Origin of the sequence: Leptospira borgpetersenii serovar Javanica (assembly GCF_003046425.1) — a bacterium.
GTDB classification, from domain to species: domain Bacteria; phylum Spirochaetota; class Leptospiria; order Leptospirales; family Leptospiraceae; genus Leptospira; species Leptospira borgpetersenii.
Map to the genome: position 1 here is coordinate 57,501 of NZ_QAJG01000005.1, position 57,671 is coordinate 115,171.

Genomic DNA, 57,671 nt, shown 5'->3' on the forward strand with positions numbered 1-57,671 from the left:
GACTCTTAAAACGCCTTCCGATCCAAAAAGAAAAGCGTAAAGGAATATCCGGATCGATTTCGTGTTCCCTCTCGGAATTCTTTAGAAAAGAATTTAAGGAAGAAGGAAAAATCAGATTCTACCACCCGTCTCAGTATAAATATCGGAAGATAAAGGATCAAAATTAGCAAACGAAAAAGTTTTTTAGGAAATTGAGAATTTTTTTATGCTGAGCGACTCGACTCGTAGAACGAACCGTAGAGAGTCATAACCTTACCCACAAATTAAGAAGGCTTTTGGGATCATAAGGATCAAAAACTGATATTTTTCAAGTGTTCCGACAAGAATGAGGCTTATTACTTGCAAGAAGTATGATTTTGTGGTAAAGAAAACCTCCCGAGTCTTCCCACCGCCTCTCCCCTCCACCCAAAATCAGAGGGTGGGGCGTAAGTTTCACAGAGGATTTGTCGGAATTCCGACAGATTTATATTGAGATCCAAATACTTGTGGGTAAGGTTATGGTAGAGAGTGAGGCGCTGAGTTCAGGAAGCGAGGTTGAGTTTTGCGAGTGGTTCTTTCTCGGCGAAACCGAGATAAGCGATCGGACCAAAATACGCTGTAATCGAAATCGAGGAGTTCCAACATTTCGAAAAAGCCTTGTTTGCCGGTTCCCCTACTTCCCCTTGCCGAAAAATTTTCCTAAAAAGATACAAACGAACCAAGAATAGTTGAGAAAGAACAAACTCGAAAGCCCGTACATTCCGGCTCGGACAAGTTTTTTTTCCGGGTCGGAAATCGGCCGAAAAATCATAGGATATTCCGGAATGGAAAATTTATAAGCCCTTCCCGCATCCTGAACGGAAAGTTTATAATAGGGATACAAGGAATGCGTTTTCAAACTTTCTCCCCAAAAAAAGACGGAATTTCCCCAGACACAATTCGGAAGTTCCACCCTTCCGCATGCAATCCAAACGTAAATCGGGTCCCCTTCTTTCCAATTCGCCGAAACGAGAGGAGCCACGTGAAAATAAATCGTCTTTGTATGCTTTGGCTCCGTTTTTATTTTGCGGACCGCAGACCTCGATGAGACATAGTTAGTAAGAACTTTAACTCCTCGAAAAATAAGAATTCGATCATTTCCGAATTCTCCGCCTTGTGCAAGATTAGCGTTTTTCCCAACCGGAATTCCAAGAAAGAATCCAATGCTATGGCTGATATAAAATGCAGAAACTCCCGCCGAGAGCAAACTCAAGAACAAAGCGATATAAAGCAAGTTGCCGAATTTCGTGCTGAGTCGGATGACCAGAAAAAGAAGAGGAAGAAACAGAAACAATAATAAGATCGTCGTGAGTAAGACGGAACCGTAAATTCCCAAAGGAATAAAAAGAAGCGCCATCCCATCCACGAGACAAAATCCGATCAACAGCAGTTGCCAGAGAGAATTTTGCGAGGGCGGTTCCGGTGGGAAAGGACGATCTCCTGTTTTTACGAGCGCAAAAATCATAACTCATTCGACAATCAATTTCTGGTTCAATTGTGACCAAATTTGTCGAATGCGATCAATCTGTTTTTCCGGTCCGGCTATGGAAAATAAAAGTCCACGATTTTCACGCAAATAATATTTTTCCAAAAAAATCATGGGGACCTTTCTTCCATCTTTATGAAAGTAATCAAAACGACTAACGTAGAAATCCTCCTCCTTTCTCCTCCGAAAGTTTATTTCCCAGATGGTTCGAGGATTGATTCCCCGTTTGAGATCCCAGAGTTGAAAATAATTTTTGGAATTATACACTGCGGCAACCGGATGATACGTGAGTCCTATCGTGAACAGAATCCTATCCGGTCTGTAGTAAAGGAATTTTTCGGACTGAGATCGATATATATTTTTCCATTCCTCTCTCTGCGAAAATTCGTTTTTATCTCCGGGTTCAATTTTTGTTGTTTCGGCGGTAGTATGTTCCTTCTCTTGTTCTTTAAATGGAATCGATTGATAATACCTCCGAATCTTCCAAACGTGATCCTCCTCCCTTCCGCTTTCAGGAGTTTCCGGTTCCGGAAAATAATGTTTCCAATCGTCCGTCGTCTCCAATGAGAACCGGAAAGGCTCGCTTTCAATTTTTAGAATATTCTTTTTTGTGCACCCGTATGGATCGGTGAGATCATCCACCTCTCCTCTTTTGTGAGCCATATGTTTCATCAAACGACTCAGTTCCTCAGTAGCACTTCGATAACCTTCGGGGACTAGTTTTCCAAATTGAAATCGATAACAAAGTCCGATACCCTTCAACAAACGAATCGCAGAATACGGCTCTCCATACTCCGCCAAAGCCTTCGCCTCACTTTCGTGCACATCGAGTTGGGAAACGTCCGGGAAAACCTCCCTAAAATCGCGGTCTATCAAGAATTTCACCCTTCCATCTTTGTAAAAACGATAATTTCTTCCGTGCAGATCCGTCTTCCAAACGAAATGAGGATTCGGTCGAAAATATTTCATTACTCGGTTGTAGAGTACAGCTTCTTTTTGTTCCTCGTCCTCATACCAAGTACCTCGTAGTAACGGATCCATGGGAACAGTCGCCTGAGTTTGCGGCTGAGTTCGTATGCTCATCGGTAGGATAAAAAAGAAAAAGGATAATATCCCCAAAAAACTGAATATTCTAATTTTTAGATACACTTGTATCACTCTCTTCCACTTAGAGCCCGTCTTAAATCCTTAGAAATGTAGGAGCTATTACAATCTTAAACGACAGGAAAAAACCGTCAATGCGACTGTTTCCATGGGAACTCCTACGTTCAAAGGACTGATGACAGTGTCGCTCCTACAGAAGACAGTTTTAAGACGGGCTTTTAGTATTGAATCATATATCTAAAAAATAAACACGAAAATTCAAACGAATTTGTTTACCCTTGTAAATTCAAGCACTCAAAATCAAATCTAGAACAATCTTTCCATCGACTTCACCGATCACCGGATTCATCGCCCTTTCCGGGTGAGGCATCATTCCGGCGACCTTAAAATTTTTGGACGTGATTCCTGCGATCGCTTGGAGAGAACCGTTCGGATTTTCTCCGAAATAACGGAATAAAATTCTCTCTTCGTCTTCGAGTTGTTTGATAACGTCCGATGTCGCATAATAACAGCCGTCCGCGTGAGCGATCGGAATTTTCAATTCTTTTCGAGAATCGAGAGACGCAGTCACCGGATTTCCGGAAGAACCTTTTTTCAAGGTCACGGTTTTGCAGATGTATTTGAGGGTTTTATTTCTTGTGAGAGCCCCGGGTAGGAATTCCGCTTCCGTAAGAATTTGAAAGCCGTTGCAGATCCCGAAAAGTTTTCCGCCTTTATTCACGTGTTCCTTAACCGACTTCATCACCGGAGAAAAACCCGCCATCGCGCCGGAACGAAGATAATCTCCGTAAGAAAAACCTCCCGGAAGAATCACTAACTCGTATTTTTTGCCGAACTGATCCCTGTGCCAGACTCGATCCACTTCCGCTTCGTATTGATCCCTCAAAACGCGGTAGATGTCCGAATCACAATTGGAGCCCGGAAAAGTAACGATCGCAACTTTCATATTTTTTGAATATTCGCAGAATATGTTTCTATAACGTGATTGACGAGAATCTTATCGCAAAGTCTTTCCACATCCTTTCTAGCCGTTTCTTCGTTCGGAGCGTCTATTTTGAGTTCGATATACTTGCCAACTCTCACGTCTTGAACGGATTTTTCTCCGACTTCGGAGAGAACTTTTTTTACCGTACTTCCTTGCGGATCCAAAACGGACTCCTTGAGGACTACTTGGATTTTTGCGATATACATGAAAGAATGAGATCCTCTATCTTCTGATATTTTTCTCTCAGCTCTTGGATAAGTTCCGCCGGGAGATCAGGCGCAGGAGGCATCTTGTTCCAACTCGTAGTTTCCAGATAATTCCTGAGAATCTGTTTATCCAAACTCGGAGGAGAAATTCCGACAGAATACGAATCCGCAGACCAATACCGGGAAGAATCCGGAGTCAAAAGTTCGTCAATCAGAATGATTTGTCCGTCCAAAATTCCAAATTCGAATTTAGTATCACAAAGAATGATTCCCGCACTATCTACCACTTCAGAGGCGCGCAGAAAAATGGAAATCGATTTTTCTTTCAGAATCCCGAACAGTTCCTTTCCGATCCGATTCTCCATTTCCTTTTCGGAAATATTCTCATCATGGCCTTGATCGTTTTTGACTGCGGGAGTAAAAACCGGCTCGGAAAGTTTTTCGGATTCTTTCAAACCTGAGGGAAGTTTTACGCCCGCAAGAGTCCCCTCATTCTTATATTCCTTCCAACCGGAACCCGCGATATAACCACGAACCACACATTCATAATCGATCCGTTTGCACTTTTTTACAAGAACCGACCTACCCTCCAGTTCCTCACGACTTCGAAAAGGGGGAGGAAAATTCTTCACATCTGTTTCCAAAATATGATTGGGGATATTCTTAAAAAATTCAAACCAAGAAATGGAAATCCGATTCAGAACCTTTCCTTTGTTTGGCACGGCCTGCGGAAATACGACGTCGAAAGCGGAAATACGATCCGAAGAAGAAAGAATCAGTCTATCACCGAGATCATAGATATCCCTAACTTTTCCTTTGTAGGTCGGTAAATTCATAGTTTCAATACCATCATAGCGATATCGTCATCATTCGTGCCTCTGTCCGAATGTGCAAGAATGGCTTCCATCATAGAAACGAGAATATCTCCTCCCTTGGAAACACTTTCTTGAAAGATCTTTTTCAATTTTTCTTCTCCGAGAATGTTCATACTCTTATCTGTGATTTCGGTTGCACCGTCCGTATAAAGAAGAAGATAAGAACCTTTCTCAAACCGAACGGATTTGAATTCTTCTTTTACGTTGATTTCGATCGGAATGATGAGAGGTCCCATTCCGGAAAGAATCGTAACCTCTCCATTTTGATAGAGGATCGGAGGAGGATGTCCTCCGTTCGAATACTCGAAGTTCAAATCTTTGCGAAGGATTCCGTAAAAGAACGTAATCGAAAATTCGTCGGGAAGAATTTTCTCAAGATTATGGCGAAGCGTCTGCACCTTCTCTTGCAAACTTTGGTCCGGGGAAAGACTGGAAACCTGCATCTTAAGCATCGCAGCGAGTAAGGCCGCGGAAGGACCGTGGCCGGAACAATCCGCGATAAAAATATGGAGAGAATCGTTTTCAATCCAAGCGTCCGTGTAATCCCCGCCGATTTGCATCAAAGGCTGAAAGATCGTACTTACACTGACTCCGTTCCATTCCAATTCTTTTTCGGGGAGAAGTTCCTGCTGGACCTTTCTCGCCATGATGAGTTCCCTCTCGTAATTTCTTTTTTGTTCTAAAACCTCGTCCTGAAGAATTTTAATCCGAATGAAAGCGCGGATCTTGGCGATCAACTCCTTCGGCTGAAACGGTTTTTGGATGAAGTCGTCTCCACCGTGAGAAATCGCCTCGTCAAAACCGACTTCACGATTGATCCCGGTGATAAAAAGAATGGGAAGAAGTTTGAACCTTTCGATTTCTCTCAGTTCTCTACAAAAGGAAAAACCGTCTTGATCGGGCATACTTACATCCAACAAAAGTACGTCCACTCGATTCGTAAGAAGAACACTACGCGCATCGGCGGCGGACTCCGCCGTAAAAATCTGAAAGCCCAAAGGTTTGAGGGTATGTACGATCAACTTTAGATTTATTTCGGAATCGTCGACCGCAAGAACCGTATAAAGACTATAATTCTGAGAGGACAAAGTTTTTTACTCTTCTCTTTCCGGTAAATTCTCACGAAGATCTTCGATCTTAGACAAACGATAAGCGAAACGGAACAACATCAAAAATAGAATATGATACGCAAAAACTCCTATCCAGAAAGTCAGACGAATATCGGAGTCCATTCCTCCTTTTCCAAGAATCGACTCGGGATGATTCCCGGGATTATCCATCCAACGAATCGCCCCCCAGGTAATAACGGCATTTACGGCGCAAAGAATACTCAAGAAAGCGGAAAATATTTTTTTCTTCGAAGCATCGACGATCAACATTCGAAAAATGAAATATGCTATCAAACTAATAAACAAGATCGTAAACGATTGAAGCCTCGCATCGGTTTTATCCCAGGGGACTCCCCAAGCGCTGAGCGCCCAAATTCTTCCCGAAAATATCACACCCACTGCAAACAAAAGAGCGATCTGATTTGCGGAAAACGAAAGTAAATCCCATCTGGATTCCTTTCTAATCAGATAAAGAACCGCGAAAACGAGAGAAAAAATCGGACCGTAAAGAGCGACCCAAGCGACCGGAACATGAAAGTAAAAAATTCGGTGAGCCGTTCCTTGTTGTAAAATCACATTCGGATAATTGAGCGACAATAAAACAACGACCGGGAAACCCATTAAAAAAACCGCGGACAAGACACAATCCCAAATGGGTTGAGCGATACGAATTTTCATACGAAATAGAGTATTCGCAAGATGTCGGGTGGAATCAAGAAAGATTCTTTAATTCTTTAGGGTTCGTCTCCGGAAAGTTCCAAAAGTAGAATTCCGATTCCAGCGTAAAAAATACAAAACGAAAGTAAAATGGCAATTCCGGGAATCGGATCAAACACTGGCATTCTTTCGAGTTTTCTTTCCGCTTCCATTCCGAAAAGAAGGATCGGAATCGTAAACGGGATCATCAAAAGCGGAAGCAGAATTTCCTTTAACCTCGACGAATCGCTGATATGACTCAAAGCAACTCCCAAAAAAGAAATACAAAGAACTCCGGGCAAAAGGAAAATCAGATTCACCGTAAGATCTTTCCAACCCAAAGGGAACGTTTGAAAAAAAACAGATAATAAAATCATTAAGTAAACGGCGGCAATCGTAAGCCCTGAAAAAACGGCGAGGGACTTGGAAAGAAAACGCATCCAAACCGGAAGGAAAAGAGAACTGATTCTCCCTCCTCCGCTTTCCCGTTCTTCCCAAGAGGATTGGCCAATAAAAACATAGGACGTAAGGAATAAAACGGACCATTTGATCCCGATCAGGGTCTGACGATCGAGTTTTCCGGTCTGTTCTAACGCATAATTGAAAATGAATACGATCGAAGTGATGAGAACTAGAATAGACAATATTCCGTTGACCGCCCTTCCCAATAACAGAAATTCCTTATGGAGCAGAAAGAACAGAAGTTTCAAGATTCCCCTCCTTTAGAGTCAACGACTTCGTTTCACGAGAAAATGGAATATGGGGGTCGTGAGTCACAAGCAACACCGCAGAATTTAGAGAATATTCCTCCAAAACACGAACCGCGGTTTCGAGTCCGGATTGATCGAAAGCCGTAAACGGTTCATCCAAAAGTATCAAGTCTCCTCCGGTCAAAAGTGCCCTCACTAAAGCGGCCTTTTGCCTCATTCCTCTGGAGAAAGTAAAGATCGGATCTTGTTTTCTCACCCAGAGTTGGAACGACTTCAAAAGGGTGCCGACTTTATCTTTTGAATATTCCATTTTTGCGATGGAAAGGAAATAACGAAGATTTTCCTCAAGACTGAGAGAGGTATAAAGTCCGAGTTCGTGACCTAAGTAAGAAATCCGGGGCTTTGTCGATTCAGAGTTCATAAAAGAAAAAGAATCCTTATGACGTTCGTAATTGAGAATCGCTCTGAGAAGAGTTGTTTTTCCGGCTCCGTTGTCTCCCCGAAGTAGTACAAGTTCTCCTCGAAAAAGAGAAAATGAAATCTGTTTGAGAATCCGTTTTTTTCCGATAGAATAAGATAGGTTTTTACAAACGAAAAGCGCTTGTTCATTGAATGTCAAAACGGTTCCTCTTATGAAACCAGAGTCTTTTCAGAAACGGAATTTACAATGCGTTTTTTGCGCTCGGCTTCCGAAGGGTTTCAACGGTTAGGAACGAACGGATCTGCGATCCGAAACTTTGGAGTTTTCCCGATTAAATTATGCCAATTTCCAAGAAGGAAAATCACAAAACTTAAGAAATAGGTTATGAATCGCCCTGGAAAATCTTATACCTCTTATTTCCGGAGTAGAAAAACGTTTCACCGTTTCCTCTTTTTATACCCGCTTCTTTATAGTATTTTAATCATTTTGATATTTGCAACACACGTCGAAGCACAAATCCAAATCGGCGGCCAATACTATTCCGGTTTGCTTTGGGGAGAAAACGAGATTCTTTCCCCCGAATACTACGACGAAGGTTCTTTTTTACGAACGGATCAGGACTTTATTCTCACGGCGGGAAGAAACTGGAAAGGCGATCCCCCTCCTTCCCAAGGAAGTTTTTTATTCGAAAGAAAGGAGATCTACAACAGCGGGCTTTTTAACAACGAAGCGGTTTCGCTTTTGGAAAAAGGAAAAATCGAAGACAGACTCAGAGCAATTTCCATGTTGGAGGAAGGTGTGCGTTTCGATCCTAAATTTTTTCCCTTCCGATATAACTTAGGCCGCGCATACCATCTAGAAAAAAAATATCAAAAGTCCATCATACAATTCGAATACGCAAGCGCAGAAATACCGGAATATTACAGAACCTTCATTCACTTGGGAACGTTGTATGAAATTATACGAGAACCGATCAACGCCACAATTCTCTGGAAAAAAGCGGTTTCGCTTAACAAATTCCACACGGAAGCCCTTCTACTTTTGGCGGACCACTACATCCGAACCGATCTCAAAAACCGCGCCCTCATTTACATCAAAGAAGCCGCAAGAATCGACGAACAAAGCCCGGATGCGAGAATGGGAAGAGCGAGAATCGAGCTTCTTTCCTCCAAGGATCTCTATGCTTATAGAATTTTTAAGAATACGGAACTTGTGGACGATTTGGGGCAGAAGAAACAGTACAATAAGAAGTTTCATTTTTTTTACGCCGAAACGGCAAGTAAAGTAGGAGATTATGTCACTACGGCGGATCAATACGAACAACTTCTAAAATATCCGAACGATCCGTTCTTTTCCGAATTCTCGTATAAGGTGATCGAAAGAAGAAGAGATCTCGCAAAACGATTCGCCGAAATCAAGTCCATGGAAGAAGAAAACAAAACCGAATGAAAAAGGTTTGCTTTTTTCAATTTTCCTCCGTTATTTTGAGCTTGGAGGAATTTATGAAAAAAACCACCTGGCTCACAATCCTGTTTATCCTCCTTAACATTCCTGCATTCGCGCAGAATAAAGAGAAAGGACAGGCGGACCTGAGTCGTTCCGATGTATTCTCTGAACAGGGAAGCTCCTACACGAAATCCCTTCAGAAAATCGTCAGAGATCTGGAAACCACGATCAATGAGAGACTCACGGATTTAGAGAAGAAACATTCTCTTCTCGTAATTCTGAGACCGGAACTGGAAAAGGTGCAGACAATCGTCACGGAAGACATTCCTTTTACTTTTGACGAGGGGTATGAGAGCAACCTGCTCAAATACGTTCGTTTTAAGTTTGAAGGCGGCAAAATCAAGGAAGTTGAACTTGCCTCTGAGAAAAAAAGAATTCAGTATGAATTCGCTTTTGAAAATAAAAGACTGATTTTCTCTCCTCCGGACGTGTTGGCATCTCAGGTCAGACTTGAAAGATTTGACAAAATAGAGAATACGAAAGTGGGAGATATCTCCTTGGAAAATCAGATCAAAGCGCTGAGGCTTTTAGAATCCAGTCTGAGATCTTCGATTTACCGGATCGATATTATGATCGCTTTGTATAAAGATAAAAAAGACAGAAAAAATCTCTATCAGATCGATATCTGATCAAACGCGGAGGGAACTCAAATCGGTCGCACGTATGAGTTCCCCCGTAAAAGAACTTTTATAATTCCCGAACACCTCTTCCGTTTTCCCGAAATCCAACAGTTTACCTTTTTCTAATATACCGATCTGATCGCAGAACTTCTTCGCGGTTCTCAAACTATGAGTGATGAGAAGAATCGTAATTTTCCTTTCATTCGAAACTCTTTTCAAAAAAAACAGGACCTCGCCGAGAAGAATCGGATCCAAAGCACCTAACGCCTCGTCCAATAAAAGAATCTTAGGTTCGGTGAGTAATGCACGAAGGATCGCCGCTCTTTGAAGTTCCCCACCGGAAAAAGAAAGGACATTTCGATTCAGATTTTTGTCAGATAACTGAAACGATTGCAGCAGATCTTGAAAAGATTCTTCTCCCCTCTTTGCGATTTCTCCTCCTAAAATTCGAAGCGGTTCCCGCAGCGCCCTTTCCAAAGACCAAGTCGGATTAAAACTACCAACCGGATCTTGAAAGACAGGTTGCAACTCATGAATCGGAATTTCTTTTCGGTCCTTTCCGAAAATGAAAATCGATCCGCTTTGTTTTGAATTTTTAACTGCGGGAACTCCTAATATCGCGCGGAAAAGAGACGTTTTCCCGGAACCCGAACGTCCTAAAATTCCTAGAATCATTCCAGAATCGACTTCAAATGAAATAGAATCCAAAATCGTTCTTTGATTCAATTGGAGGTTTAATTTTCGAATTTCTATAGCTTTATCGGGCATTTTTTTCAAATTTGAAACGATGCGAAAATCGGTAAACGCCTAATTCATAAAATACTAAGATGCACAAATCCAAACGTATTAAAACGAAATTCAGATTTTAAACTTCGAATGATTCTTTCGGCAACTGAAACCCTGTCGAGCGCAAATAGAAGCGAGACGACCTGAGTTTAACATAAACGTAGGAACTGCTACAATTTTAAATGACAGGAAAACAGCCGATGCAACGGTTTCTGTGGGCACCTTCGCATTCCGAGGACTGATTACAGTGTCGCGGCAATACCACTTCTACAGAAAACAATTTTGAGAGCGGCTGTTAGCAGTTTCTTAATTTGATAAGAGAATCCGTAAAAACTTTCGTTTCTATATTTGGATAAGCGCAAAGCCTCTAAAACATTTATAATAGAGTTGTTGAAAATTCCATAGTGAAAATTAATAAAACTGCTTCTATTTCAATAAAACAGACGAAGAATCAATTTTTCAAAAACTCTATTATAGATTTTTAAAACTTGCTATATCGGTTTGTGCTCGGGAGATATCCGGGTTTCTTCTAAGGAGTTTTTGTCCCGTGGGAGTTCAAGAGTTTTATGGGAGTTTCCACTTTTAAAAACCTGACTCTACCCTTCCTACAGAAAAATAAGAGTTCATACAAGATCTTTTATCCTTACACCAAACCCACTGATTTAAACTAAAACTCAACGCAATTAATAGTTTGTTACAAATTGTGAACTTGTTGAAAAAATAAAGGATTTTAGTGGACTTTTTGACTTTTTAGAGACAATTTGTTAAATTATTCACTCAGTCTAACATACTCTTATAGTTCTTTTGAGAGAAAAAATTTGACACAAATTTTAAATGATATAATTTAACCTATAAGTTAATTAACCATATGGTTCAAAAAGAAGAAAAAACAGATCAACTCAGTCTTACTTTTGCGGCTTTAGCGGATCCCACTCGCCGCAAAATTCTGGCGTTTCTTCGGCATGGAGAGACCACCGTGAAACAACTTGCAAAACCCTTTTCCATGAGTCTTCCAGCAATCACAAAACATCTCAAAGTGTTGGAAAAAGCAGGACTCATTTCTAGAGGCCGGGAAGCTCAATGGAGACCGGCTCGTCTGGAACCCGGGGCTTTGAAAGGAGTAGCGGACTGGATCGACGAATACCGGCAGATTTGGGAAGCCAGATTGGACCGTCTGGACAAGTATTTACAAGAATTTCAAAAAATGCAAACAAACCAAGGAAGGAAAACAGACTATGAATCAGGAAAAAATTAAAACTATCATCTATTGGTTAGCGACCGGCCTTACCGCCGCTAACTACGCATTTGGAGGCTATGCATATCTCAATCGCGGACCAGAAGTTATCGCCGGTATGACTCAACTCGGATACCCACTTTATTTTGCAAGTCTTCTCGGGGTTTGGAAACTCCTCGGCGCAATTGCAATCACAGCTCCCCGTTTTCCTCTTCTCAAAGAATGGGCATACGCCGGAATGTTTTTCAACCTTACAGCGGCGTCAGTTTCGAACGCGGTCGCCGGAACTGAAATGATCCACGCGATATTTCCTCTAATCGCTCTCGTTTTAGTGGCATTATCTTGGGCTTTGCGACCCGCAGATAGAAGGTTGGAAGGAATTTGGCATATATAAGAGAAATCAGATTTACTAATATTCCTACCCGCTTTTTTGAAACGAATCAATCATTCCACTTTCTGAATCGAAAGTGGGATGACGCAGAGCTTACGACTTTTTGGGGCTCTCCATCGTAAAAAATCCGGGTCTCGAGGCAAACCGTAAAGCGAACATTCCATTATGAAATTGAAAAAAGAAAGGAGAATCAAAATGGCAAAAACAAATCAAACAAACGAAGACTTAGTCATCACTCGGGTTTTTAACGCACCTCGAGAAACGGTTTTCGACGCTTGGACAGTTCCAAAAGAAGTAATGAAATGGTGGGGACCGAAAAATTTTACATCGCCGGTTTGTAATATCGATTTTCGCGTGGGCGGCAAATACCTCTTCTGCATGCGTGCGTTAGACGGCCAAGAATTCTGGTCCGCCGGTGTTTACAAAGAAATCGTAAGACCGGAAAAAATCGTTCAAACGGATAGTTTCTCAGACAAAGACGGCAATTTCGTTCCCGCCTCCGAATACGGTATTCAAGGTTATTGGCCGGAATCTCTTTTAGTAACTCTTATCTTCGAAAACCATCAAGGAAAAACGAAATTAACCTTGCGTCATACCGGTATTCCCCTCGGTGAGACGAGCGATATGACAAACGCGAGTTGGAACGAATCCCTCGATAAACTCGAAGCAATCCTTAAATAAATAAAAGAATCCCGGCACAAAAAATTGCAAATACAAGATTCAATATCAGGCGTAAAATGAGAAAACACTTTGCACATTGATGACGCTCTTGCAAATAGTAGAACAACAAAACCGTTTAGAAATATAGATCGATCGAAGGCCTCGATCAAACTATGGATCGCCTGATAAAAATATCCGGCAAAACAAAAAGTTAAAAATTCATTAGGAGAATTTTATGTCGAAATTAAAAACAATCGTTTTAGCGGTGCTCGGAACACTCGTAATTTTCGTCCTGGGCACCCTCGCGGTCGCTTCCACCAAACCGGCTAACTTTCGTTACGAAAGAACATTGAGTATAAACGCACAACCCGAAAAGATCTTTACTCTGATCAACGACTATCATAGTTGGGCCTCCTGGTCCCCTTGGGAAAAATTAGACCCTTCAATGAAAAAAACTTTTAACGGCGCCGCTTCCGGAGTAGGTTCCATCTATGAATGGGAAGGAAACAGCGAAGTAGGGAAAGGTCGTATGGAAATCACAGAAGCGAATTCTCCTTCCAATATCAAAATGCGATTGGATTTTCTCTCCCCCTTTGAAGCGCATAACACCACCGAATTCTCTTTTGCCGTAAAAGACGGCATGACTCATGTAACCTGGGCAATGTACGGTCCGAACGCTCTCGTCTCCAAAGTGATGGGACTTTTCTGCGATATGGATCAGATGATCGGAAAGGACTTCGAAACCGGTTTGAACAACATCAAAAAGATTGTGGAAACAAAATAAAACGACGGAATTCAACAACCATTTCAGGATTTAGTATATCCGTATTTTTAAATATACTAATGTAAATTCTTCCGAAATGTTCCGGTCAAAATCCGAACCGAAAAACAAATGAATACGACGGATCGAGAAAATTACACCGTTTTTTTTCAAAGAACCACCTAAGAGTCTGTCCCAAAACGTAGGAACAATTGCAGCGATCCGCGAGGATTCTGATAAGATCGAATTTTTGGGACACGCTCTAAGAAAACGCCTCTTTGAAATCGATTCGGAATCCGACAAGTCAAGAAATTTCGGTCGTAGGTGACACACGGACCTTCGATCGAAAAGTCACTTTTGATGCGGCTTTCAATCAAATACGAATATAAACCGGTCTATTTTCATACTCTCGTTGTCCGATATTTACAGACGTCGCAGTTCCCGCACCCACTCCACTTAGCATCGAAGTATTCGTACACGAACTCCCTTCTGCATCTTTCCGATTTCAGATAAAGAAACATTTGATACAATCGTTTCAAACTCGTTTTCTTTTTTCGTTCCAAATATTCGGAAGAGCAAAGCACATCCGGCAACGGGGATCTCAATTTCAGCGACTTTTTTTCCAACTCTCCCGATGTAACTCCGTGCCTTTCAAACAAATTGAGAACGGTTTGAAGTCGATGATCTCTTCGATTTTTATGAACGATCATAGACTGCAATTCGTCGTATTCGATCGAAGACAATTTTTCTCCGAGTCGTTCCATAGTTTGGTAGGTACGAGCAATAAAAGATGCATCCGGATTTTGCCACTCGATAAAATCCATCAAGACGGTCAAATCGTCTTGGTCGTAAAATACGTGACAATCGGAGGGATCCCCGTCCCTCCCCGCTCTTCCGATTTCCTGGTAATACCCTTCCAAAGACGAAGGAAGTTCCGCGTGTATGATCATTCGTATATTCGGTTTATCGACTCCCATCCCGAATGCATTTGTCGCTAGTAAAATCGTATCTTCCGACTCTAAAAATTGTCTTTGAACTTTTTTTCTTTGCTCGGGGGACAAACGTCCGTGATAGATTTTATACGGAACTTTTTGTAGATCCAATTTCTCTCCGAACTTTTCCAAACTCCGAATCAAATTAAAATAAACGATTGTACTCTTTTTTTGTTTTTTCAAAAGTTCAAGAATCGCATCCGACTTGGAAGGTTCATCTACAAAAGTTCGAACGTCCAGAAACAGATTGGGTCTGCAGATTCCTTCGTTATAAACTTGAATTTCCGATTCCCGTAAATTCATTTGAAGCACAATGTCTTTTTGAATTTCAAGAGTTGCAGTTGCGGTTAACGCTATTATAGTCGGTTTTCCTAGAATTTCCCGAAATTCCCCAATCTTCGTATAGTCCGGTCTAAAATCGTGCCCCCACTGACTGATACAATGAGCTTCGTCGATCGCAAGTAGAGATACCTTTCTAAGTTGAAGCGAATCTATAAATTCCTTCTTACGAAATCGTTCCGGTGAAACATACACGATTTTGTACTTTCCTTCTTTCAAATCCCGATAACACCGAAGCCTTTCCTGTTTGGAAAGAGAGGAATTGATATAACCCGCGTCGATCCCAAGTCGCTTCAATTTTAAAACCTGATCCTGCATCAACGCGATTAAAGGAGATATGACAACGGTCAACCCATCCAAAGCAAGAGAAGGAAGTTGATAACAAATCGACTTTCCCATTCCAGTCGGCATGACAACCAGACAATTCTTTCCGGAAAGAACGTCCAAAATGATTCTCTCTTGAGAACTTCTGAATGTGGAAATTCCGAAAATGTTTCCGAGCTGACGAAGAGAAGGCATTACGATTAAAATTTATCTTGGGTCTTTGAAAGCAAGAGAAAACGTAATTACTTGCCACTATGCCTAATTCTTAGAATGTTCGTATTCAAGGTCGGAGTAGTCGTTTGTCAATCACTCACATCACAAGTTTATCGCTCGAAGACATGGCCGTAGAACTCTCTAGGAATATTCTCGAAGAAAGAAAAAATTTTCCTTTGCATTCCCCCGTAATCGTAGTCCCGAGCACGAACATGAAACTTTGGTTGAACCTGAATCTTTCTCGATTCTCCGGACTTTCCGCAAATCTTCGATTCCTTTATCTCGAAAAAGCTCTTGAAGAATACTTTCACCTCAGAGCGAACCTGGACTATGATCCGTTCCAACGCGTCTTCCCAAGCCGGGAGGCAACTCAAAGAAAAATTCTTACCTTTCTGATAGAAAACGCAAATTCAAAAGAAACGATATTCTTACGCTCGTTTCTGGAGAACATCACGCGAGCTTTTTCTTTGAGCACAAAGCTGACTTCGCTTTATAAAGATTACGAATTAAACCGATCCTCTTGGATTCAAAGTTGGGCAAAGGAAAAAGGAATCGATATTCCTATGATCTCTCGCCGACCGTCCCCGTTTCCCCAAGAGGACGAGTACTACCGTTTTCAAAAGGTATTGTACCAAAAAGTTTTTTTGAATTCTAAAGAACCGAATACACTCGTCCAATTTTTCCTCAAAGAAATACAAAAAGACAAAACGCATTCCCCTCGTAATTTCCCTTCCCTGCATCTTTTTTGTTTGTCGAATCTAGCAGACACGTATCTCGGAATTTTAGAATCCCTTTCTCAAAAAGATAAACTTCCGATCTATCTGTATCAATTTCATACAGGTTACGTTTCAAACGCGAATAACTCTCTCGGACCGGAAAGATGGTCCGATCCCCAAACTCATATCGCTTTGAGAACTGCTTCCGTTCCCGGAATCATTTTTAAAAATCTGGAAAGTGCTCATACGTATCCGAAAAAACTCGCAACCCTTCGAAACATTCTGAAAGGGAATCAAAACTGTGATAACCTCCAAGATCTTTCACAAGACGCTTCGGTTCGATTCTGGAACGCTCCCTCTCCATATCGGGAAATGGAATCGGCGGCAAACGATATTCTCTATAGGATGAATCAGGACCATCGATTGACTTATTTGGATTTTGCGATTCTCGTTACGGATATGCGGGTCTATCGTCCCGCCGTCGAATGGGTGTTTGACGGCGGAATTCTTTTACAAACTAAAGCGGATGCGGACCCGATTCGTAAGAAAATCCCTTATTCTTTGACGGATATTAAGGCGAACGAAGCCTCTTTACTTTATCGAGGTTTGATGGACTTTTGGGAGATCTGCTCCGGGAACTCCATCGACAAAAGAAGCCTACTCAAATTTCTTAGAAACCCTCTCTTACACAGTAATATTCGGAGTAATTCGGAAAGTTTATCGATTCTTGAAAAACTGATCGATACATCGGGAGTTCAGTACGAGGAGTCAGGAAGAGAGAAAGATTCATTCCAAATTTCTAATGGACTCAAAAGAATCCGCCTTTCCTCGATTTTATCTCAGGAAACAGCTTGGACAAAATACAAGATCGCTCCGATCTTTCTCGAATCGGACGAACATTCCTTCCTCCTCACCAACTTTTGGGAAACCGTCCTCAAAGCGAAAAACGACATTCTTTCTTTTTCCGAAGGGAAAACAATCCGTTGGACCCCCGATTATCTCAAGACCGTTCGAGCTTCTTTGGAGGAACTTTTCGAATTTCCGGGAAAATATGAACAAGAAGGAAAGCTCTTTCAAAATTGGTCGGAATCTCTTTTAGAGTGGGAAGGAATTCGATTACACAATAAGGACGAAGGAATCTCTCTTCTGAAATTTGTTACGGAACAGACCTTTGATCAAATACCGTATCGTAAGGGAGCGTATCTCACCGGGGGAGTTACAATTTCGCTTTTACAACCCATGCGTCCGCTCCCTTTCAAACACATTTATATCCTAGGTTTAGGAGAAGGAAAATTTCCCGGCTCCAACGACCGTTCCCAACTGAATCTCAGGAAAGATTTCCGGGAAGAATGGGATATCTCTCACAGAGAAATTCAAGAGTCCCTTTTATGGGAAACCATTCACTCGGCAAAAGAATCCCTCACATTGAGTTATGTCGGAAAAAATCTTCAGGAAGATAAAACCTTCGAACCTTGCTCCCATCTTTTCGAAATTATGGAATCTCTGCAAATCAAGAAAGCGGTCGAACTTCCACTACATTCGTATAGTATAAAATACAAACATACTTCCGAAGAATTGAAACAAGGCCTCGTGAGCTACGACTTTGGAAGGGTATGGGTAAACGGAAATCGAAACGATTATACGATCCTTGATCGTTTCCAAAACCCGAAGGAACTTGCCAAAACGAGCTCTACGCCCCTTTCATCCGGAATCGACGTAAAGGAACTTTCTCAATTTTTAAGCGATCCCCTGGATACCTATCTTAAAAGAAAACTCGGTATGTATCTCGAGGAAGAGGAAAGCAGTGATTACGAAAAGGAAATTTTCGACTTGGATGCGATTGCGGAAACTTCCATATTAAGAAAAGTGCATGCTTTAATGGTGCCGGACTTAGTTTCCAAAGAGCCTTGGAGTTGGGGCCGGGAAAAAATCCTCCAAGTACTTTCTCCGATTTTGGAAATGGAAAGGTCTTCGGCAAAATTTCCAAGGTCCGTATTCGGAAAAATTCAAGAAACGGATCTCATTCGATATCTCGTAACAACAAGCGAAAACCTTTTCGAATGGAAACCTATCTTTCAAGGTGGGACGTATTATCCTTACTTGAGTTTAGGAGATACCGGCCTGTCGGATTCGATCTGTAAAAAAATGCCGGAACTTAAAGTCCCTCTAGAATCCGGTCACTTTTCCATCAAAGGAGAATGGGAACACGTCATCGAAAAGGACGGAAACTTATACTGGTTGTTTTCGAAGAGTTTGGAAGAAAAACCCAGCGAGGACTATCTCGGTTACAAGGATTATTGGAGAACGATGAGTTTTCCTTTTTTAACCGGAATTGCCTTCGCTTCTTCGAACGAAAATTTTAAGGTCTATTCCTTTAAACCCCGTCCTTCCGAAGAATCCAAAAAGAAAAACACTCTTACTCTCGAATATAGAATCGGAAGCCCGTCCATCGGAATCGAATACCTTGCAAAAATTCTAATGGAATATCTGAAAACAGAACCTGTCTTTTTTCCTCGAAAAGCTTTCCTCAATTACTATCTAAAAAATATCCAAAGCGACTCCAAAAACAAAACACTGGACGACGTCTTCGACGACGAAAGCGCGTGGATTCGTTTTTTGAAGGAGGAATTAAACGAAGTCAAAAGCGGATTGTCCTCTTTGGTTAAACTCTATCCCAAAACCCCAAACTTGATTTTACAATCCCGAATCCAATGGGCTAAAAACTTCTATAAACCTTTTTTAGATTGGAGGAAGGACGACCTATGAACGTTAGACGTTCTTATGAGCTTAAATCCTGCTTTATCGAAGCGTCCGCAGGCACGGGCAAAACGTATACGATCATGGAAATCGTAAAAGATCTGATCGGCGAACACGGGATTCCTTTAACTCAAATCCTGATTTTAACCTATACGGAAAAGGCGGCGGGAGAACTCAAAGAGAGGCTTAGAAAAAAACTCATCGCGTCCGATCTTACAAAAGAAGCGAGAGAACTAGATCAGGTTACAATTTCCACCATACACGGTTTTTGTACTATGATTCTGCAGGAATATCCGGTGGAAACGGAAACACCTTCCAAATGGATCTTAACCGATTCGAAAGAAAGACTGAACTCGGCTTTGTATAAGCTCCAACACGAAGAATGGAGCTCTTGGGTGAATCATCCGGAAGAACTCGAAACGTTTCTTTCCTTATCCGGATATATATCAAAAAAAGAGAATATTCTCATCGCCGGCTCCAAACTTTTGAGCGGAAAAAAATATCCGTATTCCAACGAAACAACTCCGATGAATGCGGAAACGTTCCGTCAAAAAACGGCGTTGATCGCAGCGGAAATGGTTGCACGGGAATTTAAAACGTCCGAATGGATGAGTTACGACCAGATGATTTTGCAAACGAGAGACTCTCTAAAAAATCCCCATCTTTGTAAGGCTCTTCAAAGCAGATATAAAGTCGGAATTATAGACGAGTTTCAGGATACGGATTCGGTTCAATATGAAATTTTCTCCAGACTCTTTTTGGAACCGAACGACGAAACGGAACAAAAAATTCTTTATCTCATCGGAGATCCTAAACAATCAATTTACGGGTTCAGAGGAGCGGATATCGGAACCTATCTCCGAGCGAAGAAGGAATTGAAAAGTCATAAGGCTCAAGAGATTTCGTTGAACGTCAATTATAGGTCCGTTCCAGAGTTGATTTGCGCTTATAACGAACTATTCGGCGGTAAAACCGGAGAACAAAGTTTTTTTCCGATCGTAGAACGAAATTTCGAATCGACTCCAATCGAATACTCGGAGGTTTCCGCTCCCGAAAAAAACCCGAAAATTTTATTAAGCGACAAACATAGGCAAGGCCCGATTCAAATCGTACGTTTTATCGGAAAAGATACCTGGAAAACGAACGATGCAAAAAACGCTTGGGGTCGATTCATCGGCGAAGAAATCTTGAAACTTACTCGAAGCGAGAATCCGTTTTCGTATCAAATTTTAGAAGAATCCGACGAAAAGATTCATTTTGCGGAAAAAAAACTGAACTTTAGAGAAATCGCGATTCTCGTTAAGAGTAAGGCGGAAGGTAAACTTGCGGAGCAATCTTTAAAACTCAGAGGGATTCCTTGCTCGTTTTATAAACAAGAGGGGATCTATCAGTCTCCCGAATCGTATCAGATTTCCAATATATTTGAATGTCTTTTGGATCCGAATAAACCCTCCTCCTATCGAAAACTTCTATTGGGCGATCTGTTTCAAATCCATCCCGATCATCTAGTCGCATTTGACGAACATTCGATAGAGTCCTACGAAAAAACCACTTTGGACCGTTGGAAAACCCTCGCGATCGATCGTAAATTTCCCGAGCTGTTCCGTTCCATAGAGGAAGACAGCAGAATATTCCTAACCGAAGACGAAACGGATATAGACTGGGAGAGGAAAAAGACGAACTACGGACAAATTTTCCGCAAATTGCTTCAGTTCCAAATCGCTAATCAAGCCGGCCTGGAGGAAATATTAGAAGAGTTGAAACTACTTCAGATCGAGTCCAAAAATGAACAAGAGCCTCCTTTATTCGAAAAAGAAACCGAAAAAGACGCCGTTCAAATTCTCACTTTGCATTCTTCCAAAGGTTTGGAATGGCCCGTCGTTTTTCTATTCCATCTTTCCAGCAATTTCGTTCCGGAGATCTACGATTATCCGGTTACGGAAAAAGACGGAGAAAGATACTGGAAGTTAAGCCTTTGGGACAACGAAGAAGAAAAGAAAATTAGTAAAGAAGAATATTCTTATCAGTCCCTGAACGAAAACAAAAGACTTTTGTACGTAGGGATCACCCGCCCGCAAGTCAGACTATACCTTCCCTTCTACACTCCCACAAACCATAAAAAGACGAGAGATTCCGCATATTATAAAATTCTGTATCCTAGATTACGGCACATTTTGGAAAACGAACCGGACCCGAGTTTGTTTCATCCGATCGCTTGGACTCCTATTTCTTTCGACCAAACGGATCCGAATATACGAAATCGAACTCGGGATTCTGAAGTTCGTTTAACACCGCTGCTACACTGCGAATCCGAACCTTCCAAGACGATTCGTTTGCACAGTTATTCTTCTCTAAAAACCAGGGCCAAAACCTCGGAAAATGAATCTCTTTCCATTTTGGAAGAAGCGGAATATTTCAAATCTGACGACGCGGAAGGCACTGAAACTGAAGATGCACTTCCTTCGTCGGCAGCAACCGGCTCTTTTTTACATGCCCTTTTGGAAGAATTGGATTTCTCTTTTTTTAAGACCAAAACACCAAGGGAAGTTTTAAAGAATCGGAAAGTTCTTTCTAGAATGGATTTCCATTTAAATTATTTTAGGCTTTCAAAAGAAAATAAAAAGAACACCCTCTCGGAAAAAGAAACATATCAAAAAAGAGCCGGAGAAATCCTTTGGAATTCCCTAAATGCAAATATTCCTCTCCAGGACAAAACCTCGTTCAACCTTGTGGATCTTGGTAAAGAAAATAGGATTTCGGAAATGGACTTTCATTTAAGCCTGGACCCGACGGGCAAAAATCTTTTAAAAGGTTCCATCGATTTAGTCTTTGAGATCAAAAATAAATTCTATATAGCCGATTACAAATCAAATCTGCTCGAAGACTATTCTCCTCTTTCATTACGAAGGAGTGTGGAAAACACGGAGAACCGATACGACCTACAAAGAGACATCTATGCGATGGTACTTTACGAATATCTAAAGGACCTATTCGGGCCTAAAGACGTTTTTCAAAAGATCGGAGGAGTATATTACTTTTTTCTAAGAGGAATGAAACACGGAGAGAACTCCGGAATTTATTCGGACTTTCATTGGAGTCCGGACAGAATGGAAACGATCCACAAAATCGTACGGGAACTGACTGCCGTTCACTGGTTGGAGGATTTTTGATGGAAGAGTCGTTCTCCCATTTTATTGAAAAACTCAAAGCGGACATTTTAGACTTGTACGAATCCGGGGCCCTGAAAAAAATTCCCGAAAATTTTTCGGATTATTTATTAGAAATTCTGAATTCGATTTGGAGTTCCATGGAAGAGGGAAGTTTATGCGTCCCCGTAAAAAAGGAATGGAGGGACATTTTAAAATTAAAACCTCCCGGTTTAGTCGTGGACAAATTCGAAAACCAGGAATGGGTTTACTTCGAAAAAACGCATCGATCCAAAACCGATCTGGAAAGTCTCCTAAAGGAAAGAATTCAAAACGACGTTCCACCGAAAGTCGACCGACACCGTGCCGAGAAAATTCTCAAAGATCTGGAATCAAAAAGTTTTCCATTAAAAGAAGCGCAGGTAAAGACGATTCTTTCCTGTCTCAATTCCTCCTTTCACATCGTCAGCGGAGGTCCGGGAACCGGAAAAACAACGGTCGTCGCATTTCTATTAGAAATTTTGAATCAACTGGGACAACTTCCTTCTCCCGAAGAAATCGCGCTCGTGGCGCCTACGGGAAGAGCTGCACAAAGATTAACGGAATCAATTCAGGAAAACCTAAAAAAAATCTCCGAAATGAAAGGATCCGATTTCTTACGGGGGCAAACTGTTCACGGACTTCTCTCCTACAAATCGTCGTTAGGCGGATTTTATTACAACCGGGAAAGATACCTTCCGCATCGATTGATCATCGTGGACGAAGTTTCGATGGTTGATTTAAATCTGATGCTTTCCTTATGGAACGCAATCCCTCGCGATACCGAAAAAGACGACCGAAAAATTCCGTTCCGATTCATACTGATCGGAGATCCGCATCAACTTCCTTCCGTGGAAAAGGGCGCGGTATTAAGCGACTTTTTATCCGTACTAGAATCGAAAAAAACGAATTTTGTCTCCAGACTCGAGGGAAGCAATCGTCAAAAATCGAAGGGTAACGTTTCAAAAATCGTTGTTCTTGCGGAAGAAATTCTCAGATATTCCCCCGAAAACCTAAATCTCGGAACAAAGATAGACGATTCTTTTCCGAAAACGACGACGATCGGAGAGAATTCGAAATATGAAAGCGAAGTCGTATGGTTGCAAAATTCCGCAAATAAAACTTCGGATCACTTATCGAGAGACGAAGTCGTTGAAAAACTTTGGACCGAAATTTTTCATCCCGGGATTTCCAAAATTGGGACTTGGAAAGTCAAGGATTCTTTCGACTTAAACGAGGCCGGCTTTATTTTAAAATTTCAGGAGGAGTTGAAAAAATTCCGCTGTCTTACCGTTTTTAGAAATGGTTATTGGGGAGTGGAAGCGATTCAAACGAAAATTATGAATCTGGCCGCGCAGGATCTTTTTCATAGAAAAGACCAAAAACCGGATTTTTTCGCAAAACGCCTTTCCAAACGTCTTTACTTTATAGGGCTTCCCATCTTAATCACGCAAAACGATAAAAACAGAAAACTTTTCAACGGCGATATCGGTATCGTTTTAAGAATGGAATCGACCGGAGAACTCAGAGCGGTTTTTCCGATCGAAGGTAAATTATTGCCTTTCGCGTTAGACACTCTTCCGAAACACGAACCCGCATTCGTGATGAGCATTCACAAAAGTCAGGGATCAGAATATGATACAATTCTAATCTATATTCCGGATCATCCGGAATCTCAGGAAAAGGAACGATCTCATAGACTTCTCAACCGTCAGATTTTATACACTGGAATCACAAGAGCCAAAAACCAAGTAATTCTTGCGGGCAACCCGAAGACCTGGGAAACCGGAATCGCCAATTCTCAGAAGAGAAACACCGGTTTTAAAATTTAAGAACTTGTCCCCAAACCTCAGATGTAGGAATTCTTACGAGAGTGTTCCAATGATAAAATCCGTTAGAAAATCTATAAATCACCAATCTGCGGGAATTTTCACGCTCTATTACGAACTTATGAAACGATTGTGCTGATTTCTTTTAAGGTTTTGGGACAAGTTCTAAATCGGTTTGGGCATTCTCAGGATTTCACAAATCGCCCTCTCGAAAGAAGGATTCGATAAAAAACTGAATTACAAATCTAGTTTAAAAAATCGAAATGATGCTGGCTTGAGAAAGGGGATTCAGTACAGTAGGTATTCTACTCGAACGAATTTAAGCATGAAGTGTCAGGAAAAATATGAAACCGAAAACGAAGTCATCCATTGTCTCAGTAAACAATCTTTCCAAATTCTACGCGAACGGATTTCAAGCGTTGAAAAACGTTTCTCTGGAAATACAGGACGGAGAAATCATCGCACTTCTCGGTCCGAACGGAGCCGGTAAAACAACTCTGATTTCCATCATTTGCGGAATCGTAAATCCGAGCGAAGGTTCGGTGCACGTTTCCGGAAAAGATATTCTCAAAGACTTTCGTTTTACGAGATCCCGGATCGGACTCGTTCCGCAGGAACTGAGTGTACACGCGTTTGAATCCGTATGGGCGACCGTGAATTTTACGAGAGGATTGTACGGAAAACCACCTAACTCCGATTATATTGAACAACTTTTAAAGTCCCTTTCCCTTTGGGAAAAAAAAGACCACATGATCCTTACCCTTTCGGGCGGAATGAAACGTCGCGTTTTAATCGCCAAAGCGCTTGCGCACGAACCGAGGATTCTTTTTTTGGACGAGCCTACCGCCGGAGTGGATGTTGAACTTAGAAAAGATATGTGGAATATCGTCCGTAATCTCCGCGAAAACGGAGTAACCATTATCCTCACAACTCATTACATCGAAGAAGCCGAAGAAATCGCGGATCGAATCGGGGTGATCAACAAGGGTGAATTGATCCTTGTGGAAGATAAAAAAGAACTCATGCAGAAACTCGGTAAAAAACAATTGTTAATCGACTTGACTCAAACTCTGAAAAAAATTCCGACAACTTTGAAAACGAAAGGACTGGAGATCGTAAATGAAGGGAAACAACTTCTTTACACGTATGATTCACACGGAAAACAAACCGGAATCTCCGCTCTCCTTCAAGATCTCAAAAAGGCAAAAATCGAATTCAAAGATTTGAATACGACCCAAAGCTCTTTAGAGGAAATATTCGTTCAATTGGTGTCACAATGAATCTATACGCAATCAAATCCATCTACATTTTCGAAATGTCCAGAACTTGGAGAACACTCTTTCAAAGTATCGCGTCTCCCGTCATTTCTACTTCTTTATATTTCGTGGTTTTCGGATCGGCAATCGGTTCTAGGATTCAGGAAGTCGACGGAGTAGGTTACGGTTCCTTCATCGTTCCGGGCCTTATTATGTTGTCTTTATTGACGGAGAGCATCGCCAATTCCTCTTTTGGAATTTATTTTCCCAAGTTTACCGGAACGATTTATGAAATTCTCGCGGCGCCGGTTTCCATGATCGAAGTCGTAATCGGTTTTGTGGGCGCCGCCGCAACAAAATCCATGATCCTCGGAACGATCATGCTCGCCACCGCCTCGCTATTTGTTCCGGTAAAAATCGCGCATCCCTTTGTGATGATACTTTTTCTGCTGCTAACTTCGATTTCTTTCAGCTTATTCGGGTTCATCATCGGGATCTGGGCTGAAAATTTTGAAAAGTTACAGATCATTCCCCTACTCATCATCACCCCTCTCGTTTTTTTAGGCGGAAGTTTTTATTCGGTGAATATGCTCCCTCCTTTTTGGCAGAAATTAACCCTTTTTAATCCTGTCCTCTATTTAGTGAGCGGATTTCGTTGGAGCTTTTACGAGATAGCGGACGTAAGCGTGGGAATAAGCCTTACAATGGTTTTCGTGTTTCTTTCGATCTGCCTCGGTTTGGTTTGGCTAATCTTCAGAACGGGATACAAAATTAAAAAATAGATTCTGAATATTCAAATTTATTAAATCGATTCTCTTTATTGTAGAATCGATCGCAGAAACACCTCCTGGAATCGTATCAAAAAGAGGGAAAAACATCGGATATGAAATCAAATCATTCCCAATTTGCAGGTAAAAAAGTTTTTATTTCCGGAGGTTCCTCCGGAATCGGCAAAGGATTCGCCGTCGAATTCGCAAAAAGGGGCGCAAGCGTGATTCTCTCAGCCAGAAATGAAAAAACCCTGAAAACGACCGTGGAGGAATTGAGAGAGATAGGCCACAAAAACGCAATCTTTGATTTTGCGATTGCGGACGTCTCCGAACCGAAACAAGTCCAAAAGGCCGCAAAAAAAACCTTAAAAGTTTTAAACGGACTGGATCTTCTCATTTGTAACAGCGGTTATGCGAAAGCGGGAAAAGTTGGCGACTTAAAGGAGTCGGACTTTCATCAATTGATGGACGTAAATTTTTTTGGACACGTCAACTTGATTCGAGCCTTTCAGGAACATTTCCTAAAACAAAAGTACGGAGACATCGTACTCGTCTCTTCCATGCTCGCTACGTTTTCCATATACGGTTACGGAGCGTATTCGGCGAGTAAATTTGCGATTACCGGTTTTGCACAATCTTTACGGCAAGAGATGATGCTTCATGGAGTTCGAGTGAAAGTTTTTCTTCCTCCAACCACCGACACCCCGGGGTTGAAAAAAGAAAATCAGGATAAACCCGATCTCGTAAAGGAGATAGAAATGGGTTCGACGATCAACACGGTTCATTCCGTGGAAAAAGTGGCAAACGCATTTATGAACTGGTTGCCTAAAAGGAAATTTTTAGGATACGCAACCTGGGATTCCTGGCTTCAATATTTTTTAGTTAGACATTTTCCGGAATGGACCTTGTTGATTGCGGATGCGGAACTAAAATCCGCACAAAAAAGACTAGAACAAAAAGGCAAAACCAAAACTCCTAAAAGCGAATAATTTGTCGGTAGATTTCCGACGTTCCCCGCCGTAAAACGGTCGGGCTGCTCCACGTTCGCTTCAGACCCGCAGTCATTCCGTCAAATCAAAGTAATTCGACCTGTGGGAACTCCTGCAAAAACAAATTGCGCGCATCTCTCTAACACGGCAAAGTTGTGTAGAACTCAAAAGAAGAATTCATAAACAGATTCAATTCAAGAGAGAATAGTCCCACATTTTTGCAGGTTCCGAAAATTCTTGAAATCCGATCAATAAAAACATTCCGCACAGAGCGGATCAAAAACCGTAAAAGATATGGAAAAACATATCCAAAACTGGTTGCCTTGCTCCGCGTATTCGAAAATTTCCCTAGGAACATTTGTAGGAATCGTCATCGACTTAATCTTACCGGACACGATCCTTCTATGGATCGGAGCGGGCGTAATTGCAATTTCGATCGGATCATTTCTAAAAATACGATTCCAAATTGTGAAATATTCCATTTTTGGAATGTTTCTTTTCGCATGTGTTTCTACCTATTTTCCGGTAAGATTTCAAAAAAATCCGCAGAAGATTACTTTCCGCGTTTCCCAAAAAAATCCTTTCGGAAAACCGGAAAAAATTTTCCAAGAAAAATTTAGAGAACAAGTTTTACTCGAGTTAAAAGAAGCCAACCTGAAAAAAAACTCCAACCGAGTCGCCTTAGGACTTATTTTCGGAGAAGCAAAACAACTTTCCAGAGAATTCAAAACGAAAGCGAAAGAAGGTGGAATTTTACATTTGTTTGCGGCCTCAGGACTACATCTCGGAATATTAATGGGGATTCAGTATCGACTTCTAAAATTAATGCCGAATTTAGGATACAAACTACCGAGAATCATTCCTCTGCTCACCGGATTTCTTTATCTGTCCGCCTTGGGTTATCCAGTTTCACTCTCAAGAGCCTGGATCTTTGCGGGAATGTTGTTGCTCCAAGGATTATTTTTTCGAAAATTACGATCGGTCGATCTGCTACTCGGTTCCGCCTGGATTTTATGGATCGTGGACCCTCCCGGATTTTATACGGTCTCCTTTTGTCTTTCCTTTGGAGCAGTAACCGGAATATTCCTTTTTTCTTATCCGATCCAAGTCGCTTGCAATTTTCTTTCGGATGAGAATCGAATAACGTCTTTTCTTAAAGAGAATCTATCGATTTCATTTTCCGCCGGACTCGGAACAATGCCCGTGTTACTATTTGCATTCGGATCCTTCAGCTTCGGGTCGATTTTATTAAACTTAATCGTGGTCCCTCTGACGGGAATATTACTCCCGATACTTTATTTTTCCCTAATCATACAAAAGATAAAATTAACCTTCTTTGCCGAACCGTTTTGGTCCATTACGGAATTGTTAATTCAGATGTTGATCTACCTATCGGAAACGTTATCACAATCGCTCGGTTTTTACAAAGAAATGGGAGACGCGATTTGGATCGGAATCATCGGTTGGGTTCTCCTTTGCGTCGGAATATTTTTTTATGCTTATTTTATGGAAAAGAATTATCTGCGGAGTGCCTCGAAACGGAAATTTACTCTATGGAAAATGCCAAAACACAAGTTAAACGTCGAAGTTTCCGACTGGAATTCGAAAGACGCAGATCCTTCTCTCCCCGATCCGGATTCAGCATTTCCGGAAATCGACACTTCGATCCACAAACGGAAATTCGAGGAAATTTCAAAAAACATTCAAAATTCAGAATATTATCCATTCGAAAAGGAAAGAAGATTCAGGAAAAAATCGTATCCGGTTTTTTGCGTTTTGTTTTTTATTTCCATCTTCGGGATCCATGTTCTTCTTTATCAGTCTCCGAATTTATTTCCTACGGAAAATCGTATCGTAAACAATCGGTTTTTCTTTATTTTGAGGAACGGAGATTCCCTGATATTTTCCGGAAAATGCAAATATGGATATAGGACGATATCGAACGTATTTCGGATTTCGAAAAAAATTTATTGCGATTCCACCGATAAACGTCCTTTGAAAAAGGTTTTCGTGGAAGAAGAATCCTGCCTCGTCTGGGCCTTTCAATGTTTGCAAGACCGCTCAATCGACATTTTCTATTCGGGTCGTGATTTTGAACTTTGGAACCGAACGAGTCGATTCCATCTTCTCAAATCGAACCCGATCCGAGAAATCCCTCTATCGAAAGGATCCAAAATTCTATTTTTTCATACGAAAAAGGATTCCCTCTTTCAACTCTCTCAAAAAACGAAAACGGGCAACGGTTGGATTCTTTTAGAAACTCCGTACGGAAGCCGGGATGATTCGGAAGTCTGGAATCGAAACCGAAAACTGCTTGGGCTTTCGGAGAATTGGATGTTTCTGGAAAAAGATGAGCTCCAGAGAATACCCATTTCGAAAAGTTTCTGAAATCCGCAAATTTCTGGAGTCGAAATCCTCGGCCCCATTAAAAAAATGGGGACAGAACTTTTTAATCGATCCGAATGCAATCCGATCCATTCTCAACTGCCTAAGTTCCGACCTTCTTTCGACAATTGATCGAATTTTGGAAATCGGTCCGGGGCTCGGCGCAATTTCACATGGATTACTCGACTTTCAAAAACCGGTCACGTTATTCGAAATCGATCCGGTTTACGCACATTGGCTCCGGGAATATCTTCCGGAATTCGAAATCAGGGAAGGTAACGCTTTAGACTTTTTGCACGAATACTCCCAAAATTCTACTTATCTCTTTGGAAACCTCCCCTACTATATTTCTTCGGAACTGACTTTAAGCTCCGTTAAAAACTTAAAAGAACTCAAAGGCGCGGCGTTTCTTGTACAAAAAGAATTTGCAAAAAGAATTTCAAGCGAACCTTCTTCGATTCAATTTTATCTTTCCGCGTACGGAAATTGGAGTTTAAAAAAAGACGTCAAGGCCGGGGCTTTTTATCCGAGGCCGAACGTGGATTCCTCCATACTAGAATATAAATCTTGTCCGGTATTCGAGAAACAATCCGGATTTATCGCACTCGAATGCCTTTGCAGAACCACCTTCTGGGGAAAAAGAAAAAAACTAACTTCCTCACTTCGAAACGCACCAATCGCCTCCCTGCCCGTGGAAGTTGTTTCCTCCGAAAATTTTTCAGAAGAACAGTTTCGAAATGAAAGCGTCCAATCCTTGGAAAACGCAGGAATCGATCTCAATAAAAGACCGGAAGAATTGAGGGCGGCGGATTTCCACGAAGCAGCACAATCACTTTCCGCTTATATATCAAAAATACTGAATATAATGTGAGTTTGGCGTAAGAAAATGAGAAAGAATTTTCTAAAAGTAAGAGTCCCCACTTTTAGAATTTGTTTGTAAAATCGCGATCTGTTGCAGTTCCACGTTTTAAGAATAGATTTACAAAGTTCGAATTCCAACTTCCTACAAAAAATGAATCATGTATTTCTTACGACCCTGCTCACGTTAATATAGCTCGACAACGTTTAGGATTTCCTATCGAATTCCTTATATTCCTGAAGAGTTTTTTTCATAAATTCGCCCAGCTCGGTTTCTTTTTTGAAACCGAAATGTTGAAGAACGGCGGATTGAATCAGAAAATAATCGGAGAGGCCTTGGGAAATATCGATAATCATATCCGAAAGATAAATCGAAAACACCGCATCCTGAAATTCCTTCTTAACCAAAAGCGGTCTGTGATGCATCTCCGCGGCAACCCGAATCGTATCCGAAAAGTTCCACTTCTCACAGATCATCCCCCCCAAAGTCGTATGAGAAATTCCTAATGCGGCTTCTTCCAAAGTCAACGGAGAAGGTAAAAGTCGATTTCCTAAAATTTCGGAGATTTTTTCGGACATATCGGGTTCAAGAGAAAGCAAAATCACACGACCCACGTCGTGTAATAAAGCTGCACAGACCAGAACGGTGATCGTCTGTTTTTTCCAACCCATCCTTTCCCCAAGGCGCCTGCATATAAACGCCGATAAGCTGGACCGCTCCCAAATCGATTCGAACTCTTTGTATTTTTCCTCCAGAATCCTTTTTGTTCCCAGGCTCAAAAGAATACTGTTCAATTCGGAAAGACCAACGACTTTGATCGCGCCTTCCAAATTCTCCACCTTAGTCCTCTGCGAAAACGAAGCGGAGTTTGCCAATTTTAGAATATTCGCAGAAAGTGATATATCTCGACTTACGAGTTCGGTGATGTTATGGATCGAAGAATCCGGTTTATTAATCAGACTCATGATCTGATTTACATTGTCGGGAAACGTGGGCAGATTATCCAATTCTGAAAGAATCTCCCCCGTTTTTTGAAGATTGGTATTTTTTTTCTTAAATTCGAAAGGAATTTTGATATAAGCCGAAGTAATTCCTTCTTCGGATTTAATTCGATACGAATCCCCTTCGATTCCTTCGTTTTTCAACATAAGAAGAGACATCGCAAGTCCCAAACCGGCTCCCTCCGATTCGTCTCCATGATTTTCGAAAACCTCCGAAAGATTGTTATACGTGCGTGCCTTCGAAATCCTTTCCTGGATTCTTTGATTCTCTTCGGGAAGAAGGCCAACGTTATTTGCCACCTTCAGGAGAAAACTATTCTGATTAAAACCGAATGTAACGAGGACGTACAATCCGTTTTGTTCAAGAAGATCTGCATAAAGGTCTTTCTTGGAGATCAATTTCTCCTTGAATCTTTCCATTCCCGTCTCGTATTGAACCGGATCCTTGATATCCCAACCAGCTTCCTTAAAAATCACCCTCTTTTGATTCGCCTTAACGGCGTTCATGATTGTCTCTCTTAAAATGGAAAAGATACATTCTCTCAAAGGTATGATGTCCAAATACTGAAGATAGCGATCCAGTAGAAAACCGATAATTTTATCGATGTTTCGATTGAAGTGCGTGATTCTTAAATAAAGCGGATTGAGAGATTCGATCGGTTCGTTCAGATTTTTGACGGAGAGAAAATACCCTTCTTTTTCATAATGAAACCATTGAATCTTCATGCGGACTTCCAAACTCCGCTTGGGTCGTTTGAATTTGGTCCCAAACAAAGTTATGACTCTTTAAAGGTTCGTCAACCGGCACTTTATGTTTAGAGTTCTTTCCTGTCCAGAACAACTTTTACGAATCCGAAGCAAAGAATGATCCAAATGCCGATTTGAATAAGGGAGTATTCTCCGTAGTAATGAACTTGTGAAAGGCTTTTTGCGAGAAGAGAACCCGAAAAGAAAAACACGGTTCCCTCCTGAGGTAAAACCCAATATATCGTTTCCAGAACTTGTTTTTTTAAATCCGAAGTTTGAATCATATTCGCCGCAACGGACTCGTAGATGAATAGATCCAAAAAGGTAGAAAAAACAAGCAACGCAAGTCCTCCAAAAAACGCGGCATTTTTACCGAAACTAAGAACTAAGACAAAACCGAAAAGAATCAGGAAGTAAAAAACGGAAAACATCGTAAAACAGGCTTTCAAAAGATCCCAGGAAAAAACTTCCCCACCGATCCGTTGTTTAACGAGATACGTTCCGATTAAAAAGACGCCGTTTGTGAAAACGAGTAAAAGAACTCCCAGAGATTTTCCTCCTATATAGGTCAAAGAAGAAACGGGCCTTGAAAGAATCGGAATATAAGTCTTATTTTCCAGTTCGTCTCCCAAAAGCGAAACGGGAAGAAACAGCGCAAGAACCGTATTCCAAAACGCGAAAAAAAGAAAAACGACGTAAATTTGAAAATCTGGATTTCCGGATTGATCCTTACCGCCCACCTGAACCTGACAAGTGAAATTCAAAAACAAGAACAAAGCCGATATTATAAAAATGAAATATACGATTCTTTTTCGAAAAGTCTCTCTCAAAGTCAGAAATACGATCGAAAAAACTTTCGGAATCTGATCTTGAATCCAAGTAAGATTATTCATTATTCCCCCCAGTGACTCTCAGGAAAACTTCCTCGAGAGATTCCGTGATTCTTTCGTATCTTAGAATATTCGCACCTAAATTCACAAGTTCTGCGGGAATTTTTCTCGGATCGATTTCGTTCTCCGGAAGAAATTCGATCTGATTTTCGACAATCTTTAGTTCGGAAGAAATTTTACGAACATAGGAATCCAATTCGGAAGTCATCGATTCTACTTTGACAAGAATCCGATTCTTTCCTTCCTTTAAGGATTCCAAAGGCCCGATCGCGGCAAGAGTCCCCAAGTTAAGAATCCCGATTTCATAACAGACCTTTTCCACTTCCAAAAGTCTATGAGAATTCAATAATACTGTTGTACCTTTCGTTTTATTCTCCTCCACAAGAGTTTCTCGAAAATCGATATAACCTTTCGGATCCAAACCGGAACCGGGCTCGTCCAAGATCAAAAGCTCCGGGTCGCCGATCAATGCGGATGCAAGTCCGAGTCTTTGCAACATTCCCTTGGAATAACCGGCAACTTTCTTCGAAGCAACATCCGCAATACCCGTTCTTTCCAAAAGGTTCTTGGACTTTTTTTGGATGGAAGGACTCCGCATTCCGGCTAACTTTCCACAGAAGCTTAAAAATTCCTCCCCCGTTAAAAATCCTGGGATAGAAATTTTCTCAGGGAGATAGCCGATTTTCTTCCGCAAACGAGGAGAGAATGAAAGTCCGAACAAACGAAAATTTCCTTCCGTTTGTTTGGAAAATCCCATAAGAATTCGAACCAAACTCGTTTTTCCCGCCCCGTTCGGACCAAGAAGACCGAAAACGGAACCTTGGCGAACCCGAAAGGATACTCCCTTAAGAGCGTGTTGCTCCTTGTATTTTTTTTGAATCGAATCGATTTCAATTGCAAATTCAGACATGCACTTTTCCTTGGAACCAGAGCCTTTTCTAAAACCGTCCTAAAGTAGTGAACTTTCCATAAGAACCTCGGATTCATAATGCGAAACTTTTATGAAAGAATTCGACTGTGGAACGGATTGGAAGAACATAATCACGTTGGACCCTTCTAGTAAACGAAGGTTCCACTCGGAGAAGCTCAATGATTTTTTAGGAATCATTCCCTGTCAATTCTCTATAACACATGAAGATTATCATTGCTAGACATGGAGAAGCGGAAACAACTTCTCCGGATGGAACCGATCGTTCAAGGTCCCTCACCTCTAAAGGCAAAGCGGATGTACTCAAGATGGCGAATTTTTTTAAAATCGGTTTCAAGATCACAAAGATCTATCACAGTCCTTACGAAAGAACAACAAACACCGCAAAAATTTACACGGACATTCTTCATCCCGAACGAGAAACCGAATCATTGGATCATTTAAAGGCAGGCCAAGATATGGCCCAAGTTTGTCCGATCATTCGAGAATACTCGAACTCGGATACGATTCTTTTAGTGGGGCATAGCCCGGACGTTTCCGTATTTGCCGAAAAACTTTTAGGAATCAGCGGAGTTGGAAAGAGTTTTCTTTTTTCTCCGGGATCAGCTCTTGCGATCAACGTTCCTAGAGAAAAATTCCATGACGGTCAAATCATCTGGTTTGTTTGTCCCGATTTTCTTGGTTGAGCCTTCGGTTTTTTAAGTTTACAGAGGAACCTTTTCGGAAATTCTTACCGTCATAGAAAGAATCGGGGTGTAGCGCAGTGGTAGCGCACTTCTCTGGGGGGGAAGGGGTCGCTGGTTCGAATCCAGTCACTCCGAGATTCTAAACTCGATTCAAATCGGCCAATTGGATTTCATTTTAAATTTCATCTACAATCTCCTTTATATTTCCCGAATCGATATAAAAATTCGACGTGCACTCTTCAAAGAAAAAAGAATCGGAATATAAAACGCCGCTCCTCACAAATTCAGTTCAAAAAGTATATTCGAGATTACTACTCGAACATATGAAAATGGCTCCCAAAACTAACGGCCAATTTTTACAAAGATATAGAAGTTCTCACAAAATTGCGCCGAATCCAGAATTGTCGGCTTTTTTGGTGAAGATCAACATTCTAACTTTCGAAACGAACTTTTACGGTATTTTTTTCATACGTTCGGGATTTAAATTTGGATGTTTTTCTTTACAACAATGTTCGACTTCATCAGCATTTAGGTCTTTTACTCCTCATTTCGTTCGTCAAGCGGTTTGATTTCTGTAAATCTAATTTTAGGACTTATAGGAAACTAAAGAGTCTCGCTTCTATTAGCGCTCGACGGAATTTAGGATAGACCCTAGATTCTTTGTAAATAAGAATAGAGTTGTTGAAAAAGTTCAGATTAACAAAACTACTTTAATCGACCGCTTAGAAACGGATGGAGAGTTAATTTTTGGGCAGCTCTAATGAAAAGATTCAATACTTTAATATGATTTTTTTTGAAAAAACTTTTTTCCGAAACTCTCTAGAAAAATCATAGAAAATGGAAGAAGAATATAATTTCCTTCGATTCAATTTTTCTCCGGCGAAAATTAAGGCCAGAAAACAAGAAATAGAACTCTTCGTTTAAAAACGCTTTTATCTTTTAATAAAATGACTGAGGATATTGTCCCGAATCTCCTCGAATCGAACCAATCCCCACGCTAAATTGATTTTTAACTTCAGAGCGCTTTCGCTCATATCTTTCTCCCCTTGGGTTTTTAATTGATCAAATCTTGCTTCGATCTTTTCTTTACCTTGGTTCAAGTCATCCACGAGTTTATCGAAAATTTCACGAGAAGTTTGAACAGCTCCAATTCCTACATTAATTATATCGTTTAATTTTTTGTTTTCCATACAACAACCTCTCAATTCACTCTCGAGGATCTCGATTATTATTTTATGCACTGCACAAAAGTAGCAACCACTTTTTTCCTTTCTTTCTTATTTATCTCTATATTTTCAGGAAGTTGAAAACCAAAACAATAGGAAACAATTCAATTTGCTAAAACAAACCGAAACATGTAAGTGTTCTTTTCTCCTTTTTTTAAGGATAATTTCACTTTTTACCTTCAACTTTTTTTTGAATTGCGGTATAGAAATCAAATCTGTCGGTCCTTCGGGAACTGATTGTATGAAAATCGAAGGACTCCCAGGTCCGGAAGATCTAGCAATTGATCGGGAAGAAAAAATTCTATACGTCTCAAGCCATGAAAGAAGAATTCAGAACCGACTCGGGAAAATCTTTACGATCGATCTGAAAAATCCTTCTGTCCCGACAGAACTTTTCGTGAAATATCCGCCGGAGTTCCGACCTCACGGGATCAGTCTTCTCAAAACCAAGGACACTTACAGACTCTACGTAATTTCTCATCCAAAATTCTACGAAGTTCACACAATCGAGATCTTCGAGCGGAAAGGAAAAGAATGGTTGCATGTAGGAACTCTTACGGACCCACTACTTACAAGCCCCAACGATCTTTTCGTAGTATCTGAAAATGAAATATTCCTTTCCAACGATCACGGAACGGGAGGAGTTCCAAGATATCTCTGGGACGATCTGTTCGGATTCAAACGCGCGGAAATCTCGCATTACGACGGTAAAAATTGGTCCAACCTCGGAAATCCTCTCTCTTTCGGAAATGGAATTTTATACACAAAAAATTCTCGAGGAAACGAATTTTTATATCGATCCGGATACTCGGATAAAAGCGTATTTCAATTTCCGATTCGAAGAGAACAGGGAAAACCCGTATTGGAAGAACCCAAAAGGATTCACATCCATTCCGGTCCCGACAACCTTGAGTTGGATTCCCAAGGAAGAATTTTCGTAGTTGGCCATGGTTCCACGTATCGATTTCTAAGACACGTGAAAAACCCGAACTATTACTCTCCGACTCAGGTGTTTCGAATTTCTACCGACGGAAATTTTCAGGAAGTGTTTGCGACTTCAGGAGATTTGATTTCAGCCGGAAGCACCGCGATTCCATTCGAGGGAAGATTGTATATAGCACAGATATTCAATCCGTATATTCTAAATTGCAAATATACAAACTCGAATTAAAAGACCGTTCCACAGTGTGAGAATTCCCATTGTTAACCGATTTGTTCTCACGTAGGTTAACAAACGCAAAAGCGATTATTATGCTGCGATCCCCACAAGCAGCACTTTAGTTTGAAAAATTCGGAAAGGATTAGATATTATACTCGGAAACTATCTTATGTTCAAGAATCATACGAATCTAACATGAGTTCGGCGTAAGAATCCATGATTCACTTTTCTAAAAACAAGTTGGGATCTGAACTTTGTAAATCTATTCTTACTACTTGGACACATGAAAAGAATACCATTCATAAAAGTTTATTTCAAAAGTTGGAATGTTGATCTTTTTCAAAAAACCGATAATTTCTAGATTCGATATAATTTTGTAAGGACTTCTATATTTTTACAAAAATTGCCCGTTAATTTTCGGTATCATTTTCATGCATCTGAGTAGTAAAATATGGGAAATACCACAAATCACGATCTTACGAAGAAATTCTAAAATTGTTGGAGTTCCTACTTTTAGAAAATCCTTTCTCATTTTCAACCGTCGCACTCACGCTAATTTAAAGTTCCGGAGCAGGTTTTGGCAGAAAATTCAAGATTTCTTATTATTTGATGTAGAGTTTGTGAATCACATCCGTATAAACGGCTCCCATCAAGTCATATCCGACTGGATTCGGATGAACAAGATCCGTTTGCGAATATAAGGGAATTGTATTTTCTCTCTCTAAAAAAACGGACTCCATATCCGCAGTCGGGTAACGAGAACTTAGCCCTTTAAGATACGAATTGATCTGCAAAATATTCGCTCTATAGCCGGGTTGAGCCGTAGGCGGAAGAATCGTCACTAAGATCATTGCATTACTATGAGATTGGATTAAATCAAGGAGATTTTCGTAGTTCTTCGGAAATTGGTCGACCGGATAACCGGAAACATCGTTCGTCCCCAATTCTAAAATTAAAAGGTCTTGTCGTTCAGTCAAAGCAGTTCCAATCGTTTGAAGCCAAGTAGGAACGTATCTTCCTGAAACCGAATAGTCAGTAACCGTAAATCGGAAACCAAGTTTTTCTCTTAGCCCAAAACCGTCCGATTCTTGGGATAAAGAATCTCCAATGATCCCCACTTTCAAAAGTGGGCCCACCAGAGGCAATAAAAGTGAAAGTCCGTGCTGCTCGCTCTCCTTACCGACACAAGAAATCAATAAGAAAAACAGAATATTCTGAAATTGAAGAATTCTACGAAGCCAAAAAGAATTCATTTTTTTTTCCGGAGATAAATTTCCGCCTGAGCACGCACTAACTTTCGAGTCGTGGAAGGAGAAACGGAAACGTTTTTCTTATAAAAAGAAGACGAATTTTCCTTAAGATAATTTTCCACAGTATCGTTCCGTTTCGTCCCTTCGCTGAAAACAAACGTATCGATGGAATCCAAAACTCCCACAAACATCTCCGAAGGAACCGGAAGTTCACCCGGAATAAATTCTAGAATTTCCTGATCCGGATATCTTTCCCTTAGATAAAAATACGGATCCGGAATCGCCTGAAGATAAACCTTCTTGGAATATCTCAATTCGGCCGCAATTTCTTCTGAAAATTTCTTTCCGAGATCGAATTCCGGGTTGATAAAGCCGACTTTTCGATATGCTAGAAACAAAACGATCAAATTACAAAATAAAAGCCCTGAACCTACGTAAATCACCCTTTTACGATCGGATTCTTCAAACAACATCCCACCTAATGCAGAAAGCGGAAGAGTAAGATACATCACGTAATAAAATTCGGTGGATAAAAACAGGAATACAAGAATTCCCAAAACCCAAACAAAAAGAAATAAAAATCGCTCCTTCAACAACCTTCGATTGATTCCGATTCCCGCTAAAAGAAAAATGTAAAATAAAATTCTAACCCCCGGATTTTCATATCCTCCGATCAAAATCTTGATCTTCGTGAGCACGGAAAACAAAGTGAAAAGCTCTTTCTTTCTTCCAAACTGCAATCCAAACTGAAACAAAAATAAATTCCAATAAGGAAGTAGCCAAATGATCCAAATCACAAGGGGAAATATCCCTCCGATCCAAAACAAAGAAGTCGACAAAGATTTCCTTCTCCAAAGAAGATACAAGGAAGGAACTCCAAACACAGAACCGAACGGGTGAGAAAGAAAAGATAGCCCAAGAAAAATTCCAGAAAACAAAGCTTCAACTTTCCCGACGGGTCTTGGATGTTCATCCAAAGCGGTGCGAACCAAAAGAAATAAACTTGCTAATGCGAAAAACAGACAAAGCATCTCCATCCTTGCCATCGTTCCCACTCTCAAAAATAATAGATCCGTAACGAGCAACAAACCGGCAAATGATGCGGACAATAAAGAAAATCCGACTCTAAATAAAATCCCGTAAAAAATAAAAATACAAAGCGCCGCGACTACAAGCGTAAATAAACGAAGTCCGACGATTCCCGGAAACACATACTTCATCCAAAGGCCACCGGAAAAAAAATACAACGGCGGCATCCACAAAGTCGTCTCTTCCATTCCCGGGATCAAACCTTCTAAAACCCGAGTTCGAAGAGTTCCAAATTCCACAAAGTCTTGTGAAGGGGAAAAAAATAAAACTTCATCCGGCCAAACCGGAGGAAATTCAAGCCGATCGTTATATAGAATCCATACGAAAAGGAGTGCTAAAAGAAACGGCAATATCCAGGAAAGTGTTTTCAGTGAAATGAAAGCGAACGTTTTCCGGGACATAAAAACCCGAGAGGGCAATCCCGGATTTTAGGCGAGCGAGTCGAGCGCCGAACTCTCTGTTTCGTAGACTTCAAACAGATCCAATAGTTCGACCACATCGAATACCTTTTTTACGGGAGGAGTAATGCAACAAAGTTTCAATTTTCTTCCCTGCTTTTCTAATTCCCTGACCATACCGACGAAAATACGGATTCCAGAAGACGAAATGTAAGAAATATTTTCCAGGTTGCTCAAAATATCACCCTGTCCGGACTGAACATCGTCCAGCAACTTCGCTTCCACCTCGTCTGAATGCCCAATATCCAGCCTTCCGTTGAGCGCCACCAGAGTATGCTTACCAATCTTTTTCGTTTTGATTTCCAAAAAATGGCTTCCTTTTGGAGAATTAAGCCTAAATTAAGGTTTCGGAATTCGTTTACAACTCATTTTTAAGTTCCAATATCTATAATTTCATCTAAGGAAAAATTTCTCACCGATCTAAACCTCGATTTTTGCCCGATCAATTTATAGACGGCGCGCCTCGTTTTCAATCCTAGAAATTCGCCAATAAATTGAATCGAATCCCCTCTCGAGTGAAGTCGAATGGCTATCGTTTCTCGAATTTTAGAACAACTCACTTCGATATTCGTTTTACGTTTTAATTTTTCGAAAAGTTTCTGAATCGTTTTGGGATGTAACTTTCCCTTCCTTCCCGGAAATACGTATTCCTCTGAAGTTTTACCCCGAGTCGCTCCGTAAAAATCCCGAAGTAAAAAAGGGGAAATTTTGAGGTAACGATCTTCTCTCCCTTGAAATCCGCGAATCCTCAATAACTTACTTTCCAAGTCGACATCGTTACAACGTAAAGAAACCAACTCTTCTGATTTTAATCCGAACATAATTAGGCATCGAATCCATACAAAATGTTCGGGATTGTTTCTACTCGCGTCTGTGAGAGACCTCATTTCAAAATCCGTGAGAATGTTTTTAAACCCGTAAATTTCCGAATTCCCTTTTTTCAGATTCATAAAAAGAACCATTCCTTTCAAATTCGGCTTTATTTGCCGACATTGCGGCAATAATGCCAACAAAAATTAATTTTTTCGAAGAAAGCAGGGAAATATTTTCAAACCATACAACACATTTTATGAATATTCAAAAAACTTTAAATATTCTATTTCGGAATATTCAGAAATAGATGCGCGTTTCAAAACTTTTCTTTCTATCGGTTGACATAAAATCGAAAATCCGCCAAATCATCGGCACATAAAGAATTATAATTGAAAATTAGTATATTTTAAAATTTGAAAATAATCCGAAAAGGGATTCCGAGAGCTCGTTTTTTATTAGAGTTGTTGAAAAATTAATTCTCTATCCGTTTCTGCTGCATTGAAATGGACGTTTGAAGCGATTTTGTTAATCTGAATCATGGAATTTTTCAACAACTCTATTTTATTACGAGCTCGCACGGATCCTACATATTACTCGGGCGCATAAAAAATACTATGATGAGCTTAGAATTTGTATCAAAACCTCATTAATTATATTTCTATCTAAGTTTTGGGACAGGTTCCGATTTCAAAAGTTGGAAGATTCGATCTTATTCAAAAAAGCTAACAATTCCGAATTAGATGCGATTTTATGAGGGCTTCCGTATTTTTACAAAAATCCCCTCTTCATTTTTAGTATTATTTTCATGCATCCGAGTAGTAAAAGAGGGCAGTCGGGTTTTATCGCAAACCGACGCTTAGAAGCAGAATCTTGAAAACTCTATTTACAGCGCGTCCCAAAACCCGCGAAGCAAACGTGGCTTGAGTTTTTCGTTTTGTCAGAAAGATCAATTTGGTAACTAAAGCGTCTCGCTTCTATTGGCGCTCGGGAAACTCAGCGTCTCGCTTCTATTGGCGCTCGACAGGTTCTTATATGGAAATTAAAAACTGTCTCAAAAATATCTTAGAATGCTTGAAATCGGCATTTCAAGCAAAGATAAAGTATTTTTGAGATAACTTCTAATAAAACTCAAGAAAATCAGTTACAATCAGTTTGTAATAAAACGCAGTAAAAGCGAAACTCTATTTTATTTCCACACGATTCAACTCGTCCAATTCCACTTTCCATGTTCGAACGATTTGAACCATTACATCCAAAACCTCAGGTTCAGGTGAATCGTAAGAATCTGCGGCAAACGAATCCACGGTTTCAAATCCCTTAATTTGAATCAGCGAATTCTTTTCCATTTTCGCCCGAAACACTTCGAACTCTTCTATGGAATCCGTCGGAGAATTTTTCACATAATATGGTTTTACGATACTTATCCTGAAACTTTCTATGGGAAGATGTTTGAGGGTCTGTAGAATCCGAAAAGATAATAAGGCCGCTTCCAACTTCATTCTTTCCTTATATTCCTTCTGTCCCAAAAACGTAAGAGCAGTATTTCCTCCCACTGCAAGTGTCACTTTTACTGTGTCCATTTTATCTCCAGTAGGCGAAATACTCGGAGATATTTCGATTTCTTTCAAACGATCGCCTAACAACAGAAACGACGTTTGGCGAATTTTTTCTTCAAGTGGAATCTCCCGATCAGATAATATCTTTTCAACTTGGTCTTTTAGGTTCGGCTTACAACCTACACTCATGATTAAAATCGAAAGAATAAAAATAAGACAAAAAAGCCTATTGATAAAATTGAAATTTGGAAAGACTTGTGTTTGTAAGGGACTTCGATTCGATGAGTTTGAGAGCAATTGCAGATTTTTCATAGAAATCTCCTTGGTTTCTTTTGAAACATCCGTTTAATCTAAGAGTCACAATCATTTTTTGCAAGCCTTTAGTCGTTTTTAAATTTAGATTTCTCAAATGATTGTTTGATTTCTTGTCAAAAGTAAATAGAGAAGTTCAATATCAAATCCATTCGCCTTTCGTCTTGTTATGCTGTCCCGATAGGATCACACAACCGAAATGATAAAAGTTTAAGACCGCCCACAATTACTTCGCTTTTATCTTGACAAGAATTTATTTCAAATGATTACGTTTTACTGTGTTGCCTATAGCAAGTGACCCGTAAAATCTTAACACAATTTGTCTTTTAGACGTAAAACTTTGAACCTTATGCAGCGCTCAGTGGTCTCGATCTCAACTGAAAAAACGTTTTATGTTTTAGATCACCCGGCCAGAAGGATCCGAAATCCATCCCATTCAAATGAGACGTTTCCTCCAATCACGAGTTGCCAAGATTCTTCTATTTTAGAATCCATCTTAGAGCGATTCTCTAAAAAAAGATTCAACGTTTATTTTTTTCTGTAATTTTAATTAGGTGATTTCGTCATAAATATCAGTATGAAACCGAAAAAAATCTCAAAAGACGATCTTGAATCCCTGATAACAGGCGTCAAATCTCAATCCATTGAAGCCGTAGGCAATTACTTATATAAAGGATTTAGAATACAGATTAGCAAATACAATCTGTCCGGCGCCGAAAGGGTTCAACTTTTATACCAAAAAAGAAGAAATAATGGCCTTTGCATCGTATGTGGAACGAAAGTCTCCAAAAAGAACCCTTCTTCCGGAAAACTCTACAGACTCTGCGAACGCCATCGCAAATCAATCGATCAGAAAAAGTAATCAACTTTTTCGAAAAACCTGCAGATAATTCTTTAGTAGGAGGCATATTTTTCCCTCCGGAGCTTTATCTTGCAGGCCAAAAGACTTTTCATTTTCCTTACAGCTTGTTACAAATCTCAAACACCTCCCTATGGAAAGGTGATCCAAAACGACAACAAAATCAGATTCCCAATACTGCCGAATGCACGCCGGGTAATTTTAGGGGTGAGCCGCAGAGAACGACGGCACACTTTGCTTAGGAAAAAAAATATTAAGTTTAGATATGCTTTCCTCGAGCTTTTTAGAATGAGATTTTTGATTATTTTATCCTTAACCTGGACTTTCTTTTCCAGCTCTTTAAGTTCGGAAATCGGTTCTCTTCAGGAAACTCAAGCCGAAAACCTACTTAGGATCGCGGAAGAAGCCTATAAAGACCAAAAATTCCACAGATCCATCGAAGAAATTAAAAATTTCCTGATTCTTTATCCGACAAGTAAACTCAAATACAAGGCTTATCAGGTCCTAAAAAACAATTACTCCAGGCTCGGCCGCCCGGAAAAAGTCCTCGAAATCAATCTGTATCAATACTCTCAGGAACCGACCTCCTCCCAAGGTTTAAACGCATTTTTCGAAGTCGGTAAACTTTATCTCCAAATCGGGGAAAAAAACAAAGCGAAAGAAGTTTTCAAATCAATCTGCACTCAATCTTTTTCCAGAGAACTTGCCGAAAAAGCTTCTTTGGAGTTCTCTGAATGGGATATTTTAAATGATTCAAAGACGGAAACGTCGGAATGTGGAGAAAATACCTCTTTTTTTCGAGATTCGATTCCTGAAAACCGATAATGAAAACAGTTGAATTCTGATTTTCAAAAAAAATATTAACATAACAGCATGTCCACAGGCATCTTCCAAATCGTTAATTTCCAGAAGGGCTCCTATATTATCGTAGAGGGTAAAAAAGATTCCCCTAGTTTCTTTATTATTCGGGAAGGGAAGGTAAAAATAGGTAGAGAAAACCCGGTCGTCGGTGAGGATCCGAATTCCGTTCAAGGCCCGGGGGACTTTTTCGGCGTCGTCGCCGCTATGAGCCAACACGCCCAAATCGAATCCGCAGTAGCACTCACCGACGTTTCAGTGATCGAGGTGAGTTACGATCAATTCGGAACTCTCATTCAAAGAAACACTCCGGTAGCGATGAAAATCATCCGCTATTTTTCGATGAAACTTCGCCAATTCGACCAGACAATCACACGTCTGACATTCCGCTCCGCAGTGGAAGAAGATCCGAACGAACTTTACAATATCGGTGAAAACTACTTCAATCAGAAAAACAACCATCACGCCGCTTACGCATTCCAAAAATACCTTCAATATCTTCCGAACGGTCCGTTTGCTACTCAGGCAAAACTGAAATTACAAACGATGAATCATCCGATGCAAGCTCCCACAATCGATCTTACGAAATTCAATCGTATGTACGCGGACAACGAGATGATCTTTTGCGAACACGAACCCGGTAGAGAACTGTATATCATTCAAAACGGTAAGGTAAAAATCACTAAGATTGTGGATAAAAACGAAGTGTTGCTCGCGGTTCTTCAGAATGGAGATATCTTCGGGGAAATGGCGCTTCTCGACAACAAACCAAGATCCGCTTCGGCGATCGCCTGGGGAAACGTTCAACTGCTCGCGATCAACAAGGCCAACTTCGAAGGTATGGTCAAAGCCCAACCCCAACTCGCAACCCGTTTGATCACTCTTCTCTCCGAAAGAATTTGGACCGCTTACAAACAGCTTGCTAACTTAATGATCAACGATCCTCAAGGTAGAATCGCGGATACCCTGTTGACTCTTGTCGAAAAGAATAGAATCAAGATCGCCCCGAAAATCTCGTATAACTTTGAAATTGGCACGAAGGATTTGATCAAAATGGTCGGCCTCTCCTACCCGAAAGACGAAAATTTGGTTCTAGACCTTTTGACTAAAAACAAATGGATCAAGCTCGATCAGGGTAAACTCAGTTGTACTGATTTAGTAGAACTGGAAAAGTTAGTTCATATTTATAGAAAAAAATCCCAAATGGAAAACAAACTCAAAAAAAGAGTATAATCCGTGTTTTCAAATTTGAATGCCTCTTCCAGATTCTTCCCGACTTCCTAATCCTAAAAATCGTTCTTCTTCCGTTTTAGAAGATAGGAAGATTCGTCTCCAAAAAGCATCTGATTGGCTTCGTAAAAAAGATCCAATCACTAAAAAACTGGTCGATTCCATCGGGCCTTGTAAATTACAAACTATAGGGAACCCTTATCAGGTTTTGATTAAATCCGTTCTGGGTCAACAACTCTCCGTTAAAGTCGCCCTAACCTTCGAACGTAGGTTGATTTCCCTGGCAGGAAGTAAAAAAATTCCTTCCCCGGATCAGATTCTAATGATTCCAAATGAGGAATTGAAAAAGATAGGAGTTTCCCGAGCAAAGATTGAAACAATCAAACGAATCGCCGAAGCCTATTTGAATCGGGATATCACCGATTCAAAACTTCGTAAATTAGAAGATTCTGATGTTTTAAACCTTCTTTGCTCTTTTAAGGGCGTGGGGCCTTGGACGGCCGAAATGGTTTTGATCTTCGCTTTGGATCGTTGGGATCATTTTTCCATCAACGATCTGATTCTTAGAAAATCGGTGGAAAAACACTATGGAATTTCCAAGGATAATAAAAAAGAAATCCAGCATTTTTTAATGAGTTATTCTCCCTTTAGAACGATCCTTTCCTGGTATCTTTGGGCGGACATGGACGGTGGAGAAGGTTGGAACTAAGAAGGAACTTGTTCCAATACCCTGAAGAAAAATCATCATTAGAGTTGTTAAAAAATTCCATGATTCAGATTAACAAAACCGCTTCAAACGTCCATTTCAATACAGAACTTGTCCCAAAACCTCGGAATCGTAAAAACTCCGACAAAAGAGTGCACGAACAATAAAATCTGTTCGAAAGCCCGTAAATGTTCAAAGAGCCATGATCCGTGGGAACTCCTACATTCAGAGGACTGAGGACAGTGTCGCGGCAATGCCGCTCCCACAGAAGACAGTTTTGGGACAAGTTCACAGCAGAAACGGATAGAGAATTCATTTTTCAACAACTCTATTACTTAGCCGTTTAGAGCAAGGCGTATTAGTTCCCACAAATCCCGTCTTTTCGGGAAGTCTCCAGTTTTTTAAATCGTCTTTTCACAGTTAAACGAGTAATAACTCCTACAATTCTAAAATTTTGAAACAAGTTCAAAAGCTTTTCAAAAACCATCCCTGAATACCACCCTCTCTTTTTTCCTGCGCCAGTATCGATTCGCAAACTGTGCACATTGTATCTACCTGATATATTGGAATCATTGTAATATCATTCCTTAAGAAACAATCCCTTAAGATAAAAGCGCAAATTCCCGGTCTTAATCCGCATAAGCGACTTTCTTTCTTCATGTTTGCCTTTCTTTTTCAAGTAGGATGAAGTTCCCTATTCCAAAAGAAATATATATGCAAAGTATTCTCATATTTTACATCAGTATGCATCAAATGAATCAATTTGAGAAAATATCATGATTTTTCTCCTTACTTTCCTTTTTATATTCTTCCAGGCTTGTTATCCGACAGAAATTGCCAACGCCTCCAACCCGGAAACTAAGGATTATTGGATACGGTTTTTACTTCGAAGAGAAGAAGAGAAAATCACTACTACCGAACTCGAAGCCGAAACGGGAGTCGAATTTGAAACCGAAAGCTCCACACAAAGACCTTTTTCTGAAAATTTAAATCCCCGAGAATTAGAATGGACTTTGTTGATCGGAACATCGGGAGCGAGCACCTATGGAGAAGGCATCGCCGTAGATAACAATGGCTTTATATACGTCGCCGGAGATACGGATAAAGGTGTTTATAAAGCCGAGCCGATTGGAAATCGGGATCTCATTCTTGGAAAGTATGATTCCAGAAAAAATACAATCTGGACCAAACAAGTCGGAGCTCCAAAAATAAGATTGGAGGTTAAAGATTTCGCAGTCGACTCTAATCGAAACGTGTACGTCACCGGTGATACGAAAGACAGTTTTGCAAGTCCGCTTTCAGGCGAAAGAGACCTATTTCTAATCAAATTCAACTCGGACGGATCCCAGGCTTGGGCAAAACAAACAGGCTGCGTAGGAAAAGACTATAGCACAAATGTCAAAAAAATCGCCGTAGATACATTCGGAAATTCTTATATAATTGGGAATTCAACCGGACCTTTTGGAGGAAGTGCAATCGGACCCAACGGATTTATCATCAAGTTCGATACAAACGGTAACCGAATCTGGGTCAAACAGATTTCGGTGAATGGAGCCCATGCCCTAATTTATCTCGGTGGGATTACAATCGATGAAGTTAGGGATATTATTTACGTGACCGGTTCAGGAAGAGCGAACTTTTCAACTAATAGCGTTCCCGGTATCGGATTTCTCGACCTTTTTATTTTTAAATACGACAGTAGTGGTAATCGTCAATTTTTCGCTCAACTGGGTTCCGCCTCCAGCACAACCGAAGGCTCCTCTATCAATGTGGATCCGTCCGGAAACGTTTTTGTGGGCGGAACTAGTAACGGTAATTTCGAATCAGAAACCAAAAACAAATCGAACTTTCGCGGTCTTTTGGTTAAATACGATTCGTCCGGCACTCGACAATGGGTTCAACAATTCGATCCTATAGACAATCGGAGGAAACAAACCGTGATTACCGCAATTACAACTGATGCAAACGGAAATATTTTTACGACAGGCTATAGCAGTGAAAATATCACTAATGAAACGAACACATCGATAGGAAGGAACGATCTATTTTTGACCAAATTCAATTCTTCAGGACAAATCGAATGGACCCAACAGATCGGAACTTCTCAAAGCTCAATATTCAGTACCGGAATCGGACTCGACTCCCAAGGAAATCTCTATTGTTCCAGATATACAAGTCAAAGTATGAATCAAATTCCCAGAAAGGGAGTTTATGATCTATTCCTCCTGAAATTCAAATAACCTTGTCCCAATCGCGATTTCTTTTCTGTTCAAAAAAAATCCGTTTGAGACAAAGGGCTCAGGCGGCAATCATGAACCGAAATCGAAACATCATCCACGTAGGTCTGAGCGATCTATTTTTACCGATCATAGTTCGATCCAAATCCGAAGTCCTTCAGTTCCAATCCAACCTGGAAGAATTAGGAATTGAAATCACAGGAACCAATTACGGACCGAATCAAAATATTCTCACAAGACAACTTTCTCAATCGGTTCTGACAATCCAGCTCATCAACGCCGGTCCGAATATCACACAACTTATCATCATCTCCGAAAATCCGGACGGTTCTTTGGAATCCATAGAAGAAGATTTTGAAAGAGTACTTGAAGCATTCGACAAAGTTTGGCTGATCCAGGGAAAAAACGTGGCAAAAAGTGACCTTACCGTTCGTCTCTTAGCGGACTCTTCCACAGAACACGCATTCAGCGAGATCTGGGAAAAAAGACTTCGTCAGAACAGAGACAGTCTACAACAACTCGGAAGACCCATTTTAGGCGGAGGTCTCAGATTCGTCCTTCCTCCATTGAATCCCCAAGACCCGGAAGACCACGGAATCGAAATTAAAATCGAATCCTTTTTTCCGGATCCTCGCAAAGTTTTTATAGAAGCGATTTTTCTTTGGGGTGCACCGCGTATGATCTCCGAAAAATGGAACGCTTCCGATCGTATCCAAAAAGTAATTCAGTATTCGGAGCAACACCTGATTCCTTTTTTGGACCAAACTTACTAGAAACTTATCTCAAAAAATACTTTATCTTTACTGAAAACGCCGATTCCGATCGTTCTAAAATATTTTTGAAATAGCTTCTCAGCATTAACGAATGCGCACCGTTCTTCGGCTTAGCGACACGAAGAAATATAACCGTCGTCGAAGACAAAATCCGAGCGGAAATCTGTGAGCCATAACGACTCAGCTCGTCCGCTTGCAGACGGAAAAACCCCGAAAAAATCTTCAAAGATATCCGAACCTTTTAAATATTGTCCGGGGATACGGATAAACTCCGACGGCAGGAATTACATCATGATTCGATTTTTACACACAGCAGACATACACCTAAGCCAAAAGGAAAAGGATTATTCTCTCTCCGTCTTAAAAGAAATTGTTTCCAATGCAAACGTAGAAGGATGTACTCACATACTTTTCTGTGGAGATCTTTTCGACCGTAACTCGGATATAGCGGCACTCAAAGTTGAAGTGAAAGAGATTTTAACGGAGTTTCCGGGAAAAATTTTCTTTATCCCGGGAAATCACGAAGAATTAGGCATTCCCGAAGGAACCTATCCGATCTCGGCCGACCTTTCCCCGATGTTGTATCCGCAAAAAACCGACAACTTTAAACTTTGGATCGAGGAAATAGACGGCATCGAAGCGGAATTTTTCGGTTTTCCGTTTCACAGAACTTTAGATTATTCGAATATTCAATTCAACGAAAAAAAGGTTCACTATCGGATCGCCCTTTTACACGGAACCGATACAAAGCTGGTGGAATACCTGGGGCCGTCCCCGGAAGAAACGGATTCCATCCTGGATTCGAAACCGTTTTTGGATGCAAAGTTCGACTATCTTGCTCTCGGTCACATTCATCGAGAACGCTCCGAAAAATCCGGTATTCTTCTCAAAGCCTATCCCGGTTCTCCAAGAGTCGTTTCCTCGGGAGAATTCGGGCCCCGTACAGTCAATATCGTAACTCTTGGAAAAAGCGGAACTCCAATTCTTGAAAAAAAAATCATCACCTGCGCCGGAGAATTCAAAGAATTCTCCGTTTCAGCCAACCTTTCTGGAGAAATTCCGGAACTTTCCAACATACCTCCTCTCGTATCCAAACAAGATTCCGTTCGAATCAACGTTTCCGGAATCGTGGAAGACGAACATATCGTTTCGGAAATCCTGGACCGTTTCTCCAAGTCTCTCGTTTGCAGAAAATTAGAATTCAAAACGGGCGATCTCAAGACCTCTTCGCTTTTGATCGACAATCCTATCGCTAAATTATTTTACGATAAATTAATGTTCAAAAAGAGGAATTGGAACACTCCGGACGCTCCCGATTGGAACGAAATTTTGGTCTTAGGCCTTGAACAAATCGAAGAACATTCGGGGAGAAATTAAAATGATCTCGGGAATTCAATTGAACCGATTCGGCAAATTTATCCAAAAAGAATTTAATCTTTCGGACACAGTCACCGTCTTTTTCGGCAAAAACGAATCCGGAAAAACCACGATCTTCGACGCACTCCGACTCGCAATCGGCAGCAAATTTCTTACTGCAAATCAAGAACCAAAAAAAAGTATTCTTTCACGTTACGGTGAAAAAAGTTTAGACGGTTATAATATTCTAGGCAACGTTCCCGACCTTTCTAAGGAAACGGCTCCTCAGTACGTACACTGCGTTTCTCTCAGAGAAGGTGAATTGGAGTTTGCGTTTAACAACGACAAGTTCATCAAACCCGATTTTCTCCGAAGCAAACTTCTAAACAACGGGATCGACTTGGATGGAATTGCAAGTTCGCTCAAAAAGATCCATTCTCCGAAAACGGGAAGTAAGGACTCGAATCTTTTCGAAACTTTGAAAAAAGAAATTTCGGATCTTAAATCAAAAAGAACCGAACTGATTTTCGAAATCGAAAGCCTACATTCCAGAAACAAAAACAACGCCGAAAAAGAGGAAAAACATCTCAAAGACCGAAACAGAGAATTTGAAATCAAAGATAAACTCGCCGAAATCGAAAAAGATTCCGAATTGGATTCTAAAATTCAAAAAAAGATCAAACTTTTAGAATCTCTTTCCGAGATTCAAAGACTAAAATCCATTCAAGAATTCATCAAGAAAAACTTTCTTTATGCAAAGGACGAATCTTCCGCTTTCGAAAACCTTCAAAAAGAAATCGAAAAATCCCGAAACGCCGTCCACTCTTCCGAGGCATTGCTCAAAGACAAAGAAAATGCAATGAATTCCAAAAAGAAACATCTAGACGAACGACAAAACCTACTCCCAACCCTCCAAAAGATGAAACAAAAGGCGGAGGAATGGTGCGAAAAAATCGACAATACACTCCGGGAAGAGGGTTTTATCGAAGAAATTCGAACGAATCACTCCAGTTCCTCCGGTAAAATCCTAGGAATTATTCTAGTCGGACTCGGTTTTTTAGGACTTGTCGGCGCCTTCAGCGGATTTTTACTTTCCAAATTCTCAACCGCTACACTTTTCAGCGCAGTCTTGATTTCCGCAAGTTTGATCGTTCTCGGTTTCTTTCTGTTCCTACAAAAAAGGGAATCCGTCAATTTCAGATATAGTTCCGAAAAGGAAAAGGACTTTGTTCTCAAAATCTCCGGTCTATGGAACTTAACATTTCCGGAATATTCCATTCCCTTTATAGAAAAGATCGATCATCTAAGACAGTTTTTTCTAAAACAAATTCAAAATTTCGATATAGAATCGCGCCAGATCGAAACCTCGGAAAAAGAAATCCGTACATTGTCAACCGAGCTCGACACGATTCGTTCTACCTTAAGACTCGAATCCGAGAAGTCCGCAGGACTTCAATCCAAAATAAATTCCTGGTTGAACGATAGAAAAGCGGCCACCATCCAAGACTATCACAAACAAGTCGCGGAGCTCCAAGCCCAATCTAGAAATTTTTCCGAAGGTCTGAAAAAAATTCTCACAGATCACTCCGCCAAAAGTTTGGAAGATCTGGAAATTCGGCAAAAAACTACAATCGCAACTATGGACGACGTTCCGATCCAATTTCCGAATGATCCCCAAAGACCATTCAGAGATTCTAAAAAAAAGGAACTCGAAAAAGAACTTCGGTCCCTGGAAAATAAATTAAAAGAATTGAATACCGCAATTCAAGTGGAAGAGGCTCGGATTCAGGATTCTCTTCCCGAAAAGGAAAAGGATCTGATTCGTACGATCCAAACCCTTTCAGAAAAAGAATTATATTTTTCTAATATTGTTTCCAAACGCAGATCCGCAATATTCGCTCAAGAACTCGTCGAAGAAATCTCCAAGGATCAATCCGCCCAGTTCTCGTTCGTATCTTCCGAAGTCGGCAAGGAAATCAACTTTGTGCTTCCGAAACGGGAAATTTCCTTCGAATCCATCGACAAAAAAGAATCGATTAAAATGAAGGACCAATCCGGAGAATTCAGACCCATCGATCATCTCTCGGGTGGAACATTGGCGACTTTCTATCTGATTTTCAAGCTCTTCTTGGCTCGCAAAACCGTTCCGAAACACGGAATTCTCTTGTTAGACGAACCTTTTGTTCATCTAGATACGGAAAGAATCAATTCTGCCCTTTCCTATCTCAAGGCCTTTCAAGAAGAAACTGGGTATCAAATCTGTTTTTTTACAAAGCAGGAAGAACTCGCGGAAATCGTTCTTAAGATTTTTCAAAATTCGACAAAGATCCCTTTGTAAAATCGATCCAAGGTTGTCTAACGTAAGTTCTATTTTTTGAGACGCGCTCTTTAGGTCAAATTTCATATTCAATACCGATCCGCAAGAAATCACCTTGTAAAAACGGAAACACTCTCCAGATGGCTCGTATGAGGGAACAGATCCACCGGAGTCATCTTCGTATATTTGAAGACCTTGGTGAGTGCAACCGCATCCCGTAGCAGCGTCTCCGGATTACAAGAAACATAAAGAATCTTATGTATTTTAGAATTTAATAATATTTTTTTCGTCTCAGGGTCAAGTCCTTCCCTCGGAGGATCCAAAATCACTACGTCCGATTTTTCATTCAAAGCCGCCTGCAAAGTTCGTAAAACCTTTCCCTTGGTAAACGCGACGTTTACGATTCCGTTCGCCTTTGCGGCCCCAACCGCGGAACGGATCGAATTCGAATTTTCTTCCAGTCCGACCACTTTTTTGGATTTAGAAGCAACATACAAGGAGATCGTTCCTATTCCACAATAAGCGTCCACTACATTCGAATCGCTCGGAAGTTCCTGCAAAACGAGATCGTAAAGATTTTTAATCTGAAATGGATTCACTTGAAAGAATGTGGAAAGTCCGATCTGAAAATCAAGATCACCGATCTTTTCCTTTACAAAATGCCTTCCGTACCAAGTCGTTTCTTTTTCGCCCAAAACTACCTTCGTATTTCTTTGATTTACGTTTTGCAGTATCCCCACGACCTCGGCTTTCGATTTCTCATTACATAAGAATTGTTGAATGTATGAATGTAATCTGTCGGCAAGTTTTTTTCTTCCAGGGATTTCGGTCGCGTTCGTCACAATTCCCACTAATATCTCCTGGGATGCGTTCGCCTTTCTGAGTACGATATGTCTCAAAAGCCCGCTTCCGTTTTTTTCATTATAGGGGATGACGTTTTCAGTACGCGCCCAATGTCGGATCGCGGCGGCCACGGTAGTCAAGTCCGCATCTTGAATTCTACATTCTTTTTGATCGATAATATATACGTTCTCTTTATTATGAAGTCCTAAAGTGAGAACGGTTTTTTTCCCGATCTTACGGTGTCCGAACGGAAGTTGAACCTTATGACGATACATCTGCTCCTTCGGACTTTTTATGATCGGTCGGATTTCAAGTTCTTGGAAACCTACGAACCGTTTTTCGACCCCTTCTTGTTTGTGCTGCAGCTGTTTTTCGTAGCTGATATGCAATCGATCACAACCGGCGCATTCCGGATAATGCTGACAGGACTGACTCATGGGAGGTCTCATTCTAATTTCTTCCACTTTCAGGCCCTGGCTTGTCAATTGAATTCGTTTCTTGAAGCAGTTTACATCAGATAAGTCTTTCCGTGTTTGTCCTTAATTGTCGGATCGGCCCCATACTTTAAAAGTAATTCGACAAACTCGGACATTCCGTGAGAAGATTTCGAAAGATTCATACAAGTGACCCCGTTCGAATCCCGGACATTCGGATCAGCCCCCTTTTCTAGAAGAAACCGCAAAGGTTCTAACCTTCCTTCGTTCACGCAATGATGCAAAGGGCTCATTCCGTTCCCATCCCTTTGATCTAGATCAGCGCCGCTTTCGATCAAAGTAGACATCATCGTCGTAGAACGATCCTCCAGAATGGAATGAATGAGGGGAGTCAAACCCGTTTTTTCATCGGGAAGATTCGGATCGGCAAAATATTCAATTAATATACGAACGATCTCCAATCGATCGTATTTCACCGCGAGAGAAAGAGAAGTCATACCGTGAAAACGATTTAGATTCAATCCGCTTTGCAAATAAGAACGAACTCTTTCGACATTTCCATTTTGAATAGCTCTTAAAAAAAAGAAACGTTTCCAAAAAGGAACTGATCCTGTTTTTGCGGAAAGATTCTCTATTTGGGATTTTTTCTCTGTGTTTGATTTTTTATTTTCTTTCACCCTCTACATCCTCTGTTTGTTCGATTTTAAAATCGGAAAAATCGAACTTTTTCACAAATTTACTTCCTTATCTCCGACTCGTAAGCTCGATCTCGAGCCCCAAAACCTTACAATAAGTCGGTACAATCATTTTATAAAAAGACGCTGTGGAGTTCCCACATTCAGAGGACTGATGGCTGTCACGACAATGTAGTTCCCGCACTTTAGGATCGATCCGTAAAGTTCAGATTCCGACTTTTTTAGAAAAATGAATCTCCAACCATCGAACTCACGTTATCCTACATTTTTTAACGATTCAGCGTAAAAAGGCGACTCGATCATAAGAGCTTGTCCAGCCGCAGGTTTCGACACACGCTGTAAATCTTTGTGCATTGAGTTGAACATTCGAATAATTTAAAATTCTTCAGATCCCTTCCAAAATTTATTCGGAACATTTGAATCTTACCTGCTTATTCGAAAGATATCGATTCGTCGTATTACGGATATAAACGATTTTAATCGGCGACTTCCGCGACTGAACTGCCTTTTTCCAACTTTGCGATCAAACGAATTTCTCTATCCAAAAACGCATCAATGAAAGGATCAAGGTCCTTAATTTTACTCGATAACTCATAACCTGCTTCCATCGTTTTCACAAGAGAAGTAGCCCCTACCATGGATGCGGCCACCTTAATCGGAGACAATACGAGTTTGATCATAGGAAGTTTGGAAAGGGAAAAAAAGAATCTAAGCGTATTGCCTACCATTTGAATTTGGGTTCTTCTTTCGTCAAAACGATTCGTTTCACCCATCGCAGCATAAAGATTATCTCTGGAGATTTGACCGTCTTCCATAAGATTATTTTCGATCACAACCTTTGCAGTGTCGTAGTCTAAAGAGTCCGTTAGACGATTCAGAAGAATGATCTGGTGAATGTTTTCAGTCATGGACTTACCCGCGACTGTTTTCAACTTCTCATAAAGATTTTCTAAAGCGTTATCCCTTTCCTCTTTGTTAGTGGGAGAATATAAATTGAATTCGAAAAAATCCGGAATCCCCTCATATCCTTTAATAATAAGAAGGTCCGAATAAGTTGTGCGAAGCCTCTCAATAGTCGCACGAACCACCGCTTTACGTGTTAGTTCCAACACCTGTTGATCCATTCTTAATTCAGGAACAGATTTCGTAAGCTACATAACTTGGGTCAATATAAAAATCAATCCTTAACTACTATGGCTCCAGATCTTAATTTTACGGGTAATAACTTTACAAAACTTTCTGCTTCTTTTTTAGAAGAAGCCGATCCGAATCGCACCGTATAATATCCATTCCTGGATTTTTTGACGATTGCTTTCGTATTTTTTTCCTTTCCTGAAATTGATTTTTTCAATCCATCCGCCTTTTCTTTTTCCTTAAAAGCCGCAACTTGAAGTGAAAATACGCCCGATTCGACTGAAGACTTGGAGGAAATCCGTTTTGATTTTTTTTCCTCGTTTCGTTTCGTCTTTTTAGAATCACTCGGTTCTTTCACGGAAAGAGTTTCAAGCGCAGTTCTGTTTTCCTTTTCCACATGAGTCGAAACCGCTTCCGGTTTCTTAAACTCCACAACTTCGGCTGCAGGCGGAATATTTTTAAAGGTCACGGATTCTTGAGAGTTCGCGTTTGAAGGAGAGTTGACATTCACCTCGGGGATTTCAGCGGAAGCATTGCCTTCGACTTGACCGGGTTCCGAAAAAGGTATTGAATCCTGAATTTTCTGGTTTTTGAATTCGTTTAATGCTAAGGATTCTTCGTTGGAATCGCCCGCACGTTTTTTACCGACTGAAACTCCTAAGAAAAAAAAAGAGAATAGTAGTCCGATTAAAAACGTAGAGAGAATTAGGATTCTCTTATTATCCAGATTGATTACATAAAAAATTTTTTCTTTCATAACATTTTTTCCAATAGAGTGGAATAAAGATTTTTACATTCTTCCTTGAGAGTCTCCAAGTTTCCTTTGTTCCTAATGATATAATCGGCTCTTTTCAGTTTTTCCGTAATAGGAAGTTGACTCGAGATCCTCGCCAAAACGTCTTCTTTTTTAAGTCTATCTCTCGAAATCGTCCTCAAAATCGATTCTTCCGGATCGGAGTCCACGGCTACAGTCGCGTTACAAAGCGTATAAGCGTCGGTCTCGAATAAAAGGGGAACTTCCCAAATCACAATTTTCCCTCGAGCTTGAGTTTTCAAAATTTTTTGAAAATCCTCACGAACCTTGGGATGAATCAAACGATTGAGTCCCGCAAGTTTTTCAGCGTCGTTGAAAACGATATCGGAAATTTTTTTTCGGTCCGGCTTTCCTTCCGAATCCAAAATTCCTTTTCCTAAGAGTCCCACGAGCTCCGGAAGAATAGGAGAGTCTATTTCCGTATAACGTTTCGCTAAACGATCAGCACTGATCCCAAAACCTCCCAATTCTTCCAAAATCTTTACGACAGTACTTTTACCTCCTCCGATCATTCCGGTAATCCCAACCAAAAAGGCCTCTTTACCGGAGTCGGAACTCTGCATACGTTGAAGGATAGAACACCAGGACAAAAGTACAAGCAAAAAAGAAACTTCTCGTTGTAGTTTCCAATCAAGAATTTCAACCTAAACATACGGTCTGTATTTACAGCGCGTCTCAAAACCTGCGGAAACGAACCTTAGAAAGCGGCACTTTAGTTTTCTGCTTTATCAGAAAGATCATGCTGGTAACTCAGGCGTCTCGCTTCTATTGGCGCTCGACGGGTTCTGGTAGTTTCATAAAGTGATGATTATGACAACTTCAGATCCAAAATGTGATCAAACAATATCCGCATCGAGCTCGGAAAGAATATCTTCAAGTTCTCTTTTATCTTGGACCTCAACGAGAAAATCTTCTCCGTATTCATCCGCCTCGAGCCGGACGGCAAAATAACCCGAGTTATCCTCTCCTCTTAAAAAACTTACGTCTAAATTGATCAAACTCAGATCCTCTTCTAGAACCGGAGTCAAAAGAAGATATTGATTTTCACCGATCTCCAAAGCTTCCACAACGATAAAAGAATGAGGATTCCCATCCTCGTCCAAAAGTTGAACGGTTTCC

At 40.7% G+C, this 57,671-nt stretch carries 51 protein-coding genes and 1 tRNA gene (1 of these 52 only partly in view); 25 read left to right on the forward strand and 27 right to left on the reverse strand.

All coding sequences use genetic code 11. From position 1 onward, the window contains the following. Window positions 1-652: 652 nt before the first annotated feature. From CLV95_RS05205 to CLV95_RS05245, 9 genes are all read right to left on the reverse strand, one after another. Complete coding sequence (locus CLV95_RS05205) at window positions 653-1,483, reverse strand: hypothetical protein (RefSeq protein ID WP_002735926.1); 831 nt, start codon at window positions 1,481-1,483, stop codon at window positions 653-655. Between the two features lie 3 nt (window positions 1,484-1,486). After that, window positions 1,487-2,545, reverse strand: a complete 1,059-nt coding sequence (locus CLV95_RS05210) for an LIC10775 family protein (protein WP_002735937.1) — start codon at window positions 2,543-2,545, stop codon at window positions 1,487-1,489. A gap of 349 nt (window positions 2,546-2,894) precedes the next feature. Next, a complete protein-coding gene (gene purQ, locus CLV95_RS05215; RefSeq protein ID WP_002725076.1) occupies window positions 2,895-3,554 on the reverse strand; it encodes a phosphoribosylformylglycinamidine synthase subunit PurQ in 660 nt (219 codons plus the stop codon). Continuing rightward, window positions 3,551-3,799, reverse strand: coding sequence for a phosphoribosylformylglycinamidine synthase subunit PurS (gene purS / locus CLV95_RS05220; protein ID WP_002725069.1), 249 nt, complete (start codon window positions 3,797-3,799; stop codon window positions 3,551-3,553). The genes purQ and purS overlap by 4 nt, the downstream gene beginning before the upstream one ends. Continuing rightward, complete coding sequence (locus CLV95_RS05225; protein WP_002725042.1) at window positions 3,775-4,635, reverse strand: phosphoribosylaminoimidazolesuccinocarboxamide synthase; 861 nt, start codon at window positions 4,633-4,635, stop codon at window positions 3,775-3,777. Before CLV95_RS05225 ends, purS begins: the two co-directional genes overlap by 25 nt. Continuing rightward, entirely contained in the window at window positions 4,632-5,762 is a 1,131-nt protein-coding gene (locus CLV95_RS05230; protein WP_002724977.1) for a PP2C family protein-serine/threonine phosphatase, read from the reverse strand. The genes CLV95_RS05225 and CLV95_RS05230 overlap by 4 nt, the downstream gene beginning before the upstream one ends. Before the next feature lie 6 nt (window positions 5,763-5,768). Further along, window positions 5,769-6,461: a cytochrome c biogenesis protein CcsA gene (ccsA, locus tag CLV95_RS05235; RefSeq protein ID WP_002735947.1), complete on the reverse strand. Its 693-nt coding sequence runs from the start codon at window positions 6,459-6,461 to the stop codon at window positions 5,769-5,771. A 56-nt stretch (window positions 6,462-6,517) separates the two neighbouring features. Next, window positions 6,518-7,189 carry a heme exporter protein CcmB gene (locus CLV95_RS05240; RefSeq protein WP_002736008.1) on the reverse strand — a complete coding sequence of 224 codons (672 nt, stop codon included), beginning with the start codon at window positions 7,187-7,189 and terminating at the stop codon, window positions 6,518-6,520. Further along, complete coding sequence (locus CLV95_RS05245) at window positions 7,161-7,808, reverse strand: ABC transporter ATP-binding protein (RefSeq protein WP_002725125.1); 648 nt, start codon at window positions 7,806-7,808, stop codon at window positions 7,161-7,163. Before CLV95_RS05245 ends, CLV95_RS05240 begins: the two co-directional genes overlap by 29 nt. Before the next feature lie 186 nt (window positions 7,809-7,994). On the opposite strand from CLV95_RS05245, the gene CLV95_RS05255 reads away from it, so the two are divergent. Both CLV95_RS05255 and CLV95_RS05260 read left to right on the forward strand, forming a co-directional pair. After that, window positions 7,995-9,059, forward strand: coding sequence for a tetratricopeptide repeat protein (locus CLV95_RS05255; RefSeq protein WP_002736070.1), 1,065 nt, complete (start codon window positions 7,995-7,997; stop codon window positions 9,057-9,059). Then, window positions 9,056-9,745 carry a hypothetical protein gene (locus CLV95_RS05260; protein ID WP_002725078.1) on the forward strand — a complete coding sequence of 230 codons (690 nt, stop codon included), beginning with the start codon at window positions 9,056-9,058 and terminating at the stop codon, window positions 9,743-9,745. Before CLV95_RS05255 ends, CLV95_RS05260 begins: the two co-directional genes overlap by 4 nt. Here the strand turns inward: CLV95_RS05260 and CLV95_RS05265 are convergent, their stop codons facing one another. After that, on the reverse strand, window positions 9,746-10,504 hold the full coding sequence (locus tag CLV95_RS05265; protein WP_002729758.1) for an ABC transporter ATP-binding protein: 759 nt from the start codon (window positions 10,502-10,504) through the stop codon (window positions 9,746-9,748). A gap of 886 nt (window positions 10,505-11,390) precedes the next feature. Between CLV95_RS05265 and CLV95_RS05270 the strand changes: the two genes are divergently transcribed. The 4 genes from CLV95_RS05270 (at window position 11,391) to CLV95_RS05285 (ending at window position 13,591) form a co-directional block, all read left to right on the forward strand. Further along, the gene (locus CLV95_RS05270; protein WP_002729140.1) at window positions 11,391-11,777 is read left to right on the forward strand and encodes an ArsR/SmtB family transcription factor; all 387 of its coding nucleotides are present in this window, start codon (window positions 11,391-11,393) and stop codon (window positions 11,775-11,777) included. Continuing rightward, window positions 11,758-12,150, forward strand: coding sequence for a DoxX family protein (locus CLV95_RS05275; protein ID WP_002729157.1), 393 nt, complete (start codon window positions 11,758-11,760; stop codon window positions 12,148-12,150). The genes CLV95_RS05270 and CLV95_RS05275 overlap by 20 nt, the downstream gene beginning before the upstream one ends. Before the next feature lie 162 nt (window positions 12,151-12,312). Then, window positions 12,313-12,828 carry an SRPBCC family protein gene (locus CLV95_RS05280; RefSeq protein WP_002729151.1) on the forward strand — a complete coding sequence of 172 codons (516 nt, stop codon included), beginning with the start codon at window positions 12,313-12,315 and terminating at the stop codon, window positions 12,826-12,828. 214 nt (window positions 12,829-13,042) lie between these two features. After that, window positions 13,043-13,591, forward strand: a complete 549-nt coding sequence (locus CLV95_RS05285; RefSeq protein ID WP_002729186.1) for an SRPBCC family protein — start codon at window positions 13,043-13,045, stop codon at window positions 13,589-13,591. A 377-nt stretch (window positions 13,592-13,968) separates the two neighbouring features. On the opposite strand, the gene CLV95_RS05295 is transcribed toward CLV95_RS05285, so the two are convergent. Then, window positions 13,969-15,417, reverse strand: a complete 1,449-nt coding sequence (locus CLV95_RS05295) for a RecQ family ATP-dependent DNA helicase (RefSeq protein WP_002735954.1) — start codon at window positions 15,415-15,417, stop codon at window positions 13,969-13,971. A gap of 104 nt (window positions 15,418-15,521) precedes the next feature. On the opposite strand from CLV95_RS05295, the gene CLV95_RS05300 reads away from it, so the two are divergent. The 8 genes from CLV95_RS05300 (at window position 15,522) to rsmA (ending at window position 30,193) form a co-directional block, all read left to right on the forward strand. Continuing rightward, window positions 15,522-18,917, forward strand: coding sequence for an exodeoxyribonuclease V subunit gamma (locus CLV95_RS05300; RefSeq protein ID WP_002736042.1), 3,396 nt, complete (start codon window positions 15,522-15,524; stop codon window positions 18,915-18,917). Continuing rightward, window positions 18,914-22,078 carry a UvrD-helicase domain-containing protein gene (locus CLV95_RS05305; RefSeq protein ID WP_002729147.1) on the forward strand — a complete coding sequence of 1,055 codons (3,165 nt, stop codon included), beginning with the start codon at window positions 18,914-18,916 and terminating at the stop codon, window positions 22,076-22,078. The genes CLV95_RS05300 and CLV95_RS05305 overlap by 4 nt, the downstream gene beginning before the upstream one ends. Beyond that, window positions 22,078-23,925, forward strand: coding sequence for an exodeoxyribonuclease V subunit alpha (gene recD / locus CLV95_RS05310; RefSeq protein WP_002736039.1), 1,848 nt, complete (start codon window positions 22,078-22,080; stop codon window positions 23,923-23,925). The genes CLV95_RS05305 and recD overlap by 1 nt, the downstream gene beginning before the upstream one ends. A 341-nt stretch (window positions 23,926-24,266) precedes the next feature. Continuing rightward, on the forward strand, window positions 24,267-25,202 hold the full coding sequence (locus tag CLV95_RS05315; protein ID WP_002733932.1) for an ABC transporter ATP-binding protein: 936 nt from the start codon (window positions 24,267-24,269) through the stop codon (window positions 25,200-25,202). Next, window positions 25,199-25,960 (forward strand): ABC transporter permease, encoded by a 762-nt coding sequence (locus CLV95_RS05320; protein WP_002729129.1) that lies wholly within the window; start codon window positions 25,199-25,201, stop codon window positions 25,958-25,960. Before CLV95_RS05315 ends, CLV95_RS05320 begins: the two co-directional genes overlap by 4 nt. Before the next feature lie 101 nt (window positions 25,961-26,061). Next, window positions 26,062-26,937: an SDR family NAD(P)-dependent oxidoreductase gene (locus CLV95_RS05325; RefSeq protein ID WP_002734143.1), complete on the forward strand. Its 876-nt coding sequence runs from the start codon at window positions 26,062-26,064 to the stop codon at window positions 26,935-26,937. 294 nt (window positions 26,938-27,231) lie between these two features. Continuing rightward, on the forward strand, window positions 27,232-29,325 hold the full coding sequence (locus CLV95_RS05335; protein WP_016749030.1) for a ComEC/Rec2 family competence protein: 2,094 nt from the start codon (window positions 27,232-27,234) through the stop codon (window positions 29,323-29,325). Further along, on the forward strand, window positions 29,288-30,193 hold the full coding sequence (rsmA, locus tag CLV95_RS05340) for a 16S rRNA (adenine(1518)-N(6)/adenine(1519)-N(6))-dimethyltransferase RsmA (RefSeq protein ID WP_002734213.1): 906 nt from the start codon (window positions 29,288-29,290) through the stop codon (window positions 30,191-30,193). The genes CLV95_RS05335 and rsmA overlap by 38 nt, the downstream gene beginning before the upstream one ends. A 194-nt stretch (window positions 30,194-30,387) precedes the next feature. On the opposite strand, the gene CLV95_RS05345 is transcribed toward rsmA, so the two are convergent. From CLV95_RS05345 to CLV95_RS05355, 3 genes are all read right to left on the reverse strand, one after another. Beyond that, on the reverse strand, window positions 30,388-31,908 hold the full coding sequence (locus CLV95_RS05345; protein ID WP_002729132.1) for an HDOD domain-containing protein: 1,521 nt from the start codon (window positions 31,906-31,908) through the stop codon (window positions 30,388-30,390). A gap of 89 nt (window positions 31,909-31,997) precedes the next feature. Next, a complete protein-coding gene (locus tag CLV95_RS05350; protein ID WP_002737133.1) occupies window positions 31,998-32,699 on the reverse strand; it encodes an ABC transporter permease in 702 nt (233 codons plus the stop codon). Between the two features lie 115 nt (window positions 32,700-32,814). Next, window positions 32,815-33,729, reverse strand: coding sequence for an ABC transporter ATP-binding protein (locus tag CLV95_RS05355; protein ID WP_002729133.1), 915 nt, complete (start codon window positions 33,727-33,729; stop codon window positions 32,815-32,817). 221 nt (window positions 33,730-33,950) lie between these two features. Between CLV95_RS05355 and sixA the strand changes: the two genes are divergently transcribed. Both sixA and CLV95_RS05365 read left to right on the forward strand, forming a co-directional pair. Beyond that, window positions 33,951-34,433: a phosphohistidine phosphatase SixA gene (gene sixA / locus CLV95_RS05360; RefSeq protein ID WP_002729193.1), complete on the forward strand. Its 483-nt coding sequence runs from the start codon at window positions 33,951-33,953 to the stop codon at window positions 34,431-34,433. Between the two features lie 63 nt (window positions 34,434-34,496). Further along, window positions 34,497-34,568 (forward strand) — tRNA-Pro (locus CLV95_RS05365). Between the two features lie 797 nt (window positions 34,569-35,365). On the opposite strand, the gene CLV95_RS05375 is transcribed toward CLV95_RS05365, so the two are convergent. Next, the gene (locus CLV95_RS05375; RefSeq protein WP_002729161.1) at window positions 35,366-35,623 is read right to left on the reverse strand and encodes an LIMLP_16025 family protein; all 258 of its coding nucleotides are present in this window, start codon (window positions 35,621-35,623) and stop codon (window positions 35,366-35,368) included. A gap of 145 nt (window positions 35,624-35,768) precedes the next feature. Between CLV95_RS05375 and CLV95_RS05380 the strand changes: the two genes are divergently transcribed. Continuing rightward, a complete protein-coding gene (locus tag CLV95_RS05380) occupies window positions 35,769-36,830 on the forward strand; it encodes an SMP-30/gluconolactonase/LRE family protein (protein WP_002729142.1) in 1,062 nt (353 codons plus the stop codon). A 590-nt stretch (window positions 36,831-37,420) separates the two neighbouring features. On the opposite strand, the gene CLV95_RS05385 is transcribed toward CLV95_RS05380, so the two are convergent. From CLV95_RS05385 to CLV95_RS19625, 6 genes are all read right to left on the reverse strand, one after another. Then, window positions 37,421-38,071 carry an SGNH/GDSL hydrolase family protein gene (locus CLV95_RS05385; protein WP_002729198.1) on the reverse strand — a complete coding sequence of 217 codons (651 nt, stop codon included), beginning with the start codon at window positions 38,069-38,071 and terminating at the stop codon, window positions 37,421-37,423. Then, window positions 38,068-39,558 carry an ArnT family glycosyltransferase gene (locus CLV95_RS05390; protein WP_002729812.1) on the reverse strand — a complete coding sequence of 497 codons (1,491 nt, stop codon included), beginning with the start codon at window positions 39,556-39,558 and terminating at the stop codon, window positions 38,068-38,070. The genes CLV95_RS05385 and CLV95_RS05390 overlap by 4 nt, the downstream gene beginning before the upstream one ends. A 27-nt stretch (window positions 39,559-39,585) precedes the next feature. Beyond that, a complete protein-coding gene (locus CLV95_RS05395; protein WP_004480775.1) occupies window positions 39,586-39,921 on the reverse strand; it encodes an STAS domain-containing protein in 336 nt (111 codons plus the stop codon). A 65-nt stretch (window positions 39,922-39,986) separates the two neighbouring features. Further along, window positions 39,987-40,565: a tyrosine-type recombinase/integrase gene (locus CLV95_RS05400; protein ID WP_026053988.1), complete on the reverse strand. Its 579-nt coding sequence runs from the start codon at window positions 40,563-40,565 to the stop codon at window positions 39,987-39,989. A 1,044-nt stretch (window positions 40,566-41,609) separates the two neighbouring features. Continuing rightward, on the reverse strand, window positions 41,610-42,296 hold the full coding sequence (locus CLV95_RS05405; RefSeq protein WP_016749028.1) for a hypothetical protein: 687 nt from the start codon (window positions 42,294-42,296) through the stop codon (window positions 41,610-41,612). Between the two features lie 402 nt (window positions 42,297-42,698). Then, window positions 42,699-42,821, reverse strand: a complete 123-nt coding sequence (locus CLV95_RS19625) for a hypothetical protein (RefSeq protein WP_002733936.1) — start codon at window positions 42,819-42,821, stop codon at window positions 42,699-42,701. A gap of 52 nt (window positions 42,822-42,873) precedes the next feature. On the opposite strand from CLV95_RS19625, the gene CLV95_RS05415 reads away from it, so the two are divergent. The 8 genes from CLV95_RS05415 (at window position 42,874) to CLV95_RS05455 (ending at window position 52,653) form a co-directional block, all read left to right on the forward strand. Then, complete coding sequence (locus tag CLV95_RS05415; RefSeq protein WP_002620102.1) at window positions 42,874-43,158, forward strand: LIC10235 family protein; 285 nt, start codon at window positions 42,874-42,876, stop codon at window positions 43,156-43,158. A gap of 171 nt (window positions 43,159-43,329) precedes the next feature. Then, window positions 43,330-43,980: a tetratricopeptide repeat protein gene (locus CLV95_RS05420; RefSeq protein WP_369746717.1), complete on the forward strand. Its 651-nt coding sequence runs from the start codon at window positions 43,330-43,332 to the stop codon at window positions 43,978-43,980. 48 nt (window positions 43,981-44,028) lie between these two features. Next, window positions 44,029-45,246: a cyclic nucleotide-binding domain-containing protein gene (locus CLV95_RS05425; RefSeq protein ID WP_002722300.1), complete on the forward strand. Its 1,218-nt coding sequence runs from the start codon at window positions 44,029-44,031 to the stop codon at window positions 45,244-45,246. 19 nt (window positions 45,247-45,265) lie between these two features. Continuing rightward, the gene (locus CLV95_RS05430) at window positions 45,266-45,952 is read left to right on the forward strand and encodes a DNA-3-methyladenine glycosylase family protein (protein ID WP_002734062.1); all 687 of its coding nucleotides are present in this window, start codon (window positions 45,266-45,268) and stop codon (window positions 45,950-45,952) included. Between the two features lie 773 nt (window positions 45,953-46,725). After that, window positions 46,726-48,189: an SBBP repeat beta-propeller lipoprotein, LipL53 family gene (locus CLV95_RS05435; RefSeq protein ID WP_002734193.1), complete on the forward strand. Its 1,464-nt coding sequence runs from the start codon at window positions 46,726-46,728 to the stop codon at window positions 48,187-48,189. A gap of 71 nt (window positions 48,190-48,260) precedes the next feature. Continuing rightward, window positions 48,261-48,959: a hypothetical protein gene (locus CLV95_RS05440; RefSeq protein ID WP_011670789.1), complete on the forward strand. Its 699-nt coding sequence runs from the start codon at window positions 48,261-48,263 to the stop codon at window positions 48,957-48,959. Window positions 48,960-49,250: 291 nt separating this feature from the next. Next, window positions 49,251-50,336: a metallophosphoesterase family protein gene (locus tag CLV95_RS05450; protein WP_002734179.1), complete on the forward strand. Its 1,086-nt coding sequence runs from the start codon at window positions 49,251-49,253 to the stop codon at window positions 50,334-50,336. A 1-nt stretch (window position 50,337) separates the two neighbouring features. Next, the gene (locus CLV95_RS05455; protein ID WP_002734124.1) at window positions 50,338-52,653 is read left to right on the forward strand and encodes an ATP-binding protein; all 2,316 of its coding nucleotides are present in this window, start codon (window positions 50,338-50,340) and stop codon (window positions 52,651-52,653) included. Window positions 52,654-52,742: 89 nt separating this feature from the next. On the opposite strand, the gene rlmD is transcribed toward CLV95_RS05455, so the two are convergent. The 6 genes from rlmD to CLV95_RS05490 form a co-directional block, all read right to left on the reverse strand. Next, the gene (gene rlmD / locus CLV95_RS05460) at window positions 52,743-53,924 is read right to left on the reverse strand and encodes a 23S rRNA (uracil(1939)-C(5))-methyltransferase RlmD (protein WP_002722312.1); all 1,182 of its coding nucleotides are present in this window, start codon (window positions 53,922-53,924) and stop codon (window positions 52,743-52,745) included. A 59-nt stretch (window positions 53,925-53,983) separates the two neighbouring features. Beyond that, window positions 53,984-54,586 (reverse strand): ankyrin repeat domain-containing protein, encoded by a 603-nt coding sequence (locus CLV95_RS05465; protein WP_002734012.1) that lies wholly within the window; start codon window positions 54,584-54,586, stop codon window positions 53,984-53,986. 494 nt (window positions 54,587-55,080) lie between these two features. Further along, window positions 55,081-55,728 carry an FFLEELY motif protein gene (locus CLV95_RS05475; protein WP_002733964.1) on the reverse strand — a complete coding sequence of 216 codons (648 nt, stop codon included), beginning with the start codon at window positions 55,726-55,728 and terminating at the stop codon, window positions 55,081-55,083. A gap of 53 nt (window positions 55,729-55,781) precedes the next feature. Next, window positions 55,782-56,495: an SPOR domain-containing protein gene (locus tag CLV95_RS05480; protein ID WP_002729463.1), complete on the reverse strand. Its 714-nt coding sequence runs from the start codon at window positions 56,493-56,495 to the stop codon at window positions 55,782-55,784. Then, window positions 56,492-57,115, reverse strand: coding sequence for a dephospho-CoA kinase (gene coaE, locus CLV95_RS05485; protein WP_016561310.1), 624 nt, complete (start codon window positions 57,113-57,115; stop codon window positions 56,492-56,494). The genes CLV95_RS05480 and coaE overlap by 4 nt, the downstream gene beginning before the upstream one ends. Before the next feature lie 273 nt (window positions 57,116-57,388). Beyond that, window positions 57,389-57,671, reverse strand: the 3' portion of a protein-coding gene (locus CLV95_RS05490; RefSeq protein WP_002729472.1) for a DUF1292 domain-containing protein. 44 nt of this gene lie beyond the right edge of the window; only the last 283 of its 327 coding nucleotides appear in the window; its start codon lies off the right edge, out of view — the gene reads right to left on this strand; it ends in the stop codon at window positions 57,389-57,391.

Coding starts and splice junctions, on each gene's coding strand:
- CLV95_RS05205 (WP_002735926.1), bottom strand. CDS start 1,483: ATGATTTTTGCGCTCGTAAAAACAGGAGATCGTCCTTTCCCACCGGAA.
- CLV95_RS05210 (WP_002735937.1), bottom strand. CDS start 2,545: ATGGATCCGTTACTACGAGGTACTTGGTATGAGGACGAGGAACAAAAA.
- purQ (WP_002725076.1), bottom strand. CDS start 3,554: ATGAAAGTTGCGATCGTTACTTTTCCGGGCTCCAATTGTGATTCGGAC.
- purS (WP_002725069.1), bottom strand. CDS start 3,799: ATGTATATCGCAAAAATCCAAGTAGTCCTCAAGGAGTCCGTTTTGGAT.
- CLV95_RS05225 (WP_002725042.1), bottom strand. CDS start 4,635: ATGAATTTACCGACCTACAAAGGAAAAGTTAGGGATATCTATGATCTC.
- ccsA (WP_002735947.1), bottom strand. CDS start 6,461: ATGAAAATTCGTATCGCTCAACCCATTTGGGATTGTGTCTTGTCCGCG.
- CLV95_RS05255 (WP_002736070.1), top strand. CDS start 7,995: ATGAATCGCCCTGGAAAATCTTATACCTCTTATTTCCGGAGTAGAAAA.
- CLV95_RS05260 (WP_002725078.1), top strand. CDS start 9,056: ATGAAAAAGGTTTGCTTTTTTCAATTTTCCTCCGTTATTTTGAGCTTG.
- CLV95_RS05265 (WP_002729758.1), bottom strand. CDS start 10,504: ATGCCCGATAAAGCTATAGAAATTCGAAAATTAAACCTCCAATTGAAT.
- CLV95_RS05270 (WP_002729140.1), top strand. CDS start 11,391: ATGGTTCAAAAAGAAGAAAAAACAGATCAACTCAGTCTTACTTTTGCG.
- CLV95_RS05275 (WP_002729157.1), top strand. CDS start 11,758: ATGAATCAGGAAAAAATTAAAACTATCATCTATTGGTTAGCGACCGGC.
- CLV95_RS05280 (WP_002729151.1), top strand. CDS start 12,313: ATGAAATTGAAAAAAGAAAGGAGAATCAAAATGGCAAAAACAAATCAA.
- CLV95_RS05285 (WP_002729186.1), top strand. CDS start 13,043: ATGTCGAAATTAAAAACAATCGTTTTAGCGGTGCTCGGAACACTCGTA.
- CLV95_RS05295 (WP_002735954.1), bottom strand. CDS start 15,417: ATGCCTTCTCTTCGTCAGCTCGGAAACATTTTCGGAATTTCCACATTC.
- CLV95_RS05305 (WP_002729147.1), top strand. CDS start 18,914: ATGAACGTTAGACGTTCTTATGAGCTTAAATCCTGCTTTATCGAAGCG.
- recD (WP_002736039.1), top strand. CDS start 22,078: ATGGAAGAGTCGTTCTCCCATTTTATTGAAAAACTCAAAGCGGACATT.
- CLV95_RS05315 (WP_002733932.1), top strand. CDS start 24,267: ATGAAACCGAAAACGAAGTCATCCATTGTCTCAGTAAACAATCTTTCC.
- CLV95_RS05320 (WP_002729129.1), top strand. CDS start 25,199: ATGAATCTATACGCAATCAAATCCATCTACATTTTCGAAATGTCCAGA.
- CLV95_RS05325 (WP_002734143.1), top strand. CDS start 26,062: ATGAAATCAAATCATTCCCAATTTGCAGGTAAAAAAGTTTTTATTTCC.
- CLV95_RS05335 (WP_016749030.1), top strand. CDS start 27,232: ATGGAAAAACATATCCAAAACTGGTTGCCTTGCTCCGCGTATTCGAAA.
- rsmA (WP_002734213.1), top strand. CDS start 29,288: ATGAGCTCCAGAGAATACCCATTTCGAAAAGTTTCTGAAATCCGCAAA.
- CLV95_RS05345 (WP_002729132.1), bottom strand. CDS start 31,908: ATGAAGATTCAATGGTTTCATTATGAAAAAGAAGGGTATTTTCTCTCC.
- CLV95_RS05355 (WP_002729133.1), bottom strand. CDS start 33,729: ATGTCTGAATTTGCAATTGAAATCGATTCGATTCAAAAAAAATACAAG.
- sixA (WP_002729193.1), top strand. CDS start 33,951: ATGAAGATTATCATTGCTAGACATGGAGAAGCGGAAACAACTTCTCCG.
- CLV95_RS05375 (WP_002729161.1), bottom strand. CDS start 35,623: ATGGAAAACAAAAAATTAAACGATATAATTAATGTAGGAATTGGAGCT.
- CLV95_RS05385 (WP_002729198.1), bottom strand. CDS start 38,071: ATGAATTCTTTTTGGCTTCGTAGAATTCTTCAATTTCAGAATATTCTG.
- CLV95_RS05390 (WP_002729812.1), bottom strand. CDS start 39,558: ATGTCCCGGAAAACGTTCGCTTTCATTTCACTGAAAACACTTTCCTGG.
- CLV95_RS05400 (WP_026053988.1), bottom strand. CDS start 40,565: ATGAATCTGAAAAAAGGGAATTCGGAAATTTACGGGTTTAAAAACATT.
- CLV95_RS05405 (WP_016749028.1), bottom strand. CDS start 42,296: ATGAAAAATCTGCAATTGCTCTCAAACTCATCGAATCGAAGTCCCTTA.
- CLV95_RS05415 (WP_002620102.1), top strand. CDS start 42,874: ATGAAACCGAAAAAAATCTCAAAAGACGATCTTGAATCCCTGATAACA.
- CLV95_RS05425 (WP_002722300.1), top strand. CDS start 44,029: ATGTCCACAGGCATCTTCCAAATCGTTAATTTCCAGAAGGGCTCCTAT.
- CLV95_RS05430 (WP_002734062.1), top strand. CDS start 45,266: ATGCCTCTTCCAGATTCTTCCCGACTTCCTAATCCTAAAAATCGTTCT.
- CLV95_RS05435 (WP_002734193.1), top strand. CDS start 46,726: ATGATTTTTCTCCTTACTTTCCTTTTTATATTCTTCCAGGCTTGTTAT.
- CLV95_RS05440 (WP_011670789.1), top strand. CDS start 48,261: ATGAACCGAAATCGAAACATCATCCACGTAGGTCTGAGCGATCTATTT.
- CLV95_RS05450 (WP_002734179.1), top strand. CDS start 49,251: ATGATTCGATTTTTACACACAGCAGACATACACCTAAGCCAAAAGGAA.
- CLV95_RS05455 (WP_002734124.1), top strand. CDS start 50,338: ATGATCTCGGGAATTCAATTGAACCGATTCGGCAAATTTATCCAAAAA.
- rlmD (WP_002722312.1), bottom strand. CDS start 53,924: ATGAGACCTCCCATGAGTCAGTCCTGTCAGCATTATCCGGAATGCGCC.
- CLV95_RS05475 (WP_002733964.1), bottom strand. CDS start 55,728: ATGGATCAACAGGTGTTGGAACTAACACGTAAAGCGGTGGTTCGTGCG.
- CLV95_RS05480 (WP_002729463.1), bottom strand. CDS start 56,495: ATGAAAGAAAAAATTTTTTATGTAATCAATCTGGATAATAAGAGAATC.
- coaE (WP_016561310.1), bottom strand. CDS start 57,115: ATGCAGAGTTCCGACTCCGGTAAAGAGGCCTTTTTGGTTGGGATTACC.